The following is a 48,884-nucleotide window of genomic DNA, read 5'->3' as shown; positions in this document are numbered from 1 at the left end:
ATGCACGCAACCTGCTGGCAGGTCACACAGGATTTGAAGAAATTTCGACTTTCTTTCATACAATCCTTATTACGACGCTTTTTGAAAGCTGGCTGAAAGAATCGAGTCGATAGCCAGCTAACAAAACAGGTTCTTATAACTGCTTCGCTTGCACGCCTATAAGCAATCGATACAAGGCGCCGTCAAATTCTTGCTAATGTTACAGCCAGGTCCGCCAAATGACTGTTTTTACAATCATTTCCCATAATTTGGCGCCAAGGAACAGTCATGAGCGAAGCGCCTGCGTTACGACGTTTATTGGTAGTCGACCCTTGTGACGACTGTCACCGATTGTTGCCCGGTTTACGGGCGGTCGGCTGGGATGTCGACAGTTGTAACCTGGAAAATGCCGCCGACCGCAGTTGCGACGTCGGCCTGCTTCGTTTGCAGCCCTTTCATCTTGAACGCCCGGAAGCCGTCAAGGAGTTGATCAGTCGCAGCGGCACCGAATGGATCGCCGTTCTGAATCAGGAAGTATTGCGACTGCAGAATGTCGGTGACTTCGTCTGCGAATGGTTCTTCGACTTTCATACCCTGCCGTTCGACGTATCACGGGTGCAAGTCACTCTCGGCCGGGCGTTCGGCATGGCGCGTCTGCGCGGCCAGGGTACGATTCACGTTGATCAGCCGGAACACGAACTGCTGGGCGACAGCAAGCCGATTCGCGAACTGCGCAAGCTGCTGAGCAAACTGGCACCCACCGAGTCGCCGGTGCTCATTCGCGGTGAAAGCGGTACCGGCAAGGAGCTGGTTGCCCGCACCCTGCACCGGCAATCGCAGCGGCACAGCAAACCGTTCGTGGCGATCAACTGCGGAGCGATTCCCGAGCATCTGATTCAGTCCGAACTGTTCGGCCATGAAAAAGGCGCGTTTACCGGCGCTCACCAACGCAAGGTCGGACGCATCGAGGCCGCCAACGGTGGAACATTGTTTCTCGACGAGATCGGCGATCTGCCTCTGGAACTGCAAGCCAATCTGCTGCGTTTTCTCCAGGAAAAACACATCGAGCGGGTGGGCGGCAGCCAGCCGATCCCGGTGGATGTTCGCGTATTGGCGGCAACCCACGTGGACCTTGAAGCCGCCATCGAGAAGAAGCGTTTTCGTGAGGATCTGTATTACCGGCTCAATGTGCTCCAGGTCGTGACGGCACCGCTGCGCGAGCGACATGGTGATCTGTCGATGCTGGCCAACCACTTTTCCCACTTTTACAGCCACGAGACCGGTCGCCGGCCGCGCAGTTTCAGTGAAGATGCGCTGATTGCCATGGGCAAGCACGACTGGCCGGGCAATGTGCGGGAACTGGCCAATCGCGTGCGTCGTGGCCTGGTGCTGGCCGAAGGTCGGCAGATCGAGGCCCGCGACCTGGGGTTGATCAGTCAGCAGTCGCTTGCCACGCCGATGGGCACCCTCGAAGACTACAAGACCCGGGCCGAACGCCAGGCGCTTTGCGATGTGCTGAACCGCCACAGCGACAACCTCAGCGTGGCCGCCAAGGTGCTGGGGGTGTCCCGGCCGACGTTCTATCGTTTGCTGCACAAACACCAGATCCGCTAGGGCGCGGTGCTTCTTCGCACGGAAGAAGCTGAAAAGGCCCGCTGCGAGGCATTCGCAGCGGGCCTTTTCATTGTGTGGCGGTCAGAAGTAGTACGGGAATTTCAGGCTGAAGGAGAAGTCCGGGGCATCGTCGGTCATGCCGATGGACAGGTTGGGCACGATGGTCAGGTTGTCGGTGGCCGCAATGGTCATGCCGACGTTGAAGTAGCCGGCGTTGGCGTCGCTGGACACCACCGATTGCCAGTCCCCGCCATCCTGTTTCAGCTTGCTCTTGCGTTGTACAAGGTCGGAGACCGAGAACGACATACTCATTTTTTCGTTGAGAGCGAAGGCGATGCCCGCACCGATCTGGAAGCTGTCGCCGATCCGCACCTTGCCCGGCGTTTTCTGGTTGACGGTGGAACTGATGTCGTCGAACGACTCCTCCAGGTTATGGGTGTAAGAGAGGCTGCCGAACAGCACCGCCGGGTCGTATGTCTTGACCAGCGAGATGCCCGGTGTGATCGACCAGACGCCGTTGCCGGTGGGCAGGGTGTCAGGCACGAACAGGTTGCTGTTGTCGTTGGTCTTGCGCAGCTTGATACCGAACGGGTCCTTGCCCGTAGGCGCCTTGACCCGCAGGGATACCACGGCGTCCGGCGTATTGACCGATTCGTCGAGGAATTTGTAGGCAATACCGAAGTTGACGTCGCCAATCGTTGGATCACGAGTGACGTCCTGCTCGGTGGTGACGTTGGAGGCGCCACCGTTGCCGCCGCCGGACTGGTAAGTCGATTCCCGGTAAACCACCGGCACGTTCAGGTCGAATTGCCAGCGGTTGTCGAAGTTGTAGCGGCCCGTCAGGTCGAGGGTCCAGGTGTCGGCCTTGATCCGGTCGAGGTTGATGTTGCCCAGGAAGATCGAGTCCAGTGCCAGGAAACCATTGAGAATCAACTGGCGCGTGTCATAACGCGAATAGGTGATCCCGGTTTCAAAGCTGAACTTGCCACCGCCGAAGAAGCCGCTGGCCTCGTCGTACAGGTTGGAAACACTCTGTGCCGGTTGCGAGTCATCGGCCAGCGACTGCCCGTAAGAAGCCCCGCTGCCCCCCGCTGCGCCCCCCGACGCTGCTGCGGCCCCGGTACCGGCGGCCACTTTGGGATTGCCTTTCATGTCGGCTGGCGACTTGGCCAGACGCTTGGGTGGAGGTGAAGCCGGTTGATCCTCGACCTGGCGCACCCGTTGTTCGAGCACCGCCAGGGCCTTCTGTTGCACTTCGTATCGTTGCTTGAGCTCCAGAAGCTCCCGTTTCAATGTTTCAACATCCGCATCGGGTGCTGCTTGCAGCATCGCCGCGGGTAGAAGAGTACTCAAACATACAGCGGCACGCAGTGATACTGATCGATACATGAATAAGCCGTCCCTTTAAGCCCAATGGATCGAGACTCAGCGTAGTTCAATATCCGATATTGCGTAGTGCTCTGAGTTGACTCAGATTGCAATCGAGTGCCCCGGCACTCATGCCGTTATTGCTAAGGACAACGTTAAGGGTGGTCAGGTTGTTGACGACGTTCGCATTACCGAGCAAACGAGTGTTCTGCAGCAGCCCGCCCTGGGCCACTTGTTGCAGGGCGGTGCCCTGATTGCCGGCGGCCTGGATAGCCATCTGTACGCCGCCGCCTGTGGCCGATACGGCGACGCTGCCGGCCGCATTGCTGCCGGTGATCGTCTGGCCTGCAACCAGGGCCTGGCCCTGAGCCGGCACCAGTGCGGGTGCCTGATTGGCCTCGGAAACGTTGATGGCGACGTTGTTGTAGGCCGAGTTGCCGTCACCGGCGGCGCGAACGCTTTGAGTCACGCCCTGGGAACTGTTGAGTCCCGCTCCGCCAATCACGGTACCGGTACCCGTTTGCGGGGTGCTGCCGTTGCCGGTTTCCTTGATGGTCGAGACGTAGAATTCGGGTTTTATCGTTGCAGCCTGCAGTTGCATCGAGGTCGTAGCCCCGATCAGATCCCCACTGGCATTGCGCCAGGTACTGTTCATGACAATGCCGAAGCTGATGATCCGCCCCGGCATGACGTAACGACCGCGAAGCTGAGACAGCTCCGAGTCCTGGATTTCTATGGGTTTGAATCCTGCATTGGCATAGCCTGACGCACTCGCTGCCAGGCAGGCGGCGGCCAGCCAGTATGAGGTTTTCATCTGCTGCTCCCGGGACATCCAGCCCCACTCTTTATAATCGGCGATTAAAAGAAGTCGCTCTGTATGAACCCGAAGTCCATCAATTCAGCATCTTTGACGGGGTTGAAAGTATCGAGCTTGTTCTTGGCGGTCAGCGGTACCGGAGGACTGCGCAATGCATTGCTCTTGTCGTATCCGGGGCCGACTATCGCAAAGACGATACCGTTCCAGCCTTTGACAAAGTCATCATGGTTGTAGCGTTTGTGCCCTAAGACCGGGTCTGCGATGTAGACCCAATCCTTGTCCGCCCGCTGCAATACCACGAAATGCTTGTAGCCGCGAATTTCCATCAGTACCACCACCGGGATAGTGACCGCGTCGAGTTTTTCCGGTGGGATCTTGTAGCCCCTGGCGCGCATGCCGATGCTTTCTATGTAGCGCTTCATGTCCAGCATGGAGAAGCCCTGTGTACGGACCAGCTCCTGGTCGGAATTGACCAGCATGCCTTTGATGATGTGCTCTTCATCGACGTCGAGCCAATAAGCCTGGCGCAGTACCGTTGCCAGAGCGGCGGCGCCGCAGCTGAAATCGGTTTTTTGTTCGACGATGTCGGAAAACTTGCGCTCGCGGATGCTTTGCACGTGTTTGTAGATGAGCGTGCCACCGGGCAGGGCGGCCACGGGCATCTGGGCCGCCTGGGCGAGGCCGGAAAGGCAAAGCAGAGCGAGGAGGGTTGTCTTGCGCATGATCGATACGCCTGTGCGGACTGAGGAAAAGCCCCGTTTCCGGGGCTTTCGTTTCGATCGCGATTACATGCAGGCTTTGCAACCTGCAGCGATGGACAGCGAGTTGCTTTGTTGGTTGCCAACACCGGCGGCGTTGTTGAAGCCACCGTTGCCGGACCAGTTGTTGCCTACGTTGGTCATGCTGGCGGTGTTGGTGACTGGGTTTTTCCAGCCGTCTGGAGTCAGCACTTGTTGAGTGGTCACGCCAGCCAGACCGAAGACACCCACGGCAACGAAATCAGATTTCTGATCTTTGCCATGACCCCTGTCGTTGTTGCCATAGCCACCGTGACCATGATCATCGTCTTTGGTGACTGCGGTGCCTGCGGCCACGAATGCGCCGGCGGCGTGGACAGTGCCAGTGAGGGTATCTTTTTTGTAGGTTTGAGTGCCGTTGTTGGCGACGCCCAGGCCCGTCGAGGTTTGGTTGGCGGCAGCAGCGGCGTTAGCTACACGACCACCGGATACAGCGATTGCCAGGTTGTTTTTCTGTTGGTTGAAGTCGCCGGCAGCGTTGTTCACGCCGATGTTGCCCGAACCACCGTTGCCGACGTTGTTGAGGCTGGCATTGGCGGTGCTGGAGTAGTTCGCAACGGTGTTGCCGGTGTTCATTTGAGTTGCACTGGAGGCGGAAACCGCAGCGCCGAAGATGAAGCTTTCGTCAGCGGTGGCCAGTGCGGCGGCGTTGTCTTGCTGGTTGCCATCGCCTGCGGCGTTGTTCATGCCGATGTTGCCGTTGGCGCCGTTGACAGCGTTGCTGGCGTTGGCATTGTTGTTGGTGCCCTGGTTCAGCACCACGTTGCCGTCGCTGGTTTGCTGGTCGATCACTGCAGCGCCTGCACCGGCGGTGATTTGCAGCAGTTCTTCCAGGGTTGGGCCTTTGGGTCCATGATCATGACCGTGATGTTCATCACGGCCGCCTGCCTGAGCTGCGATTGCCATCACTGCGGCGAGTGCGAAAACCAGTGGTTTGAGAGCCATTGTAGGTTTCATGGTGTTTCTCCGTCGTGCTTATTAGTTGGTTAAGTGTTGGTACTTTCTAATTGCACTGCTTCTTGTTTGGGTCAGTCAGCGACCCGGATGCTCAGGGTGTTAGCCATTCGGTTCCCCACCCCGGCACTCTGGTTCACCTGGATGACCCCGCGACTGCCGGTGAAGGCCTGATCACTTGTCGTGACCTGGCGACTGCCGGGGGTACCAGTTGCTCCTGAGTTCGGTAACAGCGCCACGTTCTGTTGAGAAAGCGCGCTGTCGTCCATGCTCTGCGGTGCAGCACTGATGCTGATCCGCATGGCGTTGGCCATCTGGTTGTTGGCACCGGAACCCTGGTTCACGCCCAGTGCGCCGTTGCCGTTACTGAAAGCGTTGCCGCCAATGGTGGAACTCGCGTTGATCGAGCGATCGGCGGGCGTGTCGAGTTTCTGGTGAATGCTGGTGGTGGCGCTGGCCGACGTGCCGATGGCAATCGACTTGACGTTGGTCTGTTGCTGCTGGTCGCCGGCGGCCTGGTTGACGTTGAAGTTGCCGTTGTACTGCACGCCCGAGTTCTGAATGTTGGCGCTGTCCACGGCGCTTGGGTCGGCCATTGCACTGGTGCAGCCAAGCAGTGCCAGAAGGAGCAGGGAACTATTCATCTCATTGGCCTCCGGCCATGCGGGTCAGCGGAGCCAGACCACTGCTGAGAGAACGGTTGATGGTGTTGGAAATCGTGCCGCCACCGCCGCCGCCATGGCCGGCACTCATGCCGGGCAGGCCGTTCGGATTGGTCAGGACGTTGGTGCCGGGGAGGCTGGAGCCTATTGCCATGTTGCCGCGGATCGATGAGCCACTGGCTACACTGGCAAAGTCACCGTCATTGAGTTCGGTGCTGGTCATTGCCTGGTCGATGCGGCCGGAGGGGTTGGCATTGACTGTGGTCGGGTAAGGGTCCTTGCCCGGAGCGCTGCGTCCGATGGGAATCGGCTGGACTTCGCGATTGAGCACGATCACGCCATTGCCTTCGGCCTGAACGTTGAAACTGAGGAAAGTGCTGGCTGCAGATCCGATCAGCAGAAGGCAGGTGAAGGCTTTGTTGATATTTCCCACGGCGGCAATTCCTTCTTCAGTGGGCTGGCCCTAGTCAGCGTTGTGAAGGAGAGAGCGAAAGCTGTGCCGTTTTTTAAATGTTCAAGGGTTTCAACGACTTGGCGAATGGGTGTGCAGCCTTGATACAAATGCTGTTTCACGGTTGAAACAAAGCCTGGTCGAAACAAGCGCCTGTACCCATTGCAAAGCTCTGGAACAAGGGTTCATGGGCGAGTGTTTCACGAGCGTAACAAGTCGGGTGACAAAGCAATGAAGGCCGTTGAAACGGGCGCTTTGCATCAAAGGAAGTGTTTCAGGATCGGACACCTTCAACCCACAACAGAGTCGAAAGCCCCCGAAAGCGGGTCAGCGTCCCAGTAGAGCCCGGACGGCGTCGAAAGCCTGGGTCTGGCGAGCCGCCCAATTGCCCTGAATGAGCATGAGCGGTTGGTGATGTCGCTCCAGCCAGTCCCTTGTTGCCTCATGGAACGCCATTCGTTCAGCGAATTGCGGCTGGCAGCGTTGACCATCGTCCGTCCACTCGATCTGCTCCGGGGACAGCAGCAGGTGCAGGTCGTACCGGCGCGCCAGCAGTTCCCGCTCCAGCCAGGCAGGGCAGTCCCCGAACAAGGTCTGGCTCCAGAGCATGTTGCTCAGCAGGTGGGTGTCCAGAATCAGCAGACCAGGCCGTTGCGCTCGCGCCTCGTCCTCCCATTGCAACTGGCCGCGAGCGATCTCGGGAATGTCGGCAAGGCAGGTATCGCGAAGATTCTGTTCGATGAACCAGCGCACGTACTCGTCGACCCGCAGACCGCCGAACCGTTGCTGGAGTTCGCTCGCCAGCCAGCTCTTGCCGGTGGATTCCGGCCCGGTCAGAACAACGACTTTCATGCGCGCAGCGCCGGGTCGGCGCGCCATTCCCGCCAGCCCTGCACCGCGATCAGGGTGAACAGGGCGTACAGTGCTGCGGTGAGATACAGCGCCTTGTAGAGAAACAGGCCGACGAAGATGACATCCAGTACGAACCACAACGCCCAGCATTGCAGGCGTTTATGGGCCATCCAGAATTGCGCCACCAGGCTGAACGCGGTGAGTGCCGCATCAAGCCAGGGCTGCGCCGCATCCGTCCAGTGCGCCATGGCCGCGCCCAGCAGCAGGCTGCCAGCAGCGCCGATGGCCAACCCTTTGAGCATCGAAGACATGCCGAGCCGGCTGACCTCACGCCCGTCGTGCATCGTTCCGGCACGGGTCCATTGCCACCAGCCGTAGACCTGCAGCGCAGCGTAGACCACCTGCAGCAGCATGTCCGAATACAGCTTCACGTCAAAGAAGACCCAGCTGTAGAGCAACACCATGACCAGCCCGATCGGCCAGCACCAGGGGTTCTGTTTGACCGTCAGCCAGACGGCGATCACACCGAGGGCGGCGGCAAACAGTTCGAGCCCGGACATGCAAGATCCTTGGAGGGAGTAGAAGAGGGGGCGGATTGTACCCAAAAACCGGTGGGCGTGAGCTCCCACCGGTGGCCGGGATCAGACGCGGAACTGGCGCAGCAATCCGTTCAATTGCTCGCTCAATTGGCCCAGTCGCACGCTCGCTGCACTGGATTGCTCGGCCGCCAGCGCGGTGCTGTGGGACAGGCCGGCAGCCTGGGTGACGTTCTGGTTGATGTCCTCGACCACGTGCGCCTGTTGCAGGGTTGCGCTGGCGATGGAGGCGTTCAGGCCATTGAGGTTACGCAACGCCTGGCCAATGGCATTGAGGCTTGCGCCGGCGAGTCCGGCTTGCTCGATGGTCAGCTGCGAAGCCTTGCTGCTGTCGCCGATCACCTTCACGGCGGCTTCGGAATGGTTTTGCAGGCGTTCGATCATCGACTGGATTTCAGCCGTGGATTTCTGCGTGCGTTGCGCCAGCAGGCGGACTTCATCGGCCACCACGGCAAAACCACGACCCTGTTCGCCGGCGCGGGCAGCTTCGATGGCGGCGTTGAGCGCCAGCAGGTTGGTCTGTTCGGCAATCGAGCGGATCACTTCCAGAACGCTGCCGATCTGCGTGCTTTCCGCCGCCAGGGTGCGGATGACTTCAACCGCTTGATCGATGGTGCCGGACAGGGTGTCGATCTGCTGCAGGCTGCCATCGATGTTGATCTGGCCCTGTTGCGCCTGAGCTTCGGCATCGCGCATTTCGCTGGCGGCATGCTCGGCGTTTTTCGCGACATCCTGCACGCCGTAGGTGACTTCATTGATGGCCGTCGCCACCAGTTCCATCTGCTGCGACTGCTGCTGGCTGCGCTGCTGGGCCTGGGTGGCGTCGTTGCCCAGCTCCCGCGAGGAATCGCCCAGCGCGCTGGCGGATGCCTGCAATTCACCGATGACCCGGCGCAGCTTGGCGGTGAAGGCATTGAAGTGATGCGCCAGTTGCGTGACTTCGTCCTGACCGTGGGTGTCGAGGCTGCGGGTCAGGTCGCTTTCGCCGCTGGCAATGTTGGCCATGGCGTTCACGGTTTCCTGCAAGGGGCGGACGATGCTGCGGGAAATCAGGATCACCAGCAGGCCCATGATCAGCGCAATCGCCAGCCCGACAACGGACGCCTTGACCACCTGACCCTGAAACTCGGCCTGTACATCATCGACGTAGACGCCGGAGCCCAGCACCCAGCCCCAGGGTTCGAACAGTTTCACGTAGGACGTCTTGGCCACCGGCTCGCTGGCCCCGGGTTTCGGCCAACGGTAATCGACCATGCCGGCACCCTTGGTCTTGGCGATGGCGACCATTTCGTTGAACACCGCAAAACCGTCCGGGTCACGAATCGCCGAAAGATTCTGGCCCTCAAGCTTGGGGTTGGTCGGGTGCATGACCATCACGGGCGTGAGGTCGTTGATCCAGAAGTAGTCGTTCTGGTCGTAACGCAGGCCGCGGATCGCTGTCAGCGCCTGTTTCTGGGCCGCGTCGCGGGTCAGGGTTCCGGCCGCTTCCAGGCCCTGGTAATAGGTCAGCACGCCGCTGGCGGTCTGCACCACATGTTGGGTTTTCTGGGCCTTGGCGTGATACAGGTCGTCGTGGATCTGCTTGAGCATCAACAGACCGAGGGTCAACAGCATGACCACCGCCACAATCAAGATGAGCCACAAGCGTCGGCTGATCGACACACTGCGCAAGCTGTTCATAACGCTGTTACTCCGGTTTCTTTTTCTTGTAATCAATCAACGCCAGCATCCAACCACGTTTCCCCGGCCGGGCATACGCGACCCAAGTCGTAGAGCGCGGCGGCGCGATTACGGCTTGTCTGTTAGGATTTCGGCCCCGCGCGTGAAAACCTGAACCCAAGTTGCCGTTTCACGAAATTTTGACCGTTTCGTGTGGATCCTTTGCGCGCGGAATCGGTACAGCAACAAACCGCTACGCTGAACGCAGTGAACGTAAAAAAATACTATCGGGGCATGCCGCCGTGCATCGCTCTCTGGGGGATTGATGGATCTTTGGACCGCCTTGCAGGCATTGATTCTTGGAGTTGTAGAAGGGCTGACGGAGTTTTTGCCCATTTCCAGTACCGGGCACCAGATCATCGTCGCCGACCTGCTGAATTTCGGCGGCGAACGCGCCATGGCATTCAACATCATCATTCAGCTCGGCGCGATACTCGCGGTGGTCTGGGAGTTTCGCCGCAAGATTCTCGACGTGGTCATCGGCCTGCCGACTCAACCGGGTGCGCGACGCTTTACCGCCAACCTGTTGATCGCCTTCCTGCCTGCGGTGGTGCTGGGCGTGATCTTCGCCGATCTGATTCACAAGTACCTGTTCAACCCGATCACCGTGGCGACGGCGCTGGTGGTGGGCGGCTTCATCATGCTCTGGGCCGAGCGCCGGCAGCATGAGGTGCACGCTGAAACAGTGGATGAAATCACCTGGAAAGACGCCTTGAAGATTGGTTTCGCCCAATGCCTGGCGATGATTCCGGGCACTTCGCGTTCTGGCTCGACCATCATTGGCGGCCTGCTCTTTGGACTGTCGCGCAAGACCGCCACCGAGTTCTCGTTTTTCCTGGCGATGCCGACGATGGTGGGGGCGGCGGTCTATTCGGGCTACAAGTACCGTCAGCTCTTTGTACCGGCCGATTTTCCGGTATTTGCCATCGGGTTTGTCACGGCGTTTGTTTTCGCCATGATCGCCGTGCGCGGCTTGCTGAAATTCATTGCCAGCCACAGTTATGCGGCATTTGCCTGGTACCGGATCCTGTTTGGTCTGTTGATTCTGGCGACCTGGCAGTTCGGCTGGGTGGACTGGGCGGCGGCCAAGGCATGAGTGACTCCCGCGCACGCCGTCCGGATCGCGGCCCTTCAGGTGGCCGCATCCAGCATTTGAAATTGAAGCTGTTGGTGTTGCTGATCGTCTGTGCGTTGCCGCTGTCCGGCTCGCTGTCGATGTGGCTGCGCGGGATCTCATTGGTACCGTTGATGGCCTACGGGATTGTCAGCGTGCTGGCGTTTTTCCTGTACTGGGCCGACAAGCGAAAGGCCCGCGCCGAGACCTGGCGCACGCCGGAAAACGTCCTGCACGCCGTGGAGCTGGCGGGTGGCTGGCCGGGGGCGTTGATCGCCCAGCAGGTCTTCCGGCACAAGACGCGCAAGGTGTCGTTTCAGGTGCTGTTCTGGGTGATCGTGTTGTTGCACCAGGTGTTCTGGATCGATCAGTTGTTCCTGGGTTCGAACCTGTTGGCGTTGGGATAGAGGGTTACAGCAGCAAACCCGCCTGGGTTTTCTTCGGCAGCTTGCTCACCACCAACTGGTGAGAACGTTGCAGCAACCCTCGCAGTTCTTCGGCGCCCAAGGGGTAGGGCGGGTGCATGATGATCCACTGCGCCCGCGCCAGATAGGGCGCCGGGTGAATGCCCGGGCGATCGCAATGACCGAGGAACAGGTCCTTGTCGACCTTGAACGCCAGCGATTCCCCGCGCAGTCCCTGCAAGGCGAACATCTTGTTGCCGGCAATCGAGAACACCCGCACGCCACCCCACTTATAGTCTTCCCGGGCGCCGGGCAATGCCAGGCAGAAGTCCGCGACGTCCGTTTCGCTCATCTTTCCTTGTTTCATAACAAGCGCTCTCCACAGGCATTGAAGGACTCCACCAGATGGTCGATCCAGGCACGCACCGCCGGCATCACCCCGCGTCGGTGCGGGTAGACGGCCTGCAGCCAGCCGCCGGGCAATGACCAGTCGGGCAGCAACTGCACCAGCGTGCCGTTGTTCAGCTCCGCTTCGCAATACATCATCGGCAGCAGGGTGAAGCCCTGGCCGGCCAGCACACACGCTTTGCGTACGATGAAATCGTCGATGCCCAGCCGGGCCTCCAGCGCCAGATCGCAACTTTTGCCGTTCTGATCGAGCAGGCGCACATGCACCATCCGGTCGGCCTCCAGCGCGCCGAGCACTGGCAGGGTTTTCAAGTCCTGTGGGTGATTGATTTCCACGCCCTGTATAAAGGAAGGGCTCGCGACCACCACCATTTGCGCCTGGCGCAAACGGCGGGTCACCAGCATCGGTTCTTCGTCGCCGTGCTCGCGAACGCGCAGGGCCACGTCAATGCCCTCGGTGATCAGATCCACGCGACGGTTGAGCAGGGTGACTTCCAGCTGCACCTGCGGGTATTTGCCGAGGAAGTTGCTGATCACCACCGGCAGCATTTCATGGGCCAGCCCCGTCGGACTCGAAACCCGCAGGCGTCCCCTTGGTTCACTGGACATGCTGGCCACCGTTTCGTCGGCCATTTCCGCTTCCAGCAACATCGCCTGGCAATGACGTAAATAACGTTCGCCAACCGCTGTGAGCTTCAATTGACGGGTGGTGCGTTGCAGCAGGCGTGCGCCCAGTCGTTCTTCCAGTTCGGCAATCCTTCGCGACAACCGGGATTTGGGAATGCCCAGCAAGCGGCCGGCAGCGGCGAATCCGCCGGCCTCGACCACTTTGGCGAAATAGTAGAGATCGTTGAGATCTTGCATGTGGGATATCCAACTGTTCTATCAGTGGGACAAACTATCGCATTGTTGCCGTCTAATCAGCCATTGGTTTCGTCGGTAGGATTGTCTCCATTCCGTCGCCGCCGGCGATTCTTTCCAGGAGATTCCACAATGAAACTGCTGCACATCGATTCGAGCATTCTGGGCGACAACTCCGCTTCCCGTCAGCTGAGCACCGAAGTCGTCAAAGCCTGGCAAGCCGCCGAGCCTAGCGCTGTGGTGACTTACCGCGACCTGGCGGCCGACGCCATCAGCCACTTCTCGTCCACCACCCTGGTCGCTGCCGGCACCACCGCTGAACTGCGCGATGCCGCACAACAGCACGAAGCCGAACTGAGCGCCGACACCCTGGCCGAGTTCATCGCCGCCGATGCCATTGTTGTCGCCGCGCCGATGTACAACTTTACCGTGCCGACCCAGCTCAAGGCCTGGATCGACCGCATCGCCGTCGCCGGCAAGACTTTCCGCTACACCGAAGCCGGCCCTGAAGGCCTGTGCGGTGGCAAGAAAGTCGTGATCGTTTCCACCTCGGGCGGCATCCACGCCGGTCAGCCTTCGGGCGTGGCTCACGAAGACTACCTGAAACTGGTATTCGGCTTCCTGGGCATCACCGACATCGAAATCGTCCGGGCCGAGGGTCTGGCCTACGGTGAAGAAGTCCGCAACAACGCCATGAGCGCGGCTCAGACCCGTATCAGCGAGCAACTGTTCGCCGCTGCGTAAGGCTTTCGTAAAGAACAGCTCTTGTTCAGGCAACACCCAAAAAACTCTGTATTCTGGTTCTGCAAGGGCCAGATACGGAGTTTTTTGTGTCTGACTGTTACATAATCTGGCCCGGGTTATGCAGTCTGATGATCAACGTCTGAGTGCAACGCCGCGCCGGATCACCGAACCACGGGGTTTCGGGCGTCGAACACAACGGATCTTTCGATTGAGTAACAACAGGGTGGGGCATCCCATGATGCGTCTTTGTGCAACGTTACTGATTTGCCTGCTCGGCAGCCTGAATTCAGTGCACGCAGCCCCCGGCCAGCACCCACGCTGGAGCGTCGGTTATCACGAGATGACGTTCCTCGATCCGCTCGACCTGCAGCCGATGCGTGCCATCGCGTTTTACCCGTCCAGCGATCGCGAGCACATGAGCCTGCTTGAAGGCTACTCGGTCGAAGCCGGCGAAGACACCAAGGTCGCCCTGGGCCGTTTTCCGATGCTGATGTTGTCGCATGGCAACACCGGCACCCCGCTGGCGCTGCACGACCTCGCCACGTCACTGGCACGCAAGGGGTTTGTGGTGGTGGCGGTCATTCATCCCGGCGACAACTCCAAGGATCACAGTCGTCTGGGCACTTTGAGCAACCTCTATGGGCGCCCGATCCAGATTTCCGAAGCCATTACCGCCACGCTTGGCGACCGTATGCTCGCGCCGTTCGTCAACGCTGATCAGGTCGGTGTCATTGGTTATTCGGCAGGGGGCGAGACTGCGTTGATTCTTTCAGGCGCGCAGCCTGACCTGGATCGCTTGCGCCGTTACTGTCAGGAGCGTCCTGACGACCGCGACGCCTGCAATACCCGAGGGGAATTGATCGTGGACCGCGATGACCTGCAGCCGGTGGCCGACTCTCGGGTGCATGCGTTGTTGTTGATGGCGCCGCTGAGTCTGAAGTTCGGTCGTCAGACCCTGGCCGACGTGCATGTGCCGGTACTGCTGTACAGCGGTGATGGCGACAAACTGGTGGCCTTCGACAAGAATGCCGCCGCTCTGGCACGCAAACTGCCCACCGCACCGGATTTCAAGTTGCTGGCCGGAGCCGGACACTTCGTATTCATGGCGCCGTGCACGGAAGAACAGATCATCGCCATGCCGGCACTGTGTACCGATGCCGATGGCGTGGATCGTGAAGACATCCATCGCAACCTGATTTCCGAGGCCGGGAAGTTTTTTTCCCACGCGCTGGGCAAGCCCTCCCGGGCGGGGATGCAGACGGCGGACCAGTAAGCGTCAGGCGATTGCCCGACGCTTGAGCCACCAGGTCAGCGCCAGTGCACTCACGGACAACAGCGCCGCCCCCAGGAATATCCACGAATAGCCCAGATTCAACGCCACCGCGCCCATCAATGGCCCGGCAATCGCCAGTGCCAGATCGAAAAACACGGCATAAGCACTCAAACCGGCACCGCGGCTGGAGTCGGGCACCTGCTTGATCGCTTCCACGCCCAGGGCCGGGTACACCAGCGACAGCCCGAAACCGGTCAGTCCGGCACCGATCAGTGCGTAACCGGTCGACGGGGCGAGCCACAGCAACGACAGGCCAACGGTTTCGATGCTCATGCAGGCGATGGCCGACGCAAAACCGCCGAATCGGGCGATGGCGGAGATGAACAGCAGTCGCGACAGGATGAAACACACGCCGAACACCGTCAGGCAGTACGCCGCGCCGGTCCAGCCGCGATTGAGGTAATAAAGGGTGATAAAGGTGGTCAGGGTGCCGTAACCGATCGAGGCCAGGCTCAGACTGACACCGAACGGCGCAATTCGTCCGAACACGGCCCAGAAGGGCAGACGTTCGCCGCGCACCACCGGCACCGACGGTTTGTTGCGGATCAGCAGCAGGGCACCAGCGGCCAGAACCGACAGCGCGATGCCGAGACTGCTGAAGCCATGGTCGGCCACCATCAGTACCCCCAGAGGAGCACCGATGGCAATGGCGCCATAGGAGGCGATGCCGTTCCAGCCAATGGAACGGGCGGTATGTTCGGCGCCGACCTGACCCATGCACCAACTGATGGTGCCCACGCCGATCAAGCCTTGCGCGATGCCGAGCAGCAAGCGCCCGATAATCAGAATGATCAGGCTGGGCAGCGGGAAGTCCTGCAGCAATGTGGAAAACAGCGTCAGCACGCCGCTGAAGACAATGCCCAGCAAGCCATAAACGATCGCCCGTTTGGTGCCGACGGTATCCGACATGCGCCCGGCCATCGGCCGGCTGAGCAGGGTGGCCAGGTATTGCGAACCGATCACCAGCCCCGCGACGACGGCGCTGAATCCCAGCTGTTCATGCACATAACCGGGCAGCACCGCAATCGGCAGACCGATGCAGAGAAAAGCGATAAAGGTGTAAAAAACGATGGAGACGATTTGCAGAGTGATCGCCATGGAGCTTTGCGGTGGCTGTTGCTGCACAGACATGAGGACTCGTTCGCGGGCGGCGGTGGGAGAGGTCGCATCATGGCTTGGCGTTGGATTAAAAGAAAGCAGGCTAACTATCTTTTCCTCGAAGCAAAAAAAGCCCCGTCGCAAGGACAGGGCTTTTCACTTGAAGCGTGCAGCTGCTCTTAGAACACAACGCCCTGACTGCGCAGGTAATCGTCGTAGGTGCCGCTGAAGTCGGTCACGCCGTTCGGGCTCAGCTCGATGATGCGCGTGGCCAGGGACGATACGAACTCCCGGTCGTGGCTGACGAAAATCAGCGTGCCCGGATAGTTTTCCAGCGCCAGGTTCAGCGCTTCGATCGATTCCATGTCCAGGTGGTTGGTCGGTTCGTCCATCACCAGCACGTTCGGCTTTTGCAGGATCAGTTTGCCGAACAGCATGCGACCTTGCTCACCACCGGAGATGACCTTCACCGATTTGAGAATCTCGTCGTTGGAGAACAGCATGCGGCCCAGGGTGCCGCGAATCATCTGTTCGCCCTGAGTCCACTGGCCCATCCAGTCGAACAGGCTGACATCGTCTTCGAAGTCATGGGCGTGGTCCTGCGCGTAATAACCCAGCTCGGCGCTTTCGGTCCACTTCACGGTACCGGCGTCCGGGGTCAGTTCGCCCATCAGGGTGCGCAGCAGGGTGGTCTTGCCGATACCGTTCGGGCCGATGATCGCCACGCGCTCGCCGGCTTCAACGGTAAAACTGAAGTTCTTGAACAGGGTCTTGCCGTCGAAACCCTTGGAGATTTTTTCCAGGGTCACGGCCTGGCGGTGCAGTTTCTTGTTCTGTTCGAAGCGGATGAACGGGCTCACGCGGCTCGATGGCTTGACCTCGGCCAGCTGAATCTTGTCGATCTGCTTGGCACGGGAGGTGGCCTGCTTGGCTTTCGAGGCGTTGGCCGAGAAGCGGCTGACGAACGTCTGCAGTTCGGCAATCTGGGCTTTCTTCTTGGCGTTGTCCGCCAGCAGTTGCTCACGGGACTGGGTCGCGGCGGTCATGTACTCGTCGTAGTTGCCCGGGAACAGACGCAGCTCGCCGTAGTCCAGGTCGGCCATGTGGGTGCAGACGCTGTTGAGGAAGTGGCGGTCGTGGGAAATGATGACCATGGTGCTGTTACGCGCCGTCAGGATCGATTCCAGCCAACGGATGGTGTTGATGTCCAGGTGGTTGGTCGGTTCGTCGAGCAGCAGCACTTCCGGATCGGAGAACAGGGCCTGCGCCAGCAGCACGCGCAGTTTCCAGCCCGGTGCGACTTCGGTCATCGGGCCGAAATGCTGTTCCAGCGGAATGCCCAGACCCAGCAGCAGTTCACCGGCGCGGGATTCGGCGGTGTAGCCGTCCATCTCGGCGAATTCGGTTTCCAGCTCGGCCACGGCCATGCCGTCTTCTTCGCTCATTTCCGGCAGCGAGTAGATGCGGTCGCGCTCGGCCTTGACCTTCCACAGCTCTTCGTGACCCATGATCACGGTATCGATCACGGTGAATTCTTCGTAGGCGAACTGATCCTGACGCAGTTTACCCAGGCGCACGTTCGGCTCGAGCATCACCTGGCCGGCGGACGGCTCCAGATCGCCACCGAGGATTTTCATGAACGTCGACTTGCCGCAGCCGTTGGCACCGATCAGGCCATAACGGTTGCCGTTGTTGAATTTCACCGAAACGTTTTCGAACAGCGGCTTGGCGCCGAACTGCATCGTGATGTTAGCTGTGGAGATCAATTGCCTTACCTATAAATGGTTTAGAGCTGGTCTGTGTTGCCTGATACCGACTTGATACCAATCTGGAGCTGTGCCAGCTCCTCTCCAGTCCGAGCGTGAGTTGAGCCAACACGCATAAGTCGTCGGCAACCCTTGGCGCCATGGCCGGGCTGCAGAGCGATGAGTACGGGGTGTGTGGCTGGACTTGGCGCGCATTGTCGCATAAGTGGGGCGACAGTTGTATGGCAACTGATGAGGCATCAGGCCAACACGTTCATGAGACACATCTCACGGACGCCGTTGACCTTGATTTGAAATTGGATGTCGCGGGGAGCGTGGGTCAATTGTCCCCGGGCGCTGTAGCGCGCCTGGCCCGCTCAGTCATAGGTGATATTGACCGTGGCGGTGCTGGCGACAGTGCCTGCATTGACCGAGCCCGCCGTCTGGTTGAAATAGGCTACGCCGAGCGGCAGCACGGCCTTGCCATTGGAGATGGCAATGGTTCGGCTGTTGTTGTCGCCATTGGCCGTGATGGTCTGCTCCGTGCCTGCAATGCGCGAATAAAGCCATACGTTGATGCCTTTTGCGGTGCCGGTGTTGGCAAAGCGCCAGGCATCGCCGGTGACCGGCGTGCCACTGAAGCGAAAGGTCACGTTGCCCCTGTCGGTACAGTTTGCCGAAATCTCGAATTGTTTCTTGCCCGCCGATTGCCCGACGAATTCGCTGCGCTTGACCGGGTCCAGAGTAATCGTACGGTTGGTATCGCCAGCGGCCAGGTCGCAAGTCTGATTCTTGACGATCACACTGATTTCGTCGAGCACAAGGTTGCTGGAAGCGCCAGGTGATCCGTCGATGGATGTTGCGTTGAAGGGACGTGAGCGATACAGGGCGATCACTTGTCTGGGAATCTTGTAGGTGCCGGGGTTGATGTTGCTCGTCGCTCTCAAAACGACTTGATGCGACAAATTGACACCCTGAAAGGACTGATAGAAGTCGACCAGCACACCTGCACTGGAAGGGCCCGTTGTCATCTTCGCTGCGCCGCCGCGTCCTGAGTACATCGAGGTCACGGTGTAGCCGATTCCCGGCACTCCGGTGGGGTATACACCGTTGAAGTCCCATGTCCCCGTGGGGTTCTTCACGCCGCGCATGTGAACCTGGGCATTGTTCCAGTTGGGTGCACTTTCACACCCCGTGATAACACGCGGGAAGGTGCTGTTGTTGTATCCGATTTCAGCGCCCGAGGATATGGGCTTAAGAATACTTATAGTCCTGAAGGAAATGACTTGTTCCGCAGTGTTTACCTGCACAGGTGTGCAATCACTGTAAGCCTGCCCGGACACGGCGAGCAGTAACAGGCTGGTGAGCGGCTTCAGGGGAACGCGTCTGAAAAGTGGGCAATGCTTCATGCTTGAAAGTCCGGCTGGCAAATATCCGCAAGGGTGTTCCGAAAGCACTGGCCGCAGGAATGAGACTTGTCTGAATCCCGCGCAGCACCCACGGGTAGCGCGGTCTGCCTGTGTTCCACCGACATGTCTGTAGCTTGATCGACCGGTTCGCGGGCTTTTGGGACAGTTCTCATTTCTTCAACCCCTCGCAGCAAAGAAGATTGTTTGATCGGAGTGCGCACGTAAGTCGTTGCGTACACCCGGATCAGTCGAGCCAGCGCATTTTTATGCCTTGGTAACTTTGTTGAGAGGGTATGAACGTTGATCAATCGCGCAGTAAACGTCGCCATCGTGGACGGCAAGACCGTAATCGAAACCCGGGAGCTGAAGGCTGCCGGACCTGGCAGTCCTGTCCGTATCAAGGCCATCGCCGACGGCAAGTACCTTCTTGCCGAAGGTGACAGGGGTGTGGCTCCGCAAAACATTACCGTCAAGCGTGTGGGCAAAGACCTGCACGTGACGCTGGAGGGGGGCGACCTCGACCAGCCACAGCTGATCATCGAAGGTTTCTTCGATGCGCAGGGGCAATTGATCGGTATGGCCGAGGACGGCACTTTCCACCCCTACATCGCTTCGGATGCCCGGCAGGATCATAGCGCCGCGTTCCTCATCGAAGATGTTTCGGCACCGCAGGTGCTCGCGACCGAGTCGGTGGCCGGTATGGGCAGCGGTCTGATGTCCACCAGCGGTGTCAGCTGGCTGAGCGCCGGCCTCATCGGTCTGGCCGGCCTGGGTGTGCTGGGTGTCGCCTATGCGGCGAGCAACAAGGATGACGACAAGGACGATCCGCTCCCGGCGCTGAGCACGCCGCGCCTGGGGGGGATCTATGACAATGTCGGCGGCAAGACCGGCCTGATCAACAGTGGTGACGCCACCGACGACACCACGCCGACCTTCACCGGTATCGGTAATCCGGGCAACACCATCGTCATTCGTGACGGCGACAAGATCATTGGCGAAGTCATCGTCGGCGCTGACGGTACCTGGTCGTTCACTCCGCCAGCCCCGCTGAGCGACGGCCCTCACAGCATCACGTTCACCGAGCGCGATCCGCTGGGCAATGAAAGCGCGCCTTCGCCCGCCCTTGAATTCACGGTCGATCTCACGGCACCGGGCAAAGTCTCTATCAGCGATGTGTTGAATGACATCGGTGGCCACAACGACCCGATTGCACAGAACGGCATTACCAACGACAGCACGCCGACCCTCAAGGGGCAGGCCGAGGCCGGTTCCACCGTCGAGATTTTCGCCAATGGCGTAAAGATCGGCGAAGCCCCGGTAGATGCCAGTGGCAATTGGGTATTTACGCCCACCGCAGCACTGGCTGACGGTTCTTATGCATTCACCGTCGTGGCGGTTGATGCGGCGGGCAACCGGGGGCTTGCGTCCGATCCTTATGCCCTGACCATCGATACCTCTGCACCGGGCAAACCGGGAGAGGGCGGCCTGGGCAGCATTGATACGGTATTTGACGACGTCGAGCTGTTCGTGGGCCCGGTCGCCAATGGCGGTTTGACCAACGACAACACCCCGATGCTCAGTGGCAGTCATCAACAGCCCGGCGACACCGTCAACATCCGGGACAATGGCACGATCATCGGCAGCGTTATTGTCGACAGCCAAGGCAACTGGTCCTTTACCCCGGAAGTTCCTCTGACCGATGGCAGGCATGAGCTCAGCCTGTCTGTGACGGATCCTGCCGGAAACACCAGTGAGCCTTCCGATCCTTATGTCATTGACGTGGAAACTCAGGCTCCGGGCAAACCGGGCGAAGGCGGCAACGGCGGGTTCGACAGCGTCATCGATGACGTCGAAGTCGGGACCGGAGAGATCGCCAATGGCGGCCTGACCAACGACAACACCCCGACCTTCAGCGGCGGCAACCAACAGCCCGGCGATACCGTTACCATCAGCGACAACGGTGTGTTCCTTGGCAGCGCCGTGGTGCAGCCTGACGGAACCTGGTCTTTCACCCCTGAAACGCCGCTGGACGACGGAACCCACGAGTTCGTCCTGGTCGTCAACGACCCGGCCGGTAACGCCAGTGAGCCCTCGGAACCGTTCACGATCATCATCGAAACCGAAGCGCCTCTGGCTCAAGCTACCGTCGACAGCATGGGCAAGGACAGCGGCAGCGTTGATTTCGTGACCAACGACGGCAGCGCCGGGCGTTTGTACCAAGGCACGCTGACGGCGACGCTGGCGGCCGATGAAAAGGTTCAGGTTTCCACCGATGGTGGTGTCAGCTGGTTTGACGCGCAGGTCAATGCCGACGGCACCTGGAGCTACGTCGACCTGACCGCGCACACCTCTGACTGGTCGATTCGCACCCGCGTGGTGGATGAGGCGGGCAACTTCAATGCCAGCCGTCAGGACGTCAACCTGGACACTGTGGCCCCGACCGCACCGACATCGCTGGAATTCAACGGCGCCACCGTGACGGTCAACTTCGATGGCAATGGCGTCAACGTGGGCGACACGATTCAAGTGATCGTGGGCAATCAGCGCTTTGAGGTGCAACTGACCCAGGCGCAGATCGATGCGGGCTCCGTGGATGTCACGACGGTTGCCGGCGCTGCGATGACCAATACCGAGGCGAAGCTGATCGATACTGCAGGCAATGCTTCCCAGCGCTTGATGCCTTCTCTGGAAATAGTCGACTTTGATAGCGTGCCATTAGGAGGCATTCCTGCGGACAGCACGCAGGATTTCGGAGCGTTTACCTTCAATTGGGGAGGGGTCACTACTTCCACAAGCCCGTTGGGAGTCATTGCCGAGGGAACTGTCTCAAGTGGATTTATTACGCCATCGCGTGGGGTTGCGTTCTTCACGACAGCCACACTGACCAATCCCAGCATTGTTCTGAACGGCGGCATTGAAGCGAGTGCGATCTCATTTGTGGTAGGTCAAGCCACGCGTCCAATAACGCTGAACTTCTATGCGGCTGATGGCGAACTGGTTCATTCGGTGGATTTGCCTCCCGTGCCGACGGGGGTACAGGAAGTCAACTTCCAGCTGCCGGAAGGACAGACATTCACCCGTGTAGAGTTTGACGGAACGGACAATGACTGGTTGTGGGTTGATGATTTCAAGTTTTCAAACGGCAGCTTCGAGCATTCGGAGGTACCGGCAGCCCAGTCGATCGTCGGCACCGGCGCCTATTACGGCGATGAAGCCGACAACGTCTTCGCGGTGAGCGATGTCGCCCACTTGAACGACGCCAGCAGCGTCATCAACGGTGAAGGCGGTCTGGATACGCTGGAACTCACCGGCGGCGGCCAGACGCTGAACCTGGAGAACATCGCCGGCAAGCTTCAGTCCATTGAAGTGATCGACATCACCGGGACCGGCAACAACATGTTGAACCTGTCGTTGGGCGATGTGCTCGAGCAAGGCCAGCGCTCGCTGTTTGTCGATGATGATCGCGTGCAGGTGATGGTCAAAGGCAATGCCGGCGACGTGGTCAATCTGAACGATGTGCTGTCGGGCAGCAACGATCCAGGCGACTGGACGCCCCAGGGCAACGTGACCGTGGGGGGTGTGGTCTATGACGTTTATAGCCACAGCACGGTGGCGGCCGAGTTGCTTGTCCAGCAGGGCGTTACCACCAACCTGGTGTAAGCCAGGCCTTTCTTCAGTTTCATTCCATCTGAATAACAAGTCGGGCACCCATGAGTGCCCGCAATGGAGTCGTCAGTATGTTCAAACATATCCCTCTGGTTAAAACCGCACTGTTGGGCCTGGCCGTCTGCGGTGCGTCTCAGGCTTCGGCTGTCGAAGCCTTCGGCAACACTTATTCGGCCGTCGCCCCGGTGTCTGCAGCGCAGGCACAGATCGTGGTTTTCCGTCCGGCGACACTCGATTCGTCGACAGAAGCAGCCAATGTGTACGTGGATCACGAATTCCATGCAGCACTGTTGCCCGGTGGTTATTCGTCATTCTGTGTACCTGCCGGCAAGCACGCGCTCAACGCCAGCCTGCACGATGAGCCGCAGTACCGTGGTAAAACCGAGGGTGGCGAGCCCGTCAGCCTTGCCGGCGGTCTGACTTACTTCCTGCAGGTCGGTGAAGGCGTTCAGCAGCCGGCCATGTTCGTCCGCCAGGACGACGCCGAGCACCTGCTGGTCAATATGCGTCAGCAAATCCAGGCCCTGTCGCGCGCCTCGAGCGTTCAGGCCTGCCTGTACCAGCAGCAGGACGGCATTGCGCAATAACCGGCGGCTTGTTCGGTGAGCGGATAGCGGGCACACCGCCAATGGGCTATCCGCCGCGTAGCCGGAGTAAAACAAGACAAGTCCTACATCGTCGAAAAACCAGGGCAGTTATTTTTCAGTTGTCCATTCAATGAAGAGTAATCGCTATGGTTTCTTCGATGTCCGAGTGCAGTTTTCTGCGAATCCTGGTGGCCGACGATCAGTTCGAGCAGTGCGTTCTTATAGAAAAGTCATTGAGTCTGCTGGGCTATTTCCGTGTGTGCCCGGTGAATACTTTCCATGAACTCACCCTGCTCAGTCATTTCAGTCCGAACACCTACGAAAGATTCGACCTGCTGATTGTCAACGCGAAGTTGATCACGAGCGCGGGGCTGGATGTCGCAAAGTTCTGTGTCAATAACTCGCGCTTTCGACATGTGCTGGTTTACGGCGGTGAATACAGCCAGGCGAAACCGCAGAACCTTTCGGTCAAACCCCATCATCAAGTACGACGCCTCGGTAGCCTGACACACCAGTCATTGGTGGAGTTTCTTTCTGTGATCGACACGGATTTCATCAAGAGAAGAACCCGGACGCTGTCTGACAAAGTCGCTTGATTGCAAACGGTGCAAATCAGTGTGCGCGAACAGGGATGAGCGCCCGGGAAGCCGTCTCTTTGCAATAAAAAGGATCGAACAATGAATAATCGAGTGTTGATCGTGGATGATCATCCTGCCTTGCGCATGGCCATCAGTTTATTGCTGGCCAGCGAGGGCTTCGATGTCGTCGCCGAAACGGACAACGGCGCCGATGCACTGAAACTGACATGGGAGCTTGCGCCTTCCACGCTGATTCTGGATATCGGAATTCCCGTGGTCGACGGGTTGAGGGTAATCAGCGAGTTAGTGAGAAAGCGGTTGCCGGTCAAAATCATTGTGCTGACTGGCCTGGCGCAGAACCAGTTGGCGGAACGCTGCCGACGGTTGGGCGCTCACGGGTTTGTGAGCAAGCAAAGCGAGCTGTCCGAGCTGGTCAATGCAATAAGGGCCGTACGAGCCAACGAGGCTTATTTTCCGGGGCTGGCCGCCGCGGGAAACGCTCCGGACGTTGTCGTTACGGAGTATTGCCTGCTGGCGCGTCTGTCCATGCGCGAGTTCAGGATCATGCAGCATTTGGTGCAGGGCATGAGCAATAAACAAATCGCTGAGGCGATGTTATTGAACAGCAAGACGGTCAGTACCTACAAAACGCGTCTGTTGTACAAGCTTAATCTTGGTTCCGTAGTCGATCTTTACGCCTTCGCGCAACGCAACGGCGTCGTTTGAGCCACAGGTTGCAGCTCATATCCCCCTGAGATGAGCCTGCAACTTGAACAGTTCGCTGTCGGTGCGAATCCCCAGTTTCCTGAATGCCGACTGTTTCTGCCCGCTGATGGTCTTGCGGCTGCGGGAGAACTTGTTCGCCACTTGCGAAACCGACATGCCTTCCAGGAAACAACGCAACACTTCACGCTCCTTTGGGGACAAGTCCGGATGTTCGGCGAGCGCCTGCTCTCCATCGACCTGTTGTTGCTGTTCTTGTGTCACTGGCGCCCTGGGCAGTTTTTCCAGTTCGGCCGCGACAGTCGGTGACAGGTAGATGCGATCTTTTGCGGCGATGCGAATGGCCCGAAGAAGCTCGTCGGTTTCCTGTGTTTTTCCGACAAATCCATTCACACCGGCGCGAATGCACAGGTTGATCGTCGCCGGGTGTTCCGCAGACGAAAAAATGACGATCTTCAAATCCGGATACTGTTTGCGGATCGACTGGATCAAGCGCAGACCATCCAGTTCATCGTTGGCCAACTGATAATCGAGCACCAACAGGTCAATGGCCTGATTGCGCAAGCCTTCATTCAACTCGCGACTGGTTTTGAAAACGCCCATCACTTTGAAGTCGGTCTCAAGCGACAAGCGGATTTTGAGCGCCTCACGAATCAAGGCGTGATCATCCAGCAGCACAATTCGTAGCGGGGAAACCACTGACCATCTCATCGATCAGCTCCTGTATCTGATGGTTGTGAAAAGTCTTACGTGGTCAGAAAACAACAGGTGTCTTGTCGACCCGGGTTGTTTTCCCGAACCCAATAACTTCAGGGCCTTAGCTTAATCGCTACGTCGCCGGCCCGCTCTTCAAAGGCGGGGTTTGCGAACCCATTTGAGACAAGTCTCGTTTTTTCGCTGGCGTGTCCTGTTCAGAATCTGCCCATGACTTTACGTAGCAGCGCGCGCCACTGGCAATCGCTGCGCCGGGAACTTGATTCTTCAGAGGCAACCCATGAAATCGTTCGAAGGCAATTGCACATCCGGAGGCCCAAACCATGACTTCCGATAGCATCACCACTCAACCGGCAGAGGCCGGGCACGTTGAACCCACTTCACAGGCGCAGATCCAGGACACGCTGCTGTCCTGCGTTTCGTGGCTGTGTGGCCACTACCAAGCGGGGCGTTCTGCACAGGCGCTGACCGCAGGCCTGCCCAAAGGCGCACGGTTGTCGCCATCGCTTGCTTTGGCAAGCCTGGCCAATGCCGGGCTGTCGGCCGGGCTGGTCGAGCGTCGCTCCCGGGCATTGCCTGACCAACTGGTGCCAATGATTCTTCTGCGCAAGGATCAGGGCGGCTGCGTTTTACTCGGGCGACGTGTCGATCCGGCAGGCAAGGGCGGGCATGAGTATCTGTATCAGGTCATCTTGCCGGAACTCAGCGACGAGCCGGTCGAGTTGCCACAGTGCGAACTGGATGAACTGTACGCCGGCTTCGCCATTCTTGCCCGGCGTACGGCCAGGGTCGACAACCGGGCGGGCGAAGAACTGGCGCGGCCGGCCGGGCATTGGCTGTTGAGTACGTTGTGGCGCTATCGCCGGTACTACCGCAGTGCCGCGATCGGCGCGGTACTGATCAACGTCCTCGCGCTGGCCAGTATTTTTTTCACCATGAACGTCTACGACCGTGTGGTTCCCAATCAGGCGTATGTGACGCTGTGGTCACTGGCCATCGGCGTCGTGCTTGCGATGGTGTTCGAAGCCATTGCGCGTTATGTCCGCGCGCATTTGCTGGATGTGGCCGGCAAGAAAGCCGATCTCGTGCTCGGCACTTTGCTGTTTCGTCAGGCCTTGGCGATTCAGATGGAGCATAAGCCTGAATCCTGCGGCTCGTTCGCCAACCAGTTGCGTGAATTTGAATCGGTGCGTGATTTCGCGACCTCGGCAACCCTGGCAGCCATTTCCGATTTGCCCTTTGTGCTGATGTTCGTCGCGGTCATCTTCGCGATAGGCGGGCCGATGGGCTGGGTTCCGTTGCTGTTGATCCCGTTGATCCTGCTGATCAGCATCGCGATCCAGTGGCCGCTGGCTCGCACCATGAAAGAAAACCTGCGCGAGTCTTCGCTCAAGCAAGGTGTGTTGATCGAGTCGGTGGAAGGGCTCGAGACCCTCAAGGCGGTCAGCGGCGAAGCCTATATGCAACGACGCTGGGAGAACTTCAGTGCGATGGCCGCCGCGACGTCGATGAAGTCCCGTGAACTGTCGAGCATGGCAACCGGTTGTGTCGGTTTCTTTCAGCAAGTCCAGACCGTGGTGCTGATCGTGGTGGGTGTGTACCTGATCGATGCCGGCGAGCTGACGATGGGTGCGTTGATCGCCATTGTCATGCTGGCGGGGCGGGCCACTGCGCCGTTGGGCCAGGTCGTGGGGCTGGCCGTGCGCTTTCAGCAGGCCAAGGCTGCCATGCAATCGCTTAACGGTCTGATGGCGATGCCGGTCGACCGGGACAGCCGCCGCGATTACCTGGCCAAGCCGCAGATCGAAGGTCAGCTGGCCTTGAAAAATGTCGGTTTTGCCTACCCGGCGGCAGCGATGCAGACAAGTCCACCGGTACTGCAGGGTATCAATCTGAACATTGAACCCGGCGAGCGGGTGGCCATTCTCGGGCGCATCGGCAGCGGTAAATCCACACTGCTTCGCGTAATGGCACGTCTGTATTTGCCGACTGAAGGGCAGTTGTTCACCTCGGGGCTGGACGTCAATCAGATTGACCCCGCCGACTGGCGCAAGGCCGTCGGGTATGTGGGCCAGGAAGCCCGACTGTTTTACGGCTCGCTGCGCGAGAACGTAATGATCGGTCGCCCTGAAGCCAGCGCCGAAGAGTTTCTGCGGGTATTGCGTCTGAGTGGTCTGGATCGGGTCGCGGCGTCTCATCCTCAAGGTATCAACCTGCCGATCGGCGAGCGGGGCGAAGGTTTGTCGGGCGGACAGCGGCAACTGGTGTCGCTGGCGCGCACGCTGCTGGCCCGTCCGGAACTGTTGCTGCTGGATGAACCCACCAGCGCCATGGACACCCAGACCGAAGCGGTATTCCTGCAACATCTGCAACAGGCAACACAAGACCAGACGCTGGTGGTGGTGACGCACCGTCCCTCGCTGCTGGCGCTGGTTCAACGCATCGTGGTGGTGGACGACGGGAAAATCGTGGCTGACGGTCCCAAGGATACGATTCTCGCCGCAATGAATGCCAACGGGCGCAAGGCCGCTGATGTGAAGAGTGCAGCAGATCGTCCCGTTGCCAGCCCTGCATTGACGATCAACACACGCAAGTCACGCGCTACCGGCACCGCCGACGCAATGCCGCAGGTGAAATCATGATCAAGCGACTTTTTCGGCGCACCGACCGTGTGGCCCTGCAACCCGGCGACGCCGCTTATATGAGCGATATTCAGGAATCGTTGCTCACCCAGACCACGCCAGGCTCGCGGTTGATCCTCAACCTGATCGCGGTGGTGTTGGCTGCTGGACTGGCCTGGGCCTATTTTGCCCGGGTCGAGGAAATCACCCTTGGCGAGGCCACGGTCATTTCCAGGAGCCGGGAGCAAGTCATTCAGAGTCTGGAGGGCGGGATTCTTGCGGAAATGAACGTGCGCGAAGGCGACGTGGTGGAGAAAGGCCAGGTGTTGCTCAAGATCGACCCGACACGTGCCCAGGCCAGTTATCGCGAAGCCTTGTCAAAAGTCATCGGTCTGCGGGCCAGCATCACGCGTCTGCGTGCGGAAGCCTACCAGCAGCCGCTGGAGTTCGACGAGATGGTCAAAGGCGATCCGGCCATCGTCAAGCAAGAGACCCAGGCCTATAACGCTCGCAAACAGGCATTGAAAGAAAGTGTCAGCGCTCTTGAGCGCAGCTATGCGCTGTCCAGCCGGGAGATTCAACTGGCCGAGCCGCTCGCGGCCAAAGGCCTGATGTCGGAAGTGGAACTTCTGCGCATGCGCCGTCAGGCCAATGAAATCAAGTCGCAGATTGTCGAGCGCGAAAACCGTTATCGGGCCGAGGCCAACGCAGAGCTGGCCAAATTCGAACTGGAGCTGTCGCAGACCCGTGAAAACCTGGTGGGTCGGGCCGACGTGGTTGAACGCACGACCGTCACGGCGCCGGTGCGCGGTACGGTCAAGAACGTGCGTGTGAACACCCGCGGCGGGGTGATTCAGCCCGGCGAACACATTCTGGAAATTGTACCGCTGGAAGACCAACTGCTGGTGGAAGGCAAGATCCGCCCGGCCGACGTCGCGTTTCTGCGGCCTGGCCTACCGGCTACCGTGAAAATCACCGCCTACGACTACAGCATCTACGGAGGGTTGAAAGGTCATGTTGAGCACATCAGTCCCGACACCCTGAAAGATGACAAGAAAGCCGCTGCCGGTCGTCCCGACGACACCTATTACCGGGTGTTGGTGCTGACTGAAAAAAGCTCGCTCGAAGCGGGAGGCAAATCCTTGCCGATCATCCCGGGGATGGTTGCCTCGGTGGAGATCCGCACCGGTGAGAAAACCATTCTCGACTATCTGCTCAAACCCGTGCTCAAGGCACGTGAAGCGTTCAGGGAGCGATAAGCATGGTTGTTCAATCTCTTCGGTTTTCAGTGGGTTCGCTGGCGCGCTGGGTATCAGTGTGCGCGCTGGTCGGCCTGCAGATTCAAGTGTCGCACGCAGGCGAAACTGCACAAAAAGCTGATCCGCAGATCGGCAGTGTCTCAGCGCTGGCTTATGCCGGATTGCCGGATCGTCTGGCCGAGCGTGCCCGAAACGGGCACTCCGTCATCGGTCCCTCGGAGCGGGAATTGCAGGCCATTTTCCGCAAGGCGGTTGAAGTCGCGATTGCGCGCAGCCCGGCGGTCCTGCGCTCCAGGGGTGAGCAAGAGGCTGCTCGATCGGATGTCGAACAGGCCCGTGGGCAACGCTGGCCGCAAGTGGATGTGGGCACCCAGACGCGTCCCGTACAGTTCGGCAAGGGATCGGAATACGACCAGGGCTCCGGCGGGGTCAATGTAGCTGTTTCCACGATGCTGTATGACTGGGGGCGCATCGAACATACGATCGACAGTCGGCAACGGTTGGTCGAGGCTGCCGATGAAAATGTGACGGCCGAACAGGAAAACATCGGATTTGAAGTGGTGACGACGCTGGTCGAGCTGGGCAAGCAAAGAATCATCGTTGAGCTGAGCCAGGACTTCGCCAATCGTATGGAGGAGCTGGCCGACATGCTCGCGGGCATCGTCGCGGTGGACGCCGGTCGCTCCAGTGAACTGACGCAGGCGAAGGCAAAACTGTTACAGGCGCGGGCGCTGCGTGACGTGGCAAAAGCCCGGGCACAGGATGCAGAGATTACTCTTCAGAAGCTGGTCGGCTCATGGCAAGTCCCGATTCCGGACAAACGTGAATGGAATATCGCATTGACCCATCTAGACACCTTGCTGATCGCTGCAAAGAACCATCCCACGGTGCTTCAGGCCGTCGCACAGGCCGACTCGGCCGAACTGCAGGCGCAGGCGGTGCGTGCATCGGGTCTGCCGCAATTGAACTGGGTCATCAGCAAAAGCACCGCAGAAGATGAGCTGGGAATGGAGCAGCCATGGCAGACCAATCTGAGCATGACCTGGGGCGCGTTTCGAGGTGGCTCGACCCGCGCGGCAGAGCGCGCGGCACTGCAGCGCGCCGATGCCAGTCGCCAGGAAACCGCCCAGCAACGCCGTGATCTGGAGTTCAAGATTCGCGCGGCAGATAATGACGCCCGCACGCAACTGGAGCGGGCCGAGCTGTACCGCAACCTTTCGGTGGAGTCAGACCGGATTCGCGACGCGTTCTACCAACAGTGGCACCACTTGGGGAAACGTACCTTGCTTGATGTCCTGACGGCCGAAAACGACCATTACGGCAACCAGGTCAACGAAATCACCAACCGCTTCGATGGGTATCAGTCCATCCTGCGTCAATACGCCAGTGCCGGGGTGTTGTTGCAGTGGTTGCGTGGTAAAGAATAAACAAAAAGTGCTGTGTGGAGCGCGTGCATGGGAGGGGCTTTTACAGGCGCCCGATCATGCACGACACTCAACGATTATTTTCCTGCACATTCAGGATGTAGAACCCTTTGAATACCTTGTCCGCTGTTCGTAGGTGCATTTGCTTTTGCCTGTTATGCATGTTGGCAATGATCCCGTGCGCTTTTGCTATCGATGAAGCGCGGCTCACCGTTCGAACGCCGGAGCTGGCGCCATCGGTGACGTTCGATAATGCGACGCAGGCCTGGCTCAGTGATCGCAGTTCAATACGCGTCGCTTTTTGGGGGGGCGCGCATCCACCGCTCTACATGGGCTTCGAGCGCGACACCTTTGAAGGTGTTGTGGCCGATACGCTGGGATTGTTGCAGCAGATGCTCGGGTTGCCAGTGCGGATGCTGCATTACCCGACGCGCGATGATGCGTTACGGGGCATGGCCAAGGGGGAGGTGGACATGCTCGCCCTCGGCGCTGCCGATGATGAGCCGAGCCCGTTGTTCAATGGCTCCAAGCCTTACCTGCTCAACCGCAAAGTCCTTGTACGACGCATCGATCATTCCGAGAAAACCACCGATGTGCTCAGCGGGGATCGTATCGCCTATATCGCCCACACTGAGGCAATGGGCAATCGCGTGAGGGCGCAATACCCGAACAACACGTTGGTTCCCTATACCGATTATTTGAACGCCATGGCGGGGCTTGCCTACGAACAGGCCGATGTCTTGCGTATCGATGCCATAGCCGCCGAGTTTCTGATCTCGCGCTTTTATCGCAATGAGCTTTATTTCGCAGGCGACGCCAGCAGACCAGGGGCTGCGGACCTCAACTTTGCGGTCAGCGTTCGTGCTCCTCAATTGCTGGAGGCCATCAACCAGTCGCTTGCAGCGATTCCGGTTGCGAGCATGCTGCGTATCACTTCCCGTTGGGGGCTGAACAACAACTTTGTCGTGGCGCGGCCTTCACTCAACCTCAGTTCCGAGCAAGTTGAGTGGATTGCGAATCACAAGACACTCAAGGTCGGGGTGTCGAATTCCTATGCGCCCCTGACATTCTTCGATGAAACCAACCAGTTGCAGGGGCTGAGTGCCGAACTCCTGAAACGTATTGGCCAGATGACGGGACTGTCCTTTGAAATCGTGCGCACCGGCGGCGTCGACGAAATGGTTGAACAGTTACAGGACAGGAAAATCGATTTTATTGCTGCGCTGAGTGTCGGTGGAGGAATGTTTCCAGCCAGCCGCATCAGCCGCGCCTATCTAGTCAGCCCCTTCGTGGTCGTGACCCGGCACAGTGACGCGGAACGGCACAGTCTTGAGGAACTCAACGGTCTGCGCCTGGCACTGGCCTGGGGGAATCCGTTGTCGCCCTGGCTCACGAAAAACTATCCGAAAGTCGATCAGGTGATTGTGCGAAACGCCACGCAAGGCATCGAGATGCTGGCCGAGAAGGAAGTGGAGGGGGCTGTGACTCCACAAATCAGTGCCGACTATTTCATCACGCAACATTTCCGGGCCGACTTGCATATCACCTCGGTCATCGGTCCGTCACCGGCGGCAATCGCCATGGCGGTAGCGCCGGGCAACGAAACGCTCAAGGGCATTATCGATGCGGCCTTGCTGGCGATTCCGCCGGAAGAAATGAAGGACATGACCGACCGCTGGCGCAACAACGCCGCCCCCGCGGTAGCCAGCCCCTGGAACACTTACAAAGACGTAGTGGTCCAGGTGGTTGCCGGTTCTGCATTGCTGGTTTTGCTGTTCCTGGTGTGGATTCGCTACCTGCGTGTCCAGATCCGCAAACGGCAGAAGGCCGAGCGCGCTCTGCAGGATCAGCTGGAGTTCAGTCGTACGCTTATCGATGGCGCACCGGTTGCCCTTTACGTGCGCGATAGTGAAGGGCGGCTGGCTCACTGTAACCAGGCGTATCTGGATTTCTTCGAGATGTCCCGAGAAGAGTTGATCGGCAAGACGCTGGTTGAAAGCCAGGTGTTCAGCGCCGAGTTCAGCGAGCGCTATCACCACACTTATCTGGATACCCTGGAAAACGGCCAGTCGATATTCACGGACATGGATGTGGAAGTGCGTGGGCAGCAATACCGGGTCTATCACTGGATTCTGCCGTTCCTCAATTTCAATGGCCAATACATCGGCGTCATCGGTGGCTGGCTCGATATTACCGAGCGTGAACACCTGATAGAGCAATTGCGTCTGGCCAAGGAAACCGCAACCGAGGCCAACCGTTCGAAATCGGTTTTTCTGGCCAGCATGAGCCACGAAATTCGCACGCCCGTCAGTGCGCTGGTCGGCCTGATTGAATTGCTGCGTCTCAAAGGTGCCAGTGCAGCCGATATGGATGAGAACCTGCAAGTGGCCCATCAGTCGGCGCAGTCTCTGTTGTCGTTGATCGGCGACATTCTCGATCTGTCCAAGATCGAAGCGGGCGAGATGACGCTGGCACCGCGTCCGACGCATCTGGAAGATCAGGCGCAATCGATCTATCGATTGTTCGAAACCAACGCACGCAGCAAGAATCTTGAATATCGACTGGTGACCGAGGTGCATCATCCTGGCGTCATGATCGATGCGCTGATATTCAATCAGGTGGTGGCGAACCTGTTGAGTAACGCGATCAAATTCACCGATCAGGGCTCTGTACAACTGATCTTGCGTGAGCTGCCAGGTGAGTTGCCAGCCGGTCGGGCACGCTTTGCCATTCAAGTCAGCGACACCGGCAGAGGTCTGAGCGAGACCCAGCGACAGGAAATCTTCGAGCCGTTCGTTCAGGCCGATCCCCATTCGAACAGGGCCGTCGGCACCGGGTTGGGACTGAGTATCTGTGCCAGCCTTGCGAAACTGATGGGAGCGCAACTGACGGTCGACAGTCAACTGGGCCTGGGCTCACGTTTTACCTTGATTTTCGACGCGGACCTGGTCGAGGTCGAGCAAAGCAACTCGTTGCCCATCGTCGAAGCATCGTTCGGGCACAAACTGAAAATTCTGGTTGTTGAAGATCATGCGCCAAACCGGTTACTGCTATGCCGACAGTTGGAGTACCTGGGACACGAAGCCTGGCCTTGCGATGATGGTGAATCCGCTTTTGCTCAATGGAAGAGTGCGGAGCCGCCATTCGACTTGACGATCACAGACTGCAATATGCCCCGGGTGGACGGCTATCAGCTCAGTTGCCGGATGCGCGAAGAGGAGCAGCAGCAAGGCGTGCGGGCACATCCGATTTTCGGGCTGACGGCCAGCGCCCAGCCGGAAATCATCGAGCGCTGTCTGGAGGCCGGCATGACGCGTTGCCTGTTCAAGCCACTGGGGGTGGAAGCCCTGACGCTGTCACTGGCCCAAGTGCAGCAGACCAGCAAACGACGGGCGCAGGCTGCCACGAGCGGCGGCAGTGAACTCGACAAGATCAGATTGCTGAGCCCTGAGTCATTCGAGCCTCTGGTGCAGGAGATTCTGCAGACGCACCGCGATGACAGACGCTCGCTGGAGCGTCTGATGCTTGAGAATAACCACGACGCATTGGCCCATGTCGCACACAAGATCAAAGGTGGTGCTCAACTGGTCGGTGACCAGACGCTGCACGAAGCCTGTCAGCGACTTGAACAATTGGTGGTGGAAGAGGCTGAACCGGCGCAATACCGCAAGCAGGTCGAGGCGATTTTGTCTTGTCTTCTGGCACTGGAGGTGCGACTGCTGGAACAGTTGCGCGCATGACAACAGCTTGCAGCCAATACGGGCGAAGCCATGCTTGAAGTTCTTTGACGATGGTCGCAAGCCTGCCGCTTCCGTTGGCAATGCCGGTTGCCCGCAACGGGCAACCGGCATGACCGCGTTTGACGCGTCACTCGTTACGCAACAAATGATCGAGCTTGAATAGCTCGCTGTCCGTCTTGATGCCCAGCTTGCGATAGGCCGATTGTTTCTGGGTGCTGATGGTATTGGCACTGCGCGAGAATTTGACGGCGATCTCATTGACCGACATGCCATTGAGAAAACACCTGAGAACTTCTTGCTCCTTGGAGGACAAGGCTTTGTTCCTGGCCAGCGCCTGGTCGGCGCCCATCTCGTCAGTAGCGGCTGTCACGGAAGGTTTGAGTTGCGATTCGAGTTCGCTGGCCATGTTGGGGTGCAAGTAGGTTTGCCCGCACGCGACTTTGCGAATCGCAGTGGCGAGTTCTTCCAGATCCTGAACTTTTCCATAAAAGCCGTGGCAGCCGTTCTGCATGGCCAGCGTGACCGTTGCCGTTGAGTAATGCGACGACAGAACCAGGATTTTGCATCTGGGATGACGCAACCGTAGCGTGCGGATCAGGTGGATGCCGTCGATCTCGGTCTCGCCAAGCATGAAATCGATGATGACCACATCGACTTCCTGTCGCGCCAGCGCTGCCAGCAGTTCACGGCTGGTGGCGTAGGAGCCGACCACCTTTATATCGAGTTCAGTCGACAGCCAGGCGGTGATGCCGAAGCGGATGATCTTGTGATCATCCACCAGCATGACGGTATAGGGACTGAGTCGAGGGCGAATCATCAACAATCTCCATGTCGCGTTGAGTCATTGGGGCAATGCGATTTTGACAGGCAGTCGAAAAGGCCAGTCACTCGTACTTCACGCTTGCTCAGTCGAAGACTGTCGAATTTGCGCAGATTCGAGATTTCTCGATGTTGGTCATCCTTGGAGTCCTCCAGAATTCAGGGCGCGGGCTGCTTGGAAAACATCGGCCCCGAATCCTGATCCGCTGTAACAGGCGGGAAAAACTAGAAGATCAAGGTGCCCCATGCAAAAAAGTATCCTGTCCGCCGCCGTTGCGTTGGCGTTCTCCAGCATTGTCGCTCTGCCAGCATTCGCTGCCAATGACGGCGTCATCAATTTTAGCGGTCTTGTGACCGATGTGACCTGCACTGTTGAAGGGACCACTCCAGGCACCGGCGCTGTTTCCAAAGATGTAGAGCTGGACGGTGTTTCGGCAGCCCGTCTGGCCACTGCTGGCAGCCGCGCCAACCTGACCGGCTTCGTCATCCGTGTCGGTGCGCCAGGTGAAACCGCCTGCACCAACGGCCGTACTGCCCTGGTTGCATTCGATCCGTCGAGCCCGGCAATTGACGTGGCTACCGGCCGCCTGAACATCGACGGCTGGAATGATCCGACGAACACCACCGACGCCAAGAACGTACAGATCGAAGTGACCAAGCAAGACGGTACCCCGATCAACGTTTACACCCAGAAATCCGACGGCGTCGTGATTGCCGACAACCAGGCCGCGATCCCGCTGGCTGCCCAATACTACGCAACCGGTGCTGCCAGTGAAGGTACTGTCGCCACCCGCGTTGGTTTCATGGTCGAGTACGCCGACTGAAGCAGAAGCGGGCGCCTGCGTGCTCCCGCTTTGCCGGCTCCACGCCCAGGTCGTGGAGCCGCCATTTTTCTAGAGACTTTCACTGATGAACAACAAGGTTCGTTGGGTTTTCGCCGTTTGCGCGTGGACCATGGCGTCGCTGTGCGCGACTGCGTCCCACGCTTCGGTGATTATCCATGGCACGCGCGTGATCTATAAGGCCGAGGAGCAGGAAGTCGTTGTCAGGATGGAGAACAAGGGGACCCGACCGGTACTGGTTCAGACCTGGCTGGACGATGGTGACAAGCGTTCGACCCCGGCGACAGCCAAGGTGCCGTTCTCCGCAACGCCGCCCGTGTTCCGCCTCGATCCACAAAAGCAGCAGGCGCTACGGATGCGTTATACCGGTGAGTCGCTGCCCAAAGACCGCGAAAGTCTGTTCTGGCTGAATGTCATGGAAATTCAGCCGAAGGCCGTGAATGCCGATAGCAGAAACCTGATCGAGCTGGCGTTTCGCTCACGCATCCGGGTGTTTTTCAGGCCGGACAAGCTTTCTTCCGAGCGCTCCGACGCTGCCTCGAAACTGACCTGGAAGTTGATCGATTATCGCGGCGGATACGCTCTGGAAGTGACCAATCCAACGCCTTATCACATTTCCGTGGCCAAGGCGGAACTGGTTGGCAAGGGAGGCCAGCGATACGCCAAGGCGCCCAACGCCGAAGCCAACGACAGCCTGTTGCTGCCTTCTGGTGATGTGAAGCGCTTCGTGTTGCCGGGTCTGCACACCAGGCTTGCAGGCGCAAAGGAAGTCGAATTCACCGAGGTGAACGACTTTGGCGCGCGTATCAAGCACTCAGTCGATCTGCCACTCTGATTTGGATTAGCGACCAAGCGCCATGAATATTTGTGCATTACTCCGTATGGGTGTGGCTTCACGGACGAGATCGATTGCAGGGATTCTCAAGGCCGCAGTTCTGATGCTGGCATTCATTAATGTTGCGCATGCCGGCGTAGTGATCAGCGGCACGCGCGTGATTTACCCCGCGAATCAGAAGGATGTATCGATCTGGTTCCAGAGCAAGAACAAAAGTCCCGCGCTGGTACAGGTCTGGCTGGACGATGGTGACGAGAACGTCACTCCGGAGAACGCCAGGGTGCCGTTCGTTGCGACACCGCCGATTTTTCGTCTTGAGCCGGAAAAGCAGCAGGTCGTGCGCCTGGTCTACACCGGAGAGCCATTGCCTGGCGACAAGGAAAGCCTGTTCTGGTTGAACATGCTGGAAGTCCCGCCGAAGGTTCGGGAAGCCGAAGCGGCCAATCAGTTGCAACTGGCGTTTCGTTCTCGCCTGAAAGTGTTCTTCCGGCCAGATAACTTGCCTTATACGGCAAACCAGGCGCCGGAGAAGCTGCGATGGGAGTTGGTGCACACAAAGCAAGGCGTGAGCCTGAAAGTGCATAACCCGACGCCTTATTACATGAGTTTCGACTCGGTGAGTCTGGTGGCAGGCGTCAAACGCTATGAACGAAGTGTCGCTCAGACCAGCTCAGACAACATGGTCAGTCCGCAGGCCAGCACCGTGATTCCGTTACAGGGGCTGACAGCCATGCCCGAGACGCGGGCGCATATCGAGTTTGAAACGATTGACGACATTGGTGTGAAGGTTTCTCACGTCGGCAAGGTCGCCCCGTGAGGCGTTGACCCTTCCCGGGAAAGCCCGGACTCAGCCAACCACCCACGCATTTATGGATGTGCCTCAAAGGGCTGCATTGAGCCCGCTTTGCCCGCGTTTTGGCGGGGAGCTGTGCTGGAGCGCAAGTATGAGATGGACCGTGCCGTACCGAAGCAGTTCTATACAACGTCGTCTGGCCAAGGTGATTCATGGCCTTCTGTTATTGGCCAACGGCAGCGCAATGGCGGCTTCCAAGACCGAGCAGGTCGAATTCAACCCGGCTTTTTTCCCCGGCGGCGCCGGTGCAGGGCAGTTCGATATCACGCGCTTCAACGCTGGCAACGTGGTGTTGCCGGGTACTTACCGCTCAGACATCTATGTCAACGGAACCTGGATCGGTCGTGAAGAACTTCAGTTCGTTTCGGTCGAGGGACAATCCAGCGCCCAGTTATGCATTGATCGCGCCATGCTGATCAGGCTCGGTATCGATATCGATGGCGTGCCGCAGAAGGCTGCTCAGGCCGACACGGCTGCACCGACGCCTTTTCCGGCGAAACCGGTCTGTGGAGATGTCAGTGCCTATATACCGGGGGCGACCGTGACCTTCGACTCCGGCGAAAGCAAGCTGGAGGTTCAGGTGCCACAACTCTACATGGCGCGTACGGCGCGTGGTTATGTCAGTCCTGAACATTGGGATAGTGGGGTCAGTGCCGGCTTCGTGCGCTATAACGCCAATGTCTACAACGCGAATAATTACGGGCAATCATCGAATTCGGCTTATATAGGCCTCAACACCGGTCTGAACCTGGGCGACTGGAACTTTCGCCACAACGGCTCTTATAGCCGTAACACCACAGGCTCCGGCTATCAGCGAAATGCCACCTTCGTGCAGCGAGGCCTGGCGCCCCTGCAATCCCAACTCATGATGGGTGAGATCTACACCAGCGGCGAAATGTTCGACAGTGTGCGCCTGCGAGGCGTGACCCTGGCGACCGATGACCGGATGATGCCTGACTCGCTGACCGGCTATGCGCCGATCGTGCGCGGTGTTGCAGAAACCAACGCGCGGGTGTCCGTGCGTCAGCGTGGTGTTCTGCTGGACGAGGTCAGTGTGCCTCCGGGCCCGTTCGTCATCGAGGATCTGTTCCCCACAGGTTATGGCGGTGATCTGGACGTCACTGTCACCGAGGCCGATGGCCGTAAACGACGTTTCGTGGTTCCGTTCGCCTCCAACGCCAATCTATTGCGTCCAGGCTACCAGCGTTATGCAGTGAGCGCCGGTGTCATTGACGAATTGAGCCTGACCGAAAGACCCTGGCTGATGCAGGGCACCTATCAGCGTGGCCTTAACGATATTGTCACCGCATACACCGGTGCCAACTTCTCAGAAGGTTATTACTCGCCGCTGATCGGTGCCGCCTTCAACACACCGATTGGTGCGGTGTCCTTCGACCTCACGGCTTCGCAGACTGAAATCCCCGGCGCGGACTCGATGCAGGGGCAGAGTGTGCAGTTTCGATATAACAAGAACTTCGCTGAAACCGGGACCAATTTTGCATTGGGTGCATTTCGCTACTCCACCGATGGATTTCTTGGGGTACGCGATGCCGCGCAATTTCGCGAGACGGCCAGCCACGGTGGTGATACGAGCGAGATCGGCCGTGTGCGTGAACGTCTGGATCTCAGTCTCAGCCAGAACATGAGCCAGGGATCGGTCTATATGACCGGCTCCTCGCAGCAATACTGGAGTCGTAAAGAAAAGACGTTGGACTTCAGCATCGGCTACAGCAACTCCTGGCGTCAGGTGAGTTATACCGTCAGTGCCCAACGCAGCCGGGATCTCGCCACCAACCGCAGCAATGATCAGATTGACGTGACCTTCAGCATCCCTCTGGGCAGCGCTCCGCGGTCACCGATGCTGTCGACATCGCTCAGCCATAGCGATCAGCAGGACGCCATACGATCCGGTGTGAGCGGCACCCTGGGGGAGCGAAATCAGTTCAGTTACGGTGCGTCTGCCAGTCGCACCCAGGGCAGCCAGACGAACACCAACAGCACGGATGTCGATTTGACCTATCGGGGGCAGTACGCCGAAACCTCGGCAGGCTTTAGTCAGGGCTCGGGTTACCGATCAAATTCGTTTGGTGTGTCCGGTGGCGTGGTTGCTCACCCCGGCGGTGTGACACTGACTCCGGAGCTGGGTGACACTTTCGGGATTGTCCATGCTCCTGGCGCTGAGGGGGCGGCTGTGGGCAGTGGCGGCAATACGCAAATCGGTGGAAACGGATATGCGGTCGTTCCCTACCTGGTGCCTTACCGCAGTAACTCGGTCGAACTGGACCCCAAAGGTATGTCTCATGACGTTGAGCTCAAGAACGCTTCGCAAAACGTAGCACCCAAAGCCGGATCGGTGGTGATGATGGCGTTCGAAACCAGCACCGGCAGGGCTGTATTGATCAACGCAACGCAGGTCGATGGCAGTCCGATTCCTTACGGTGCTGATGTATTCGACGAACATGGCGCCAATGTGGGGGTTGTCGGTCAGGCGGGGAAAATGTTTGTACGGGTGGCGCAAGACCGGGGCGAGTTGACGGTTCGTTGGGGGGAGGCGGGTGCAGATGCGTGCCGGGTACCTTTTGATCTTGGGAGCGTCAAGCAGGCCGGCCAGCTGAATTTCCCGCAGTTGCAAGGCGTCTGCAAGTCGTGAGTTTGGGTGGCGTCAGGAGATACGATGAACATGACTTCAATCAATGAAGAGGCAAAGATGAACGGAAATATCGCAACGACCTTCGTACGCAAGGGAATACGGCCTCTCTTTGCTCTGGCAGTACTGGCGAGCTTGACGATATTCAGCGTTCACGCCGCGACCACCGGGACGTTGAAATTCGAAGGGGTGATCATGCCGGGAACCTGCAACCTGGACCCGGGTGATATCAGTCGCACGATTACGCTGGATCCGGTGTCCATCGCGGTTTTTGTCGACCAGGTTTCTGTGGGCACAAAGGAGTTCCAGTTGACCGCCCGCTGTGATCTCGGGGTGGGCAACGTTACCTTTGCATTCTCGGGCACACCGGACACAACCGATAAATGGCGATTCCAGAATACCGGCACGGCCGGGGGCATCGCACTTAATCTGAGTTCGAACGGGACTACGATTCGTGCCGATGGGACTGACAGCGCGCGTACCGTAACGACTTCAAACGGCGTGGCTTCGCTGCCGCTGGAGGCCTCGTACTGGAAGGCCGGTGCAGTCAAATCCGGAACGTTGGTCAGCCAGGTAACGGTCAACATAACCTACCAGTAGCTTGTGTTGAACGCCGGTTCTTCCTGCCGTTCACCCATACGGAAAGACAGCCGGCTGGTGTACTGAAGAGGCCTTGATTTGTAACAACGCCAGTTGCAACACCGAAACGTCTAAACTATCCGACTGAAGTGACGATGTATTCCTTATCAACACAGGAGCATCATCATGAAAGTCAAGCTGCTATCTACGGCATTATTGGTTGCGATGGTCACTACCTCCTACCTTTCAACGGCCTCGGCTCAAGGCGTCATCAATTTCAAAGGCCGAGTGTTCGGTGCCGGTTGCCAGGCGTCCAGCGCGCCGGGTGCAACCATGGCGCTCAGCGGTTGCCCATCCTCCAGCCGCAACAACATCATTTCTGCGCAAAACGTAGTGCCTGCGTTGAGTGCGAAGGCTCCGGATGGCTCCTCGGCCAACGTTAAACTTGTCCACGACACCGGGCGCGATGGTGCTTACTTCGATCAGCAATACATTCTGGTGGACAAGGCGGGGCAGTCGATCAGATCCGGTTCATTTCTGATTACGATGGTCGTTCCGTAGCTCGCGTCAGGCGTTTTGCCTGTTGCTGATGGAAGACTCGGCAGCGGCTTGCGCCAGGAAAAACGATGAGACACGGCATCAGTGGTCAGGAAAAACAGGCGGATCAAGGTGTTTGAGGTGTCCTGAAGCGTCAGGGCACCGGCTTCGTCTGTCCGAAGAATGACGGGGCGGTCAAACTGTGGGTGCCCTTTGGCGCAATCGCGGGACAGTTTTTCACAGATGAGGTTCACCATTGGTTACAAAGTATGGCTAAAATGCCATCCGATCACCCAATAGCCGCTGACGGCGAGCGCTCAGGGAAGTGCCCTCGGGACCGTATTTTGTATTCATGCCACTGCATCATGTCCTGAGCCCCTGGCCGGCAGGCGCGCAGTTTGTTCACTTTTGACGTGTGACGATTTCCGTGAAACTCATCATTGCCGCTATTTATGTCATTTCCATTGCATACGTTCACCTGCGTGGTCGTGTGCGCCACAAGCTGGGCCGCCAGTTGAGTGACCATTCGACGTTTCTGGCGCCGATCAACTGCTTCCTTTATCTGTTTTCGAAGAAACCGAACAAACCCTACCTCGATCCGAAGGACTTTCCCGATCTGAGCCCGTTGCAGGCCCATTGGGAAGAGATCCGCGAGGAAGGTCAGAATCTTCTGCGTGCCGGTGCGATCAAGCGTTCCAACCAGTACGACGACGTCGGTTTCAACTCGTTCTTCAAGACAGGCTGGAAGCGTTTCTACCTGAAATGGTACGGCGACAGCCATCCGTCCGCCTTGCAAATGTGCCCTCGCACCACCGAGCTGGTGCAAAGCATCGGTTCGATCAAGGCTGCGATGTTCGCCGAATTGCCACCGGGCTCGAAACTGGTGCGTCACCGCGACCCGTATGCCGGTTCCTACCGTTATCACTTGGGCCTGGAAACGCCGAACGACGCCGGTTGCTACATCAACGTCGATGGCGAGAGCTATCACTGGCGTGACGGTGAGGCGGTGATGTTCGACGAGACTTACATTCACTACGCGGAAAACACCACCGACCAGAACCGCATCATTCTGTTCTGCGATGTCGAACGCCCAATGAAGTATCGCTGGGCGGCTGCGTTCAACCGCTGGTTCAGCCGCACTGTGATGTCGGCGGCGGGGGCTCCGAACGATGCGGGCGACCGTACGGGCGGCATCAATCGCTTTTTCACAAAAATCTACAAGATCCGCCTGCGCGGCAAAGAACTGAAAAAACGCAATCGCACGCGCTACTACCTGGAAAAGTGGGCGATCTTCGGCGGCCTGCTGGCCATTTTCATTCTGATCTGATAACTCGGGCGACTGTTGCAAGACAGTCGCCCGATTCATTTCACGAGGCCTTTTTGGTTTTTCTGGCCGTTTTCTTGACCGGTTTGGCAGCGGTTTTTCCTCCGAGGCTGCGTTTGAGCAGTTCCGTCAGGTCGATAACATCAGCAGATTTGCGTTCTTCTTCGCCGTCTGCGGTCTCAACGTCTTCGATCTTGCCTTCATGGGCCTTCTTGTCCACCAGGGCCATGATCTTGTCTTCGAATTCGTCGTGGTAATCGTCGGGATTCCAGTCTGCGCTCATGTCTTCAACGAGCCGTTTGGCCATGTCCAGCTCGGCCTTGGCCAGTTGCGGTTTGGTCACGTCGCTGCCCAGTGCCAGTTCATCGAGGCTGCGCACTTCCTGCGGCCAGCGCAGTTTCACCAGCACCAACGCTGACTCCAGCGGCATCAACGCCGCCAGGTATTGGCGCGTGTATAAAACCACACGGGCCAGCGCGACCTTGTCGGTCTTGCTCAGGGTTTCACGCAGCAAGGCGTATACCTTGCCGCCGCGCTTGTCAGGCGCGAGGTAGTAGGGCGTATCGATGTTCTGCAACGGGATCTGCGCGCTGTCGACGAAGGAAAAAATATCGATGGTCTGGGTCGAAACCGGGTGCGCCGAACGGATCTCTTCCTCGCTGAGCACCACATATCGGCCTTTCTCGAACTGCACACCTTTGACGATGTGCTCCCTGGTGACTTCCTTGCCGGTGACCTTGTTGACCCGTTTATAGCCCACCGGATCCATGCTGCGGCTGTCCAGCCAGTCGAAGTCCACGCCCTGTGACGAGGTGGCCGAGACCAGTGCCACAGGGATATGCACGAGTCCGAAACTGATTGCGCCTTTCCAGATTGCCCGAGCCATGGTGCCGTTCTCCGCGTGATGTTCGGCTGACCTGTCCGGCTGCGCAAAAGTTTCTGCGGGTTGCCGGCGAGCTGCAGGTCAAATCGTGTTACACCTTGTTTAGCGAGGACGGGGTTAACAAATCCGAACCCTCGGCGTAGCGTGGACTCGAAGGCTCTGAATCCAGCGCATCGAGAGAGGCCGTCCATGAACCGTTTTCTGTCAGGCATCGCATTGCTCGCCCTCAGTGGCGGGCTGGTTCACGCTGATGCCTTGCTGCTGGCACAAAGTCCGACCGGCAACAGCAGCAATCCCTACAACAGCCCGATCCACCGGGCCAATCCCAACAGCATGCAGGGCACGCAGCCCGCCAATCCAGTGATTCGCGGGCCGAACACCGTGCCCGTACCTCGACAGCCCACCCTAGAAAACGGCGGCATCGGCAATGGTCAGCCGGCGCGTTCGGTGCCGGGCACACCGCCGAAATTCATTCCCAATCCACCCGCCCGTGACGGCGACAGCAACCGTTGAATGGCAGAACCGCTTCTGTCAGCCCTTCAATCGAACAAAAGGAATCGTGCATGTTGCGTAAAACCCTATTGGCCGGTCTGTGTGCCGGCGCAGTCCTCTGCAGTCCGGCGTTTGCCGTCGCCTCCAAAGAGCTGCAAAGCGAGCAGGGCACCCTTGAAGTCACCACCATCGCCCAGGGCCTGGCGCACCCTTGGGCGCTGGCGTTTTTGCCGGATCGACAGGGCATGCTGGTGACCGAACGTCCGGGCAACCTGCGGGTGGTGGGAGCTGACGGCCAGTTGTCGGCACCGATCGATGGCGTTCCCAAGGTCTGGGCCAAGGGGCAGGGCGGCTTGCTTGATGTGGTGCTGTCGCCGGACTTCAAACAGGACCGGCTGGTGTATATGTCATACGCCGAAGGCGGTGGTGCCAGTGACAAGGCTGGCACGGCGGTAGGGCGCGGTCGACTGTCGGACGACCTGAAAACCCTCAAGGACTTCAACGTGATCTTTCGTCAGGAGCCGAAGCTGTCGGTCGGCAATCACTTCGGCTCGCGATTGGTGTTCGACCGTGACGGTTATCTGTTCATCACCCTCGGCGAGAACAACGATCGCCCCACCGCACAGGATCTGGACAAGCTGCAAGGCAAGGTCGTGCGCATCTACCCGGACGGCAAGGTTCCCGACGACAACCCGTTTGTCGGCCAATCCGGTGTCCGTCCGGAAATCTGGTCCTATGGCCATCGCAACCCGCAGGGCGCAGCTCTCAACCCGTGGAACGGCACGCTTTGGGAGAACGAACACGGCCCCCGTGGCGGCGACGAGGTGAACATCATCGAGCGCGGCAAGAACTACGGCTGGCCGCTGGCAACCCACGGCATCAACTACTCGATGCAGCCGATACCGGAAGCCCGGGGCAAAACCGTCGAAGGCACGGTGGCACCGCACCATGTCTGGGAAAAATCACCGGGCGTCACCGGCATGGCGTTCTATGATGCCGATCGCTTCAAAGCCTGGCAGCACAATGCGTTCATCGGAGCACTGGCCACTCAGGAACTGATTCGCCTGCAGTTCGACGGCGACAAGGTGGTGCACGAAGAGCGCTTGCTGGGCGATTTGAAGCAACGGATACGCGACGTTCGACAGGGCCCGGACGGTTATCTGTATGTGCTGACAGATGAGTCCGACGGTGCGCTGTACAAGGTCGGACTCAAATGAACGCTTCATGAGGCTGAGCGGGTGTAGAGGATCACCGCCGCCCGCAGCTTGCCTCGGCCGAACCGGCACATTTTTTCGAACTCCCCATGGCTGACCGGCACATGCTGGCAGTCCATGGGCTGACGATGCTGGCTGTGGTCGACATCCGGGTCATGCAGGTAGACGAAGTCTTCGTCGCAATCGGTGACGATCACCCAGTGCGGCGATTTGGAGCGGGTCAGGCGATAGCTGCTGATCAGCACCAACGGTTGTCCGCCGGCACCGAGCAGTCGGGGCAAATCCAGTGACGTGCCGATGATCTGTTCCACATCGGTGTCCTTCAGTTGTGCCATGAATTCCTCATGCACCAGGCGCATGACGTCCTTTTTATGCGCGTCGCGCACTCCGTCGAGAAACAACGGCCCCGCCATACTCAGTTGCAAGCGAACGCGAAACCCACGGCGCCAGGCCGCCAGCGCCAGGCCTTGAGGGCTGCAACCGCCATGGCCGGCGGTCATGAACACCGTGGTCGCTTCACGCCAGAGTTGCAATTCTTCGCGTCGCTCCAGCAAACGATCAGTCTTCAAGGCGCCCATGGCCATCAGCAGACAGGCCGGCCCGCAGGTGAAATCGGTGGTTTGCCGGTAATAGGGCACCTGGATGCTGCGCGAATCGCGGTGTTGCAGAATGCGTTTCTCCAGGCGCAAGGCGTCCGCATGGTCTTCGTAATAATCGTGAATCCGTGCAAAACGCCGGTAGCCGCTGCGTTCGTACAACGCGATGGCGGCGGGATTGTCGGTGCGTACTTCAAGCCGCAGATAAGCGCAGTCATGCTCAAGGGCGCAGGCTTCGATGCGTTGCAGCAGCTGCTTGCCCATCCCGGCACCCCGGGCCTCGGGAGAAATGGCGATGGAATACAGCCGTGCAAGCGAAGTCCCGCGATGGAACAGTACCAGCGCATAACCTGAAAGCTGACCCTCGCGTTCGGCCACCAGTAACCGGCCGTGGGCGCGGGTGATCATCCACTGAAAGCTGCGGCGGGTGAGCCGGTCCGAGGTGAAACAATGCATTTCCAGCGCCAGCAGCGCGGACAAATCATCAACCGTCGCCCAACGAAAAACAGTGTTCATATGACCGCCGTAAAAGTTGCGTAACGAAACGAGACTTTCGAAAAAGTTCGTGCTTAATAGAAATGGTCTTGTTCTCCAACGGATCAATTTCTATGTCAGCGGTACAGGGTCATTGGCGCGAAGTATCTCTTCAAAGTTTGTCAGCGGCAACTTGTTTAAAGCCGAAAGTCAGAACTTCCAGCCAGGTGATGATCATCGTCGAGCGCAAGGAAGACTGGGCATCCTATTTCCCCAGTGAAGGTATCCTGACGGCCCAGGAATACCTCGAACAACCCCCCGATAACGAGCCGGGCAAACGCGTTCAGGTCATCAATCTGTGCCGCAGCTACAAGTACCTGGGCCACGGCTACTACTGCTCCTTGCTGGCCGAGGCCCGGGGTCACAAGGTGATTCCGTCGGTGCGGACCATCAGCGAACTGGCTCGTAAATCGCTTTACGGACTTGCACTGGATGATCTGGATAAAACTCTGGAAAAGGCTCTCAGTCATCACCTTTACAACGACACTGAAGGTTTCACGTTGACGCTTTATTTCGGCAGAACCCATATCGAGGCGTTGCAGGATCTGGCCCGGCAATTGTTTGAAGTATTTCCGTGTCCGGTTCTGTTAGTTGAGTTTCGTCGAACCAACGGCTGGCACATCGAAGGTATAAAGTCCGGTGCCCTGCACAAGTTGCGCGACGACCAGGAAGACCAGTTTGCCAATGCGCTGGATGGCTTCAGCCGCAAGATCTGGCGTGTTCCGCGTTCACCGCAAGTGGCGCGTTATGACCTGGCGATCCTGCACGATCCTCAGGAAGCCTTGCCGCCTTCCAACACGCGGGCACTGGAAAATTTCGTCAGGGTCGGCAAGGGCATGGGCATCGATGTCGAGCTGATCGAGCGCAAGGACTACGCAAGGTTGGCCGAGTACGACGGCTTGCTGATCCGCGAGGCCACCAGCGTCGACAACCACACCTATCGCTTCGCCAAGAAGGCCGAAAGTGAAGGGCTGGTGGTGATGGATGATCCGACGTCGATTCTGCGCTGCACCAACAAGGTTTATCTCACCGATCTGCTCAACAGCCATCAACTGGGGATGCCCGCCACGGAAATTCTCTACAAGGAACGACCGGAAGACTTCGAGCGGGTCGGCGAACGCCTTGGCTTCCCGTTGGTACTGAAAATCCCGGACGGGTGCTTTTCTCGGGGCGTGATCAAGGTTGAAAGTCAACAAGCCTTGCTCGAAGCCACTGCCGAATTGTTCGAGCACTCAGTGCTGTTGCTGGCCCAGGAATTTTTCTATACCGAGTACGACTGGCGCATCGGCGTGCTGAACCGCAAACCGATCTTCGCCTGCCAGTACTTCATGTCCAAGGGGCATTGGCAGATCTACAACCACAAGGCCAATGGCCAGGACATCAATGGCGAGTGCCGCACACTGGCCGTCCACGAGGCACCGCGTGCCGTGGTGGAACTGGCGGTGAAGACCGCGAACCTGATCGGCGACGGCTTGTACGGCGTCGACCTCAAGCAGGCCGGCGACAAGGTGGTGGTGATCGAGGTCAACGACAACCCGAACCTCGACGCCGGCATTGAGGACGCCTACCTGCAAGACGATCTGTATTCACTGGTGCTGGAAGAGTTCGTCAGGCGCCTGGAGCTCAAACGTCGCGGCCAGGCCTGGTGACCGGCCGATGATCAACAGCTTTGCACTGAGCCATGGCGCGTTGCAGCGGGTGGAGCGGCTGGACGCCGAGGTGATGCTGTTCAGCGACCCCGACGCCGCCGAGCGGGACTTGCTGCACAGCCACTTCAAACTCGATGAGCATGCTCTGGCCTCCGCGCTGGACCCGGACGAGGTGTCGCGGATCGAGTTTCATCCCGATCATCTGTTTCTGATCTGGAAGCGGCCCGAGAACTATTCCGGCGGCGGCAGCCTGGCGTTCGAGGTGTCGTCCTGCGGTTTGCTGTTTTCGCCGGGCCAGTTGCTGGTGATCGCCACCGACGACACGCCGCTGCACGGTCTCGGCACGGGTCGGCCACTCAATACGCCGCTGGACGTGTTGCTGGACCTGCTGTTCAACAACATCCATCACTACCTCGGGCATCTGAAGGTGATCAAACTGGTCGCCCGGGAGTTGCAGCAGAAATTCAACGCCTCGATGCAAAATCAGCATCTGGTGCAGATGTTCAACCTCAGCGAAAGCCTGATCTATTACATCAACGCCCTGCACAGCAACGGCGCCGTGCTTACGCGGCTGCGCAATCACGCGGAAAAACAGCATTTCGGCAGCGAAGCCATTGGCCTGATCGACGACCTCATCATCGAAAACAACCAGTGCTACAAGCAGGCGGAAATCTACTCGACGGTGTTCTCGGGACTGATCGACGCTCGGGGCAACCTGATGAACAACAGCATGAACAACCTGCTGCGCAAACTGACATTGATCAACGTAGTGTTCCTGCCGCTCAACCTGATTGCGAGCATTGGCGGCATGTCGGAATTCAGCATGATGACCGCTGGAACGCC

42 protein-coding genes are annotated in these 48,884 nt (G+C 58.7%); 24 read left to right on the top strand and 18 right to left on the bottom strand.

Translation table 11 applies throughout. The features are described 5' to 3' along the window. Positions 1-267 precede the first annotated feature (267 nt). Positions 268-1,593, top strand: a complete 1,326-nt coding sequence (locus ACK6BI_RS25525; RefSeq protein ID WP_409319269.1) for a sigma 54-interacting transcriptional regulator — start codon at positions 268-270, stop codon at positions 1,591-1,593. 81 nt (positions 1,594-1,674) lie between these two features. On the opposite strand, the gene ACK6BI_RS25520 is transcribed toward ACK6BI_RS25525, so the two are convergent. The 9 genes from ACK6BI_RS25520 to ACK6BI_RS25480 all read right to left on the bottom strand — a co-directional run bounded on the left by ACK6BI_RS25520 (position 1,675) and on the right by ACK6BI_RS25480 (position 9,770). Further along, on the bottom strand, positions 1,675-2,982 hold the full coding sequence (locus ACK6BI_RS25520) for a hypothetical protein (RefSeq protein ID WP_065257955.1): 1,308 nt from the start codon (positions 2,980-2,982) through the stop codon (positions 1,675-1,677). Positions 2,983-3,028: 46 nt separating this feature from the next. After that, a complete protein-coding gene (locus ACK6BI_RS25515) occupies positions 3,029-3,775 on the bottom strand; it encodes a hypothetical protein (protein ID WP_409319268.1) in 747 nt (248 codons plus the stop codon). Between the two features lie 44 nt (positions 3,776-3,819). Beyond that, positions 3,820-4,500, bottom strand: coding sequence for a C39 family peptidase (locus ACK6BI_RS25510; protein ID WP_065257954.1), 681 nt, complete (start codon positions 4,498-4,500; stop codon positions 3,820-3,822). Between the two features lie 63 nt (positions 4,501-4,563). Further along, complete coding sequence (locus ACK6BI_RS25505; RefSeq protein ID WP_409319267.1) at positions 4,564-5,532, bottom strand: heme utilization protein; 969 nt, start codon at positions 5,530-5,532, stop codon at positions 4,564-4,566. 71 nt (positions 5,533-5,603) lie between these two features. Next, positions 5,604-6,173, bottom strand: coding sequence for an adhesin (locus ACK6BI_RS25500; RefSeq protein WP_409319266.1), 570 nt, complete (start codon positions 6,171-6,173; stop codon positions 5,604-5,606). Between the two features lies 1 nt (position 6,174). Continuing rightward, positions 6,175-6,624, bottom strand: a complete 450-nt coding sequence (locus tag ACK6BI_RS25495) for a hypothetical protein (RefSeq protein ID WP_409319265.1) — start codon at positions 6,622-6,624, stop codon at positions 6,175-6,177. A gap of 345 nt (positions 6,625-6,969) precedes the next feature. Continuing rightward, positions 6,970-7,494, bottom strand: coding sequence for an AAA family ATPase (locus tag ACK6BI_RS25490; RefSeq protein WP_409319264.1), 525 nt, complete (start codon positions 7,492-7,494; stop codon positions 6,970-6,972). Further along, positions 7,491-8,054, bottom strand: a complete 564-nt coding sequence (pnuC, locus tag ACK6BI_RS25485; RefSeq protein ID WP_409319263.1) for a nicotinamide riboside transporter PnuC — start codon at positions 8,052-8,054, stop codon at positions 7,491-7,493. Before pnuC ends, ACK6BI_RS25490 begins: the two co-directional genes overlap by 4 nt. Before the next feature lie 81 nt (positions 8,055-8,135). Then, positions 8,136-9,770: a methyl-accepting chemotaxis protein gene (locus ACK6BI_RS25480; protein WP_409319262.1), complete on the bottom strand. Its 1,635-nt coding sequence runs from the start codon at positions 9,768-9,770 to the stop codon at positions 8,136-8,138. A gap of 304 nt (positions 9,771-10,074) precedes the next feature. On the opposite strand from ACK6BI_RS25480, the gene ACK6BI_RS25475 reads away from it, so the two are divergent. Then, the gene (locus ACK6BI_RS25475) at positions 10,075-10,905 is read left to right on the top strand and encodes an undecaprenyl-diphosphate phosphatase (RefSeq protein ID WP_409319261.1); all 831 of its coding nucleotides are present in this window, start codon (positions 10,075-10,077) and stop codon (positions 10,903-10,905) included. Continuing rightward, on the top strand, positions 10,902-11,330 hold the full coding sequence (locus ACK6BI_RS25470) for a DUF1294 domain-containing protein (protein WP_409319260.1): 429 nt from the start codon (positions 10,902-10,904) through the stop codon (positions 11,328-11,330). The genes ACK6BI_RS25475 and ACK6BI_RS25470 overlap by 4 nt, the downstream gene beginning before the upstream one ends. A gap of 4 nt (positions 11,331-11,334) precedes the next feature. On the opposite strand, the gene ACK6BI_RS25465 is transcribed toward ACK6BI_RS25470, so the two are convergent. Together ACK6BI_RS25465 and ACK6BI_RS25460 are read right to left on the bottom strand one after the other, a co-directional pair. Then, positions 11,335-11,694, bottom strand: coding sequence for an MmcQ/YjbR family DNA-binding protein (locus ACK6BI_RS25465; RefSeq protein WP_409319259.1), 360 nt, complete (start codon positions 11,692-11,694; stop codon positions 11,335-11,337). Further along, complete coding sequence (locus ACK6BI_RS25460) at positions 11,691-12,599, bottom strand: LysR substrate-binding domain-containing protein (RefSeq protein WP_260523521.1); 909 nt, start codon at positions 12,597-12,599, stop codon at positions 11,691-11,693. Before ACK6BI_RS25460 ends, ACK6BI_RS25465 begins: the two co-directional genes overlap by 4 nt. A gap of 129 nt (positions 12,600-12,728) precedes the next feature. On the opposite strand from ACK6BI_RS25460, the gene ACK6BI_RS25455 reads away from it, so the two are divergent. Together ACK6BI_RS25455 and ACK6BI_RS25450 are read left to right on the top strand one after the other, a co-directional pair. Continuing rightward, positions 12,729-13,340, top strand: a complete 612-nt coding sequence (locus ACK6BI_RS25455) for an FMN-dependent NADH-azoreductase (protein WP_065257944.1) — start codon at positions 12,729-12,731, stop codon at positions 13,338-13,340. A 235-nt stretch (positions 13,341-13,575) separates the two neighbouring features. Further along, entirely contained in the window at positions 13,576-14,613 is a 1,038-nt protein-coding gene (locus ACK6BI_RS25450) for an alpha/beta hydrolase family protein (protein ID WP_409319258.1), read from the top strand. 3 nt (positions 14,614-14,616) lie between these two features. Here the strand turns inward: ACK6BI_RS25450 and ACK6BI_RS25445 are convergent, their stop codons facing one another. The 3 genes from ACK6BI_RS25445 to ACK6BI_RS25435 form a co-directional block, all read right to left on the bottom strand. After that, positions 14,617-15,804: an MFS transporter gene (locus ACK6BI_RS25445; RefSeq protein WP_409319257.1), complete on the bottom strand. Its 1,188-nt coding sequence runs from the start codon at positions 15,802-15,804 to the stop codon at positions 14,617-14,619. 146 nt (positions 15,805-15,950) lie between these two features. Then, positions 15,951-17,537 carry an ABC-F family ATPase gene (locus tag ACK6BI_RS25440; RefSeq protein WP_065257941.1) on the bottom strand — a complete coding sequence of 529 codons (1,587 nt, stop codon included), beginning with the start codon at positions 17,535-17,537 and terminating at the stop codon, positions 15,951-15,953. Between the two features lie 356 nt (positions 17,538-17,893). Next, complete coding sequence (locus ACK6BI_RS25435) at positions 17,894-18,925, bottom strand: fimbrial protein (RefSeq protein WP_409319256.1); 1,032 nt, start codon at positions 18,923-18,925, stop codon at positions 17,894-17,896. Positions 18,926-19,225: 300 nt separating this feature from the next. Here ACK6BI_RS25435 and ACK6BI_RS25430 point away from each other — a divergent pair, with 300 nt between their 5' ends. From ACK6BI_RS25430 to ACK6BI_RS25415, 4 genes are all read left to right on the top strand, one after another. Then, a complete protein-coding gene (locus ACK6BI_RS25430; protein WP_409319255.1) occupies positions 19,226-22,585 on the top strand; it encodes an Ig-like domain-containing protein in 3,360 nt (1,119 codons plus the stop codon). Between the two features lie 77 nt (positions 22,586-22,662). Beyond that, a complete protein-coding gene (locus ACK6BI_RS25425; protein WP_409319254.1) occupies positions 22,663-23,178 on the top strand; it encodes a hypothetical protein in 516 nt (171 codons plus the stop codon). A gap of 146 nt (positions 23,179-23,324) precedes the next feature. After that, positions 23,325-23,774: a hypothetical protein gene (locus tag ACK6BI_RS25420; RefSeq protein ID WP_409319253.1), complete on the top strand. Its 450-nt coding sequence runs from the start codon at positions 23,325-23,327 to the stop codon at positions 23,772-23,774. Between the two features lie 81 nt (positions 23,775-23,855). Continuing rightward, positions 23,856-24,482 (top strand): response regulator, encoded by a 627-nt coding sequence (locus tag ACK6BI_RS25415; protein ID WP_409319252.1) that lies wholly within the window; start codon positions 23,856-23,858, stop codon positions 24,480-24,482. A 15-nt stretch (positions 24,483-24,497) separates the two neighbouring features. Here the strand turns inward: ACK6BI_RS25415 and ACK6BI_RS25410 are convergent, their stop codons facing one another. Continuing rightward, positions 24,498-25,190, bottom strand: coding sequence for a response regulator (locus ACK6BI_RS25410; protein WP_409319251.1), 693 nt, complete (start codon positions 25,188-25,190; stop codon positions 24,498-24,500). A 326-nt stretch (positions 25,191-25,516) separates the two neighbouring features. Between ACK6BI_RS25410 and ACK6BI_RS25405 the strand changes: the two genes are divergently transcribed. From ACK6BI_RS25405 to ACK6BI_RS25390, 4 genes are all read left to right on the top strand, one after another. Then, positions 25,517-27,835, top strand: coding sequence for a type I secretion system permease/ATPase (locus tag ACK6BI_RS25405; protein ID WP_409319250.1), 2,319 nt, complete (start codon positions 25,517-25,519; stop codon positions 27,833-27,835). Further along, positions 27,832-29,073 (top strand): HlyD family type I secretion periplasmic adaptor subunit, encoded by a 1,242-nt coding sequence (locus tag ACK6BI_RS25400; protein ID WP_409319249.1) that lies wholly within the window; start codon positions 27,832-27,834, stop codon positions 29,071-29,073. Before ACK6BI_RS25405 ends, ACK6BI_RS25400 begins: the two co-directional genes overlap by 4 nt. A 2-nt stretch (positions 29,074-29,075) precedes the next feature. Further along, positions 29,076-30,500 (top strand): TolC family protein, encoded by a 1,425-nt coding sequence (locus ACK6BI_RS25395; protein ID WP_409319248.1) that lies wholly within the window; start codon positions 29,076-29,078, stop codon positions 30,498-30,500. A gap of 236 nt (positions 30,501-30,736) precedes the next feature. Continuing rightward, positions 30,737-34,237: an ATP-binding protein gene (locus tag ACK6BI_RS25390; RefSeq protein ID WP_409319247.1), complete on the top strand. Its 3,501-nt coding sequence runs from the start codon at positions 30,737-30,739 to the stop codon at positions 34,235-34,237. A 127-nt stretch (positions 34,238-34,364) separates the two neighbouring features. Here ACK6BI_RS25390 and ACK6BI_RS25385 read toward each other — a convergent pair whose 3' ends face one another. After that, entirely contained in the window at positions 34,365-35,054 is a 690-nt protein-coding gene (locus ACK6BI_RS25385; RefSeq protein WP_409319246.1) for a response regulator, read from the bottom strand. A 247-nt stretch (positions 35,055-35,301) separates the two neighbouring features. On the opposite strand from ACK6BI_RS25385, the gene ACK6BI_RS25380 reads away from it, so the two are divergent. From ACK6BI_RS25380 to lpxO, 7 genes are all read left to right on the top strand, one after another. Further along, on the top strand, positions 35,302-35,880 hold the full coding sequence (locus ACK6BI_RS25380; protein ID WP_409319245.1) for a fimbrial protein: 579 nt from the start codon (positions 35,302-35,304) through the stop codon (positions 35,878-35,880). 85 nt (positions 35,881-35,965) lie between these two features. Beyond that, complete coding sequence (locus ACK6BI_RS25375) at positions 35,966-36,733, top strand: fimbria/pilus periplasmic chaperone (RefSeq protein ID WP_409319244.1); 768 nt, start codon at positions 35,966-35,968, stop codon at positions 36,731-36,733. A 22-nt stretch (positions 36,734-36,755) separates the two neighbouring features. Then, positions 36,756-37,550 carry a fimbria/pilus periplasmic chaperone gene (locus ACK6BI_RS25370; RefSeq protein WP_409319243.1) on the top strand — a complete coding sequence of 265 codons (795 nt, stop codon included), beginning with the start codon at positions 36,756-36,758 and terminating at the stop codon, positions 37,548-37,550. Positions 37,551-37,677: 127 nt separating this feature from the next. Beyond that, positions 37,678-40,236, top strand: coding sequence for a fimbria/pilus outer membrane usher protein (locus ACK6BI_RS25365; RefSeq protein ID WP_409319242.1), 2,559 nt, complete (start codon positions 37,678-37,680; stop codon positions 40,234-40,236). 24 nt (positions 40,237-40,260) lie between these two features. Next, positions 40,261-40,833: a fimbrial protein gene (locus tag ACK6BI_RS25360; protein WP_409319241.1), complete on the top strand. Its 573-nt coding sequence runs from the start codon at positions 40,261-40,263 to the stop codon at positions 40,831-40,833. Between the two features lie 165 nt (positions 40,834-40,998). Then, positions 40,999-41,373: a type 1 fimbrial protein gene (locus tag ACK6BI_RS25355; protein WP_409319240.1), complete on the top strand. Its 375-nt coding sequence runs from the start codon at positions 40,999-41,001 to the stop codon at positions 41,371-41,373. A gap of 403 nt (positions 41,374-41,776) precedes the next feature. Beyond that, complete coding sequence (gene lpxO, locus ACK6BI_RS25350) at positions 41,777-42,676, top strand: lipid A hydroxylase LpxO (protein WP_409319239.1); 900 nt, start codon at positions 41,777-41,779, stop codon at positions 42,674-42,676. Between the two features lie 40 nt (positions 42,677-42,716). On the opposite strand, the gene ACK6BI_RS25345 is transcribed toward lpxO, so the two are convergent. Beyond that, a complete protein-coding gene (locus tag ACK6BI_RS25345) occupies positions 42,717-43,559 on the bottom strand; it encodes a Ku protein (protein WP_409319238.1) in 843 nt (280 codons plus the stop codon). Between the two features lie 186 nt (positions 43,560-43,745). Here ACK6BI_RS25345 and ACK6BI_RS25340 point away from each other — a divergent pair, with 186 nt between their 5' ends. Together ACK6BI_RS25340 and ACK6BI_RS25335 are read left to right on the top strand one after the other, a co-directional pair. Continuing rightward, complete coding sequence (locus tag ACK6BI_RS25340) at positions 43,746-44,069, top strand: hypothetical protein (RefSeq protein WP_260523443.1); 324 nt, start codon at positions 43,746-43,748, stop codon at positions 44,067-44,069. A 50-nt stretch (positions 44,070-44,119) separates the two neighbouring features. After that, complete coding sequence (locus ACK6BI_RS25335; RefSeq protein ID WP_409319237.1) at positions 44,120-45,265, top strand: PQQ-dependent sugar dehydrogenase; 1,146 nt, start codon at positions 44,120-44,122, stop codon at positions 45,263-45,265. A gap of 5 nt (positions 45,266-45,270) precedes the next feature. Here ACK6BI_RS25335 and ACK6BI_RS25330 read toward each other — a convergent pair whose 3' ends face one another. Beyond that, positions 45,271-46,374 (bottom strand): peptidase C39 family protein, encoded by a 1,104-nt coding sequence (locus ACK6BI_RS25330; protein WP_409319236.1) that lies wholly within the window; start codon positions 46,372-46,374, stop codon positions 45,271-45,273. 188 nt (positions 46,375-46,562) lie between these two features. Between ACK6BI_RS25330 and ACK6BI_RS25325 the strand changes: the two genes are divergently transcribed. Beyond that, a complete protein-coding gene (locus ACK6BI_RS25325; protein WP_409319270.1) occupies positions 46,563-48,041 on the top strand; it encodes a RimK family protein in 1,479 nt (492 codons plus the stop codon). Between the two features lie 7 nt (positions 48,042-48,048). After that, positions 48,049-48,884: magnesium transporter CorA family protein (locus ACK6BI_RS25320; protein WP_409319235.1), on the top strand; the 836-nt coding region annotated here is incomplete at its 3' end.

Origin of the sequence: Pseudomonas sp. KCJK9016, assembly GCF_046231795.1 — a bacterium.
GTDB classification, from domain to species: Bacteria; Pseudomonadota; Gammaproteobacteria; order Pseudomonadales; family Pseudomonadaceae; genus Aquipseudomonas; species Aquipseudomonas bananamidigenes.
This window is presented reverse-complemented; position numbering and strand designations above follow the sequence as displayed.

Coding starts and splice junctions, on each gene's coding strand:
- ACK6BI_RS25525 (WP_409319269.1), top strand. CDS start 268: ATGAGCGAAGCGCCTGCGTTACGACGTTTATTGGTAGTCGACCCTTGT.
- ACK6BI_RS25520 (WP_065257955.1), bottom strand. CDS start 2,982: ATGTATCGATCAGTATCACTGCGTGCCGCTGTATGTTTGAGTACTCTT.
- ACK6BI_RS25515 (WP_409319268.1), bottom strand. CDS start 3,775: ATGAAAACCTCATACTGGCTGGCCGCCGCCTGCCTGGCAGCGAGTGCG.
- ACK6BI_RS25510 (WP_065257954.1), bottom strand. CDS start 4,500: ATGCGCAAGACAACCCTCCTCGCTCTGCTTTGCCTTTCCGGCCTCGCC.
- ACK6BI_RS25505 (WP_409319267.1), bottom strand. CDS start 5,532: ATGAAACCTACAATGGCTCTCAAACCACTGGTTTTCGCACTCGCCGCA.
- ACK6BI_RS25500 (WP_409319266.1), bottom strand. CDS start 6,173: ATGAATAGTTCCCTGCTCCTTCTGGCACTGCTTGGCTGCACCAGTGCA.
- ACK6BI_RS25490 (WP_409319264.1), bottom strand. CDS start 7,494: ATGAAAGTCGTTGTTCTGACCGGGCCGGAATCCACCGGCAAGAGCTGG.
- pnuC (WP_409319263.1), bottom strand. CDS start 8,054: ATGTCCGGGCTCGAACTGTTTGCCGCCGCCCTCGGTGTGATCGCCGTC.
- ACK6BI_RS25480 (WP_409319262.1), bottom strand. CDS start 9,770: ATGAACAGCTTGCGCAGTGTGTCGATCAGCCGACGCTTGTGGCTCATC.
- ACK6BI_RS25475 (WP_409319261.1), top strand. CDS start 10,075: ATGGATCTTTGGACCGCCTTGCAGGCATTGATTCTTGGAGTTGTAGAA.
- ACK6BI_RS25470 (WP_409319260.1), top strand. CDS start 10,902: ATGAGTGACTCCCGCGCACGCCGTCCGGATCGCGGCCCTTCAGGTGGC.
- ACK6BI_RS25465 (WP_409319259.1), bottom strand. CDS start 11,694: ATGAAACAAGGAAAGATGAGCGAAACGGACGTCGCGGACTTCTGCCTG.
- ACK6BI_RS25460 (WP_260523521.1), bottom strand. CDS start 12,599: ATGCAAGATCTCAACGATCTCTACTATTTCGCCAAAGTGGTCGAGGCC.
- ACK6BI_RS25455 (WP_065257944.1), top strand. CDS start 12,729: ATGAAACTGCTGCACATCGATTCGAGCATTCTGGGCGACAACTCCGCT.
- ACK6BI_RS25450 (WP_409319258.1), top strand. CDS start 13,576: ATGATGCGTCTTTGTGCAACGTTACTGATTTGCCTGCTCGGCAGCCTG.
- ACK6BI_RS25445 (WP_409319257.1), bottom strand. CDS start 15,804: ATGTCTGTGCAGCAACAGCCACCGCAAAGCTCCATGGCGATCACTCTG.
- ACK6BI_RS25435 (WP_409319256.1), bottom strand. CDS start 18,925: ATGAAGCATTGCCCACTTTTCAGACGCGTTCCCCTGAAGCCGCTCACC.
- ACK6BI_RS25425 (WP_409319254.1), top strand. CDS start 22,663: ATGTTCAAACATATCCCTCTGGTTAAAACCGCACTGTTGGGCCTGGCC.
- ACK6BI_RS25420 (WP_409319253.1), top strand. CDS start 23,325: ATGGTTTCTTCGATGTCCGAGTGCAGTTTTCTGCGAATCCTGGTGGCC.
- ACK6BI_RS25415 (WP_409319252.1), top strand. CDS start 23,856: ATGAATAATCGAGTGTTGATCGTGGATGATCATCCTGCCTTGCGCATG.
- ACK6BI_RS25410 (WP_409319251.1), bottom strand. CDS start 25,190: ATGAGATGGTCAGTGGTTTCCCCGCTACGAATTGTGCTGCTGGATGAT.
- ACK6BI_RS25405 (WP_409319250.1), top strand. CDS start 25,517: ATGACTTCCGATAGCATCACCACTCAACCGGCAGAGGCCGGGCACGTT.
- ACK6BI_RS25400 (WP_409319249.1), top strand. CDS start 27,832: ATGATCAAGCGACTTTTTCGGCGCACCGACCGTGTGGCCCTGCAACCC.
- ACK6BI_RS25395 (WP_409319248.1), top strand. CDS start 29,076: ATGGTTGTTCAATCTCTTCGGTTTTCAGTGGGTTCGCTGGCGCGCTGG.
- ACK6BI_RS25385 (WP_409319246.1), bottom strand. CDS start 35,054: ATGATTCGCCCTCGACTCAGTCCCTATACCGTCATGCTGGTGGATGAT.
- ACK6BI_RS25380 (WP_409319245.1), top strand. CDS start 35,302: ATGCAAAAAAGTATCCTGTCCGCCGCCGTTGCGTTGGCGTTCTCCAGC.
- ACK6BI_RS25375 (WP_409319244.1), top strand. CDS start 35,966: ATGAACAACAAGGTTCGTTGGGTTTTCGCCGTTTGCGCGTGGACCATG.
- ACK6BI_RS25370 (WP_409319243.1), top strand. CDS start 36,756: ATGAATATTTGTGCATTACTCCGTATGGGTGTGGCTTCACGGACGAGA.
- ACK6BI_RS25365 (WP_409319242.1), top strand. CDS start 37,678: ATGAGATGGACCGTGCCGTACCGAAGCAGTTCTATACAACGTCGTCTG.
- ACK6BI_RS25360 (WP_409319241.1), top strand. CDS start 40,261: ATGAACATGACTTCAATCAATGAAGAGGCAAAGATGAACGGAAATATC.
- ACK6BI_RS25355 (WP_409319240.1), top strand. CDS start 40,999: ATGAAAGTCAAGCTGCTATCTACGGCATTATTGGTTGCGATGGTCACT.
- ACK6BI_RS25345 (WP_409319238.1), bottom strand. CDS start 43,559: ATGGCTCGGGCAATCTGGAAAGGCGCAATCAGTTTCGGACTCGTGCAT.
- ACK6BI_RS25340 (WP_260523443.1), top strand. CDS start 43,746: ATGAACCGTTTTCTGTCAGGCATCGCATTGCTCGCCCTCAGTGGCGGG.
- ACK6BI_RS25335 (WP_409319237.1), top strand. CDS start 44,120: ATGTTGCGTAAAACCCTATTGGCCGGTCTGTGTGCCGGCGCAGTCCTC.
- ACK6BI_RS25330 (WP_409319236.1), bottom strand. CDS start 46,374: ATGAACACTGTTTTTCGTTGGGCGACGGTTGATGATTTGTCCGCGCTG.
- ACK6BI_RS25325 (WP_409319270.1), top strand. CDS start 46,563: ATGATCATCGTCGAGCGCAAGGAAGACTGGGCATCCTATTTCCCCAGT.